Origin of the sequence: Nocardia sp. NPDC005825 (genome assembly GCF_040630175.1) — a bacterium.
Lineage (GTDB): Bacteria > Actinomycetota > Actinomycetes > Mycobacteriales > Mycobacteriaceae > Nocardia.
Map to the genome: position 1 here is coordinate 1 of NZ_JBEXXC010000014.1, position 56812 is coordinate 56812.

The 56812-nt window shown below is 68.6% G+C and carries 53 protein-coding genes and 1 pseudogene (1 of these 54 cut by a window edge); 30 read left to right on the forward strand and 24 right to left on the reverse strand.

The annotated features are described in order from the left end of the window. Positions 1 to 275 precede the first annotated feature (275 nt). The 3 genes from ABZ382_RS29955 to ABZ382_RS29965 all read right to left on the reverse strand — a co-directional run bounded on the left by ABZ382_RS29955 (position 276) and on the right by ABZ382_RS29965 (position 2056). Positions 276 to 593, reverse strand: coding sequence for a DUF3817 domain-containing protein (locus ABZ382_RS29955; RefSeq protein ID WP_357096047.1), 318 nt, complete (start codon positions 591 to 593; stop codon positions 276 to 278). Positions 594 to 679: 86 nt separating this feature from the next. Further along, positions 680 to 1138: a transcriptional regulator gene (locus ABZ382_RS29960; RefSeq protein ID WP_357095791.1), complete on the reverse strand. Its 459-nt coding sequence runs from the start codon at positions 1136 to 1138 to the stop codon at positions 680 to 682. A 42-nt stretch (positions 1139 to 1180) separates the two neighbouring features. Then, a complete protein-coding gene (locus ABZ382_RS29965) occupies positions 1181 to 2056 on the reverse strand; it encodes an oxidoreductase (RefSeq protein WP_357095794.1) in 876 nt (291 codons plus the stop codon). Positions 2057 to 2276: 220 nt separating this feature from the next. Here ABZ382_RS29965 and ABZ382_RS29970 point away from each other — a divergent pair, with 220 nt between their 5' ends. Then, a complete protein-coding gene (locus ABZ382_RS29970) occupies positions 2277 to 4268 on the forward strand; it encodes an MDR family MFS transporter (protein WP_357096050.1) in 1992 nt (663 codons plus the stop codon). A 5-nt stretch (positions 4269 to 4273) separates the two neighbouring features. Here the strand turns inward: ABZ382_RS29970 and ABZ382_RS29975 are convergent, their stop codons facing one another. From ABZ382_RS29975 to ABZ382_RS29985, 3 genes are all read right to left on the reverse strand, one after another. Next, positions 4274 to 5479 carry an NAD(P)/FAD-dependent oxidoreductase gene (locus tag ABZ382_RS29975; RefSeq protein WP_357095796.1) on the reverse strand — a complete coding sequence of 402 codons (1206 nt, stop codon included), beginning with the start codon at positions 5477 to 5479 and terminating at the stop codon, positions 4274 to 4276. Positions 5480 to 5664: 185 nt separating this feature from the next. After that, positions 5665 to 6333 (reverse strand): PadR family transcriptional regulator, encoded by a 669-nt coding sequence (locus tag ABZ382_RS29980; protein WP_357095799.1) that lies wholly within the window; start codon positions 6331 to 6333, stop codon positions 5665 to 5667. A 58-nt stretch (positions 6334 to 6391) separates the two neighbouring features. Beyond that, positions 6392 to 7189: a helix-turn-helix transcriptional regulator gene (locus ABZ382_RS29985; RefSeq protein WP_357095802.1), complete on the reverse strand. Its 798-nt coding sequence runs from the start codon at positions 7187 to 7189 to the stop codon at positions 6392 to 6394. A 154-nt stretch (positions 7190 to 7343) separates the two neighbouring features. On the opposite strand from ABZ382_RS29985, the gene ABZ382_RS29990 reads away from it, so the two are divergent. The 3 genes from ABZ382_RS29990 to ABZ382_RS30000 all read left to right on the forward strand — a co-directional run bounded on the left by ABZ382_RS29990 (position 7344) and on the right by ABZ382_RS30000 (position 9545). Continuing rightward, a complete protein-coding gene (locus ABZ382_RS29990; protein WP_357095805.1) occupies positions 7344 to 8366 on the forward strand; it encodes an NAD(P)-dependent alcohol dehydrogenase in 1023 nt (340 codons plus the stop codon). 154 nt (positions 8367 to 8520) lie between these two features. After that, complete coding sequence (locus tag ABZ382_RS29995; protein ID WP_357095808.1) at positions 8521 to 9084, forward strand: hypothetical protein; 564 nt, start codon at positions 8521 to 8523, stop codon at positions 9082 to 9084. A 32-nt stretch (positions 9085 to 9116) separates the two neighbouring features. Next, positions 9117 to 9545 (forward strand): hypothetical protein, encoded by a 429-nt coding sequence (locus ABZ382_RS30000; RefSeq protein WP_357095811.1) that lies wholly within the window; start codon positions 9117 to 9119, stop codon positions 9543 to 9545. Positions 9546 to 9562: 17 nt separating this feature from the next. Here the strand turns inward: ABZ382_RS30000 and ABZ382_RS30005 are convergent, their stop codons facing one another. After that, a complete protein-coding gene (locus tag ABZ382_RS30005) occupies positions 9563 to 10294 on the reverse strand; it encodes a VIT family protein (protein ID WP_357096053.1) in 732 nt (243 codons plus the stop codon). A gap of 115 nt (positions 10295 to 10409) precedes the next feature. Here ABZ382_RS30005 and ABZ382_RS30010 point away from each other — a divergent pair, with 115 nt between their 5' ends. Continuing rightward, positions 10410 to 11498 carry a calcium:proton antiporter gene (locus ABZ382_RS30010; protein WP_357095814.1) on the forward strand — a complete coding sequence of 363 codons (1089 nt, stop codon included), beginning with the start codon at positions 10410 to 10412 and terminating at the stop codon, positions 11496 to 11498. 27 nt (positions 11499 to 11525) lie between these two features. Here ABZ382_RS30010 and ABZ382_RS30015 read toward each other — a convergent pair whose 3' ends face one another. Next, complete coding sequence (locus tag ABZ382_RS30015; protein ID WP_357095817.1) at positions 11526 to 11741, reverse strand: nuclear transport factor 2 family protein; 216 nt, start codon at positions 11739 to 11741, stop codon at positions 11526 to 11528. 400 nt (positions 11742 to 12141) lie between these two features. On the opposite strand from ABZ382_RS30015, the gene ABZ382_RS30020 reads away from it, so the two are divergent. The 9 genes from ABZ382_RS30020 to ABZ382_RS30060 are packed head-to-tail and all read left to right on the forward strand — an operon-like array spanning position 12142 to position 20649. Continuing rightward, on the forward strand, positions 12142 to 12978 hold the full coding sequence (locus ABZ382_RS30020; RefSeq protein WP_357095820.1) for an ABC transporter permease: 837 nt from the start codon (positions 12142 to 12144) through the stop codon (positions 12976 to 12978). After that, complete coding sequence (locus tag ABZ382_RS30025) at positions 12975 to 13841, forward strand: ABC transporter permease (RefSeq protein WP_357096056.1); 867 nt, start codon at positions 12975 to 12977, stop codon at positions 13839 to 13841. The genes ABZ382_RS30020 and ABZ382_RS30025 overlap by 4 nt, the downstream gene beginning before the upstream one ends. A 3-nt stretch (positions 13842 to 13844) precedes the next feature. Continuing rightward, a complete protein-coding gene (locus ABZ382_RS30030) occupies positions 13845 to 14873 on the forward strand; it encodes an MlaD family protein (RefSeq protein WP_357095823.1) in 1029 nt (342 codons plus the stop codon). Next, on the forward strand, positions 14870 to 15868 hold the full coding sequence (locus tag ABZ382_RS30035; protein ID WP_357095825.1) for an MlaD family protein: 999 nt from the start codon (positions 14870 to 14872) through the stop codon (positions 15866 to 15868). The genes ABZ382_RS30030 and ABZ382_RS30035 overlap by 4 nt, the downstream gene beginning before the upstream one ends. After that, entirely contained in the window at positions 15865 to 16884 is a 1020-nt protein-coding gene (locus ABZ382_RS30040) for an MlaD family protein (protein WP_357096059.1), read from the forward strand. The genes ABZ382_RS30035 and ABZ382_RS30040 overlap by 4 nt, the downstream gene beginning before the upstream one ends. Continuing rightward, positions 16884 to 17966: an MlaD family protein gene (locus ABZ382_RS30045; protein ID WP_357095828.1), complete on the forward strand. Its 1083-nt coding sequence runs from the start codon at positions 16884 to 16886 to the stop codon at positions 17964 to 17966. Before ABZ382_RS30040 ends, ABZ382_RS30045 begins: the two co-directional genes overlap by 1 nt. Then, the gene (locus ABZ382_RS30050) at positions 17963 to 19084 is read left to right on the forward strand and encodes an MlaD family protein (protein WP_357095829.1); all 1122 of its coding nucleotides are present in this window, start codon (positions 17963 to 17965) and stop codon (positions 19082 to 19084) included. Before ABZ382_RS30045 ends, ABZ382_RS30050 begins: the two co-directional genes overlap by 4 nt. Beyond that, positions 19081 to 20037: an MlaD family protein gene (locus ABZ382_RS30055; protein WP_357095832.1), complete on the forward strand. Its 957-nt coding sequence runs from the start codon at positions 19081 to 19083 to the stop codon at positions 20035 to 20037. The genes ABZ382_RS30050 and ABZ382_RS30055 overlap by 4 nt, the downstream gene beginning before the upstream one ends. A 24-nt stretch (positions 20038 to 20061) precedes the next feature. Further along, positions 20062 to 20649, forward strand: a complete 588-nt coding sequence (locus ABZ382_RS30060; protein WP_357095834.1) for a hypothetical protein — start codon at positions 20062 to 20064, stop codon at positions 20647 to 20649. Between the two features lie 18 nt (positions 20650 to 20667). Here the strand turns inward: ABZ382_RS30060 and ABZ382_RS30065 are convergent, their stop codons facing one another. After that, positions 20668 to 22260, reverse strand: a complete 1593-nt coding sequence (locus tag ABZ382_RS30065) for a GMC family oxidoreductase (RefSeq protein WP_357095837.1) — start codon at positions 22258 to 22260, stop codon at positions 20668 to 20670. A gap of 105 nt (positions 22261 to 22365) precedes the next feature. After that, complete coding sequence (locus tag ABZ382_RS30070) at positions 22366 to 22887, reverse strand: YdcF family protein (RefSeq protein WP_357096061.1); 522 nt, start codon at positions 22885 to 22887, stop codon at positions 22366 to 22368. Positions 22888 to 23038: 151 nt separating this feature from the next. On the opposite strand from ABZ382_RS30070, the gene ABZ382_RS30075 reads away from it, so the two are divergent. Continuing rightward, on the forward strand, positions 23039 to 23908 hold the full coding sequence (locus ABZ382_RS30075) for an LLM class F420-dependent oxidoreductase (protein WP_357095839.1): 870 nt from the start codon (positions 23039 to 23041) through the stop codon (positions 23906 to 23908). Positions 23909 to 23974: 66 nt separating this feature from the next. Continuing rightward, positions 23975 to 24781, forward strand: a complete 807-nt coding sequence (locus ABZ382_RS30080) for a nuclear transport factor 2 family protein (protein WP_357095842.1) — start codon at positions 23975 to 23977, stop codon at positions 24779 to 24781. Between the two features lie 21 nt (positions 24782 to 24802). Here ABZ382_RS30080 and ABZ382_RS30085 read toward each other — a convergent pair whose 3' ends face one another. Together ABZ382_RS30085 and ABZ382_RS30090 are read right to left on the reverse strand one after the other, a co-directional pair. Then, on the reverse strand, positions 24803 to 25030 hold the full coding sequence (locus ABZ382_RS30085; RefSeq protein ID WP_357096064.1) for a hypothetical protein: 228 nt from the start codon (positions 25028 to 25030) through the stop codon (positions 24803 to 24805). Between the two features lie 113 nt (positions 25031 to 25143). Then, positions 25144 to 26190, reverse strand: coding sequence for an AraC family transcriptional regulator (locus ABZ382_RS30090; protein ID WP_357095844.1), 1047 nt, complete (start codon positions 26188 to 26190; stop codon positions 25144 to 25146). Between the two features lie 34 nt (positions 26191 to 26224). Between ABZ382_RS30090 and ABZ382_RS30095 the strand changes: the two genes are divergently transcribed. From ABZ382_RS30095 to ABZ382_RS30110, 4 genes are all read left to right on the forward strand, one after another. Then, positions 26225 to 27715: an NAD(P)/FAD-dependent oxidoreductase gene (locus tag ABZ382_RS30095; protein WP_357095847.1), complete on the forward strand. Its 1491-nt coding sequence runs from the start codon at positions 26225 to 26227 to the stop codon at positions 27713 to 27715. Between the two features lie 119 nt (positions 27716 to 27834). Then, positions 27835 to 28356, forward strand: coding sequence for an Rv3235 family protein (locus ABZ382_RS30100; RefSeq protein WP_357095850.1), 522 nt, complete (start codon positions 27835 to 27837; stop codon positions 28354 to 28356). A gap of 134 nt (positions 28357 to 28490) precedes the next feature. After that, a complete protein-coding gene (locus ABZ382_RS30105) occupies positions 28491 to 28832 on the forward strand; it encodes an Lsr2 family protein (protein ID WP_213561466.1) in 342 nt (113 codons plus the stop codon). Between the two features lie 238 nt (positions 28833 to 29070). Then, on the forward strand, positions 29071 to 29268 hold the full coding sequence (locus tag ABZ382_RS30110) for a hypothetical protein (protein ID WP_357095852.1): 198 nt from the start codon (positions 29071 to 29073) through the stop codon (positions 29266 to 29268). A gap of 16 nt (positions 29269 to 29284) precedes the next feature. Here ABZ382_RS30110 and ABZ382_RS30115 read toward each other — a convergent pair whose 3' ends face one another. Beyond that, entirely contained in the window at positions 29285 to 30565 is a 1281-nt protein-coding gene (locus ABZ382_RS30115; protein WP_357095855.1) for an amidohydrolase, read from the reverse strand. A 126-nt stretch (positions 30566 to 30691) separates the two neighbouring features. On the opposite strand from ABZ382_RS30115, the gene ABZ382_RS30120 reads away from it, so the two are divergent. Further along, positions 30692 to 33283: an ATP-dependent Clp protease ATP-binding subunit gene (locus ABZ382_RS30120; protein ID WP_357095858.1), complete on the forward strand. Its 2592-nt coding sequence runs from the start codon at positions 30692 to 30694 to the stop codon at positions 33281 to 33283. A gap of 48 nt (positions 33284 to 33331) precedes the next feature. Next, positions 33332 to 33835 (forward strand): PaaI family thioesterase, encoded by a 504-nt coding sequence (locus tag ABZ382_RS30125; protein WP_357095861.1) that lies wholly within the window; start codon positions 33332 to 33334, stop codon positions 33833 to 33835. A gap of 14 nt (positions 33836 to 33849) precedes the next feature. Here ABZ382_RS30125 and ABZ382_RS30130 read toward each other — a convergent pair whose 3' ends face one another. The 3 genes from ABZ382_RS30130 to glpK (ABZ382_RS30140) form a co-directional block, all read right to left on the reverse strand. Beyond that, on the reverse strand, positions 33850 to 35274 hold the full coding sequence (locus ABZ382_RS30130) for a WGR domain-containing protein (protein ID WP_357095863.1): 1425 nt from the start codon (positions 35272 to 35274) through the stop codon (positions 33850 to 33852). Positions 35275 to 35387: 113 nt separating this feature from the next. After that, entirely contained in the window at positions 35388 to 37064 is a 1677-nt protein-coding gene (gene glpD / locus ABZ382_RS30135; protein WP_357095864.1) for a glycerol-3-phosphate dehydrogenase, read from the reverse strand. 54 nt (positions 37065 to 37118) lie between these two features. Beyond that, positions 37119 to 38645, reverse strand: a complete 1527-nt coding sequence (gene glpK / locus ABZ382_RS30140; protein ID WP_357095866.1) for a glycerol kinase GlpK — start codon at positions 38643 to 38645, stop codon at positions 37119 to 37121. 194 nt (positions 38646 to 38839) lie between these two features. On the opposite strand from glpK (ABZ382_RS30140), the gene ABZ382_RS30145 reads away from it, so the two are divergent. The 3 genes from ABZ382_RS30145 to ABZ382_RS30155 are packed head-to-tail and all read left to right on the forward strand — an operon-like array spanning position 38840 to position 41988. Next, a complete protein-coding gene (locus ABZ382_RS30145) occupies positions 38840 to 39604 on the forward strand; it encodes an IclR family transcriptional regulator (protein WP_357095868.1) in 765 nt (254 codons plus the stop codon). A 25-nt stretch (positions 39605 to 39629) separates the two neighbouring features. Next, positions 39630 to 41144 (forward strand): glycerol kinase GlpK, encoded by a 1515-nt coding sequence (gene glpK, locus ABZ382_RS30150; protein ID WP_357095871.1) that lies wholly within the window; start codon positions 39630 to 39632, stop codon positions 41142 to 41144. 10 nt (positions 41145 to 41154) lie between these two features. After that, a complete protein-coding gene (locus tag ABZ382_RS30155; protein ID WP_357095874.1) occupies positions 41155 to 41988 on the forward strand; it encodes a DUF72 domain-containing protein in 834 nt (277 codons plus the stop codon). A 56-nt stretch (positions 41989 to 42044) separates the two neighbouring features. Here the strand turns inward: ABZ382_RS30155 and ABZ382_RS30160 are convergent, their stop codons facing one another. Then, positions 42045 to 43043: an acyl-ACP desaturase gene (locus ABZ382_RS30160; protein ID WP_357095877.1), complete on the reverse strand. Its 999-nt coding sequence runs from the start codon at positions 43041 to 43043 to the stop codon at positions 42045 to 42047. A gap of 294 nt (positions 43044 to 43337) precedes the next feature. Between ABZ382_RS30160 and ABZ382_RS30165 the strand changes: the two genes are divergently transcribed. Then, positions 43338 to 44582 (forward strand): KasA/KasB family beta-ketoacyl-ACP synthase, encoded by a 1245-nt coding sequence (locus ABZ382_RS30165; RefSeq protein WP_357095879.1) that lies wholly within the window; start codon positions 43338 to 43340, stop codon positions 44580 to 44582. Between the two features lie 112 nt (positions 44583 to 44694). Beyond that, on the forward strand, positions 44695 to 46572 hold the full coding sequence (gene fadD32, locus ABZ382_RS30170) for a long-chain-fatty-acid--AMP ligase FadD32 (RefSeq protein ID WP_357096067.1): 1878 nt from the start codon (positions 44695 to 44697) through the stop codon (positions 46570 to 46572). 64 nt (positions 46573 to 46636) lie between these two features. Here fadD32 and ABZ382_RS30175 read toward each other — a convergent pair whose 3' ends face one another. Next, positions 46637 to 47206 (reverse strand): NADPH-dependent FMN reductase, encoded by a 570-nt coding sequence (locus ABZ382_RS30175; RefSeq protein ID WP_357095882.1) that lies wholly within the window; start codon positions 47204 to 47206, stop codon positions 46637 to 46639. A gap of 223 nt (positions 47207 to 47429) precedes the next feature. On the opposite strand from ABZ382_RS30175, the gene ABZ382_RS30180 reads away from it, so the two are divergent. Then, positions 47430 to 48572 (forward strand): lipase family protein, encoded by a 1143-nt coding sequence (locus ABZ382_RS30180; RefSeq protein ID WP_357095885.1) that lies wholly within the window; start codon positions 47430 to 47432, stop codon positions 48570 to 48572. 60 nt (positions 48573 to 48632) lie between these two features. Here the strand turns inward: ABZ382_RS30180 and ABZ382_RS30185 are convergent. Both ABZ382_RS30185 and ABZ382_RS30190 read right to left on the reverse strand, forming a co-directional pair. Beyond that, positions 48633 to 49679: pseudogene (locus tag ABZ382_RS30185) on the reverse strand (YeiH family protein); the annotation flags it as partial. Between the two features lie 109 nt (positions 49680 to 49788). After that, entirely contained in the window at positions 49789 to 49923 is a 135-nt protein-coding gene (locus ABZ382_RS30190; protein WP_357095888.1) for a hypothetical protein, read from the reverse strand. 168 nt (positions 49924 to 50091) lie between these two features. Between ABZ382_RS30190 and ABZ382_RS30195 the strand changes: the two genes are divergently transcribed. Continuing rightward, the gene (locus ABZ382_RS30195) at positions 50092 to 51819 is read left to right on the forward strand and encodes a GMC family oxidoreductase (protein WP_357095890.1); all 1728 of its coding nucleotides are present in this window, start codon (positions 50092 to 50094) and stop codon (positions 51817 to 51819) included. Positions 51820 to 51890: 71 nt separating this feature from the next. On the opposite strand, the gene ABZ382_RS30200 is transcribed toward ABZ382_RS30195, so the two are convergent. Next, positions 51891 to 52868 (reverse strand): nitronate monooxygenase family protein, encoded by a 978-nt coding sequence (locus ABZ382_RS30200; protein WP_357095893.1) that lies wholly within the window; start codon positions 52866 to 52868, stop codon positions 51891 to 51893. Between the two features lie 56 nt (positions 52869 to 52924). Beyond that, complete coding sequence (locus ABZ382_RS30205) at positions 52925 to 54175, reverse strand: oxygenase MpaB family protein (RefSeq protein WP_357095895.1); 1251 nt, start codon at positions 54173 to 54175, stop codon at positions 52925 to 52927. A gap of 103 nt (positions 54176 to 54278) precedes the next feature. Here ABZ382_RS30205 and ABZ382_RS30210 point away from each other — a divergent pair, with 103 nt between their 5' ends. Then, entirely contained in the window at positions 54279 to 54926 is a 648-nt protein-coding gene (locus ABZ382_RS30210; RefSeq protein WP_357095898.1) for a TetR/AcrR family transcriptional regulator, read from the forward strand. Positions 54927 to 54941: 15 nt separating this feature from the next. Here the strand turns inward: ABZ382_RS30210 and ABZ382_RS30215 are convergent, their stop codons facing one another. After that, complete coding sequence (locus ABZ382_RS30215) at positions 54942 to 55616, reverse strand: DUF6875 domain-containing protein (protein WP_357095901.1); 675 nt, start codon at positions 55614 to 55616, stop codon at positions 54942 to 54944. Beyond that, positions 55613 to 56812, reverse strand: the 3' portion of a protein-coding gene (locus ABZ382_RS30220; RefSeq protein WP_357095904.1) for an amino acid adenylation domain-containing protein. 15777 nt of this gene lie beyond the right edge of the window; only the last 1200 of its 16977 coding nucleotides appear in the window; its start codon lies off the right edge, out of view; it ends in the stop codon at positions 55613 to 55615. Before ABZ382_RS30220 ends, ABZ382_RS30215 begins: the two co-directional genes overlap by 4 nt.

Genomic DNA, 56812 nt, shown 5'->3' on the forward strand with positions numbered 1-56812 from the left:
CAACCGACATGCGCCCGTGCCGGCGGTCAGGTGCCGAAACCATCACGGGCGTACCCGGCGAGTTACCCCAATCGGCACGAAATCAGTTGACATGTCTCCGAACCCCTTCTCACTGTTCACGTGTCACTCGATCGGGACATGGCAACTGATTTCGTGCCGATTGGGGTAACTCGCCGGGTACGCCCGTGATGGTTTCGGCACCTGACCGCCGGCACGGGCGCATGTCGGTTGACGGCTCTCAGCCGCCCGCTGAAGGCGCGGAGAGGCGGGGGAGGTCAGAGGCCGAAAGCTGCCTTCACCTCTCGGGTGCGGTTGTGCTCGAAGACGAAGGACAGGAAGGGAATCGTGCCCGCCAGGCAGGTCAGGAAGGTGGTCATGGGCTGCCACCGCGCCTTGATGCCCAGGTCGATGGTGAAGACCAGGTACAGCATGTAGAACAGCCCGTGCACCTGGCCGATGTAGAACAGCCAGTGCGGGGCGGTGCTGCTGTCGTCGAGGAGCAGGTACTTGTAGACCATCTCGCCGCACAGCACCAGCAGCCAGACGCCGGTGATGTAGGCGAGCACGCGGTAGCGGGTCAGCGCGCCGCGGATCTTCTCGGGCGCGGCCGAACCGAGCGGGCGGGCCGGCGCGGTGGTCTCGGTGGCGACGGGGGACGGCGCGGAATTGTCGCTGGCGCTCAACCGGCGCTCCTCTCGGTGTGCTGCAGTCCCGCGTCACGGACCTGGTCGTCCATATCGCGGGCGTGCAGGTCGGCCAGATACCTGTTGTATTCGGCGAGCTCTGGGTCCTCGTCCCGGGCGGCCTGGGGGCGCTCCGGCAGCAGGCCCGCGGGAATCTCACGCGGTGCGGCCGGTGTCGGGCGACGGGGGCGGGCGGTGGCCTCGGTGCCGGGCTCGACGGGCGGGGTCTCTTCCTCCCCGGCTTCCTTCTCGAGCCGCACGAAGCGGACATAAGCCCAGATCACGAATCCGGCGAAGAGCGGCCACTGCAGCGCGTAGCCGAGATTCTGATAGGTGCCGCCGCCCGATTCGAACCGGGTCCACTGCCAGTAGCCCAGACCCAGGCATGCCGTGAACGCCACGACCACGAACACGATCAGGGCCGGGCGGCGTTGGGGAGCGGACACGCACTCCACGGTACCTGCCTACTACGGGTCCCGTAGTAGGCAGGTTGCCGATCAGAACTTGAATGTGACCCCGGTCAAACGCTCGGATTCCTCCCACAGCCGGCGCAGTAGTTCCGGATCCCGGGAGATCTTGCTGGACGGCGAGGCCTCGACCGGGCCCTGGCTGCCGAAGAAGCGGGTCGGACCCCAGTAGGTGTTCGGGTCGGCGTCGGTCTCGGTGGCCGCGAACAGCGAGGAGTAGGCCGCGTGGAACGGCGACTGGCCGACGATCCGGATGAACGGCTTGGAGACCTTGTCCAGCAGGGTTTCGGTGTGGGCGAACAGGTCGGTGGCCGAGACGCCCGGGTGCACGGCGTAGGAGCGCTTGGCCGAGCCCGCCGCGGCGAGTCGCTGCTGCAGTTCCCGCGCGAACATCAGGTTGGACAGCTTGGCCTGCGCGTAGGCGAGGTTGCGCTGGTAGCGGCGGTGCTCGTAGTTGAGGTCGTCGATCCACAGCTTGGGGGTCTGCTTGTGGGCGATCGAGGCCAGCGTGACCACCCGGTCGCCGATCTTGTCGAGCAGCAGCCCGGTCAGCGCGAAGTGGCCGAGATGGTTCACGCCCCACTGGGTCTCGAAGCCGTCCTGGGTCCGCGAGAACGGGATGTTCATCAGGCCCGCGTTATTGATCAGGACGTCGAATTCGCCGGTGCTCTCGGCGAACTGCCGGACCGAGTCCAGGCTGGCCAGGTCCAGGCTCGCCACCCGCACGTCGCCCTCGATGCGGTCGGCGACCTGCTGGGCCTTGGCGGCATTGCGGCAGGCCATGATCACGGTCGCGCCCTTGCCCGCGAGCACCTTGGTGGTCTGCTCGCCGAGGCCGCCGTTGGCGCCGGTGATGACGACCGTGCGCCCGGTCTGGTCGGGGATATCGCTGGGCTTCCATGCCATGGCTGTTGACCTCGCAGGTTCGGCGTTCGCAGTGCGGCTCCGCACTCGGATGTCCCGACCTTACTGCAGAGTAAGTTCCAGCGGTAGGCCGAACTCGCCCATTGTCTCCCGCAATGCCCGGTTTGCCGTGTCGTTGCCGCATCTTCGCTGGTGAGCGCAACATACTGGGCCGATGACCGGTGCCAGCGTCACCGCCGCCAAGCCCGTCCCGCCGCCGCCGATGAGCCGGGGCCGAAGGAATGTCGTCTTCGGAACCGTCGCGCTCGGCATGCTCATGGCCGCGCTGGACTCCACCATCGTCTCCACCGCGCTGCCCACCATCGTGGCGGATCTCGGCGGGGCCGGGCACATGGCCTGGGTGGTCACCTCCTACCTGGTGGCCGAGGCCATCGCCACCGCCTTGTCCGGCAAGTTCGGTGACCTGTTCGGCCGCAAACTGGTCTTCCAGATCAGTGGGGCCGTGTTCATCGTCGGCTCGATGATCGCCGGGCTCGCGCACGGCATGACGCTGCTCATCGTGGCTCGCGCCATCCAGGGCCTGGGCGCGGGCGGGCTCATGGTCACCTCCATGGCGCTCATCGCCGACGTCATCCCGCTGCGCGAACGCGGCAAGTATCAGGGCGCGCTGGGCGCGATCTTCGGCATCACCACCGTGCTCGGGCCGACCCTGGGCGGACTGTTCACCGACCACCTCAGCTGGCGCTGGTGCTTCTACGTCAATGTCCCGATCGCCGTCGTCATGATCGCCGCCGCTGCCCGCACCATCCCCATGACCCGGGCCGTCGTCAAGCCGATCGTGGACTACCTCGGCATCGCGCTCGTCGCCATCGGCGTCACCTGCCTGATCCTCGGATTGGAGTGGGGCGGACAGGAATACGCGTGGAGCTCGCCCACCATCCTCGGACTGTTCATGGGCGCCGCGGCGGCGTTGGCGACCTTCGTGGCCGCGGAGTTCCGGGCCCGCGAACCCATGCTGCCCATGCACCTGTTCCGCAGCAATGTGTTCACCGTGTGCTCGATCCTGAGCTTCATCGTCGGCTTCGCGCTGCTCGGGGCCATGACCTACCTGCCCGCGTATCTGCAATACGTGGAAGGCGTGTCGGCCACCGCGTCCGGGCTGCGCACGCTGCCGCTCGTGGTCGGCTTGTTCTTCACCTCCATCCTGTCGGGCAATATCGTCGGGAAGACGGGGCACTACAAGGCTTTTCCGATCATCGGGTGCGCGGTGATGGCGGTGGGCCTCTACCTCATGTCGACCATGGGTCCGGGCACCAGCACCTGGTTGATGTCGCTGTACATGCTGATCCTGGGCCTGGGCGTCGGTCTGGCCATGCAGGTGCTGACCATCGCCGTGCAGAACAGCGTCCCGTACTCGGATCTGGGGACCGCCACCTCCGGGGTCACCTTCTTCCGGACCATCGGCAGCGCGTTCGGAACCACCGTGTTCGGCACCCTGTACTCCAATCAGCTGCGGCCGAATCTGGAAGCGGCGCTGATCGAATCGCGGGTGCCGCCGCAGGTCGCGCAGAGTCCGGCGCTGCTGCGGGAGCTGCCGCCACAGCAGGCCGCGCCGATCATCCACGCCTACGCCGACTCCATCGACTTCGTCTTCCGCTGGGTGGTGCCGGTGGCGGTGCTCGGCTTCGTCGTGGCGTGGTTCCTGAAGCAGGTCACGCTGCGGGACAGCGCTCGCGCGGAGGCCACCGATGTGGGGGAGCAGTTCTCGATGCCGGACTCGGGCGACCGGCTGGTGCAGCTGGAGCGGTGTGTGGCGGGAGTGCTGCGCAAGCTGCGGGAGAACACGGTGCCGGATCCGGGAATCCTGGCGGCGGCGGGCAGTTCGCTCGGGCGGGACGAGGCATGGGCGTTGGGTCAGGTGCGCATGTACAACCGGTTGCGCGGCGCCGCCACCCTCGAGGACATCGCCCGAACCCATTGGATCCCCGCGGAATTGATCGATCCGGTGTACGTGAAGGCGGAACGGGAGGGGTTGTTGCGCCGCGACGGCGGCGAACTCGCCCTCACCGCCAAGGGTGAGCAGGAGGTCGATCGGGTGCGGGGCGCGTGGAAGCGCTGGCTCGAAAGTCAGCTCACCGATTGGGATTCCACCGATCCGGCGGATCGGGCGCTGCTGGACCAGGCGATCGACAATATCGCCACCAAACTGCTGGACGAGGCCGACCGGCCCGACGTGCTGCCGGTCGGCCACTAGTCCGATCAGGCGTTGACGGTGGCGGGCCGCACGGTGGCGTCCCAGTCGATCCGGAACCGCTGCTCGCCGCCGAGCATCTTCTCCGGATTCATCCGCTTGAACATGATCGGCATCATCAACTGCATGGCCATCCGGGCGACCGGCCCGGCCGCCTTGGTCTGGTTCATCCGCGCCACCCGGGCCGCGACCCCCTCCACCCGCGGCCGCCGCAGCGCCTCGTAGGTGGCGAAAGCCATTGCCGGGTCGTCGATGTCGCGCAGGCAGCGAGCCAGCTCGATGCCGCTCTCGATGGCCAGGGACGCCCCCTGTCCGGAGGTGTTGCTGGGCGCGTGGATGGCGTCGCCGGTGAGCGCCATCCGCCCGCGGTGCCAGTGCGGCACCGACGGCATGATCTGCAGCGCGCCGATCACCTGGAGCTGGGCGGCGGTGGTGGCCTCGGCCAGCTGCCGGCCGGGCAGGTCATCGGCGTAGGTCTCGCGCAGGGTGCGCAGCCACTGGTCGGTGGATACCGCGCGGGCCTCGGTGAGCGAGTAGTACTGCTCGGCAGGGAGATTCGCGCCCCACGCGACCCGGCCGTCGGGCATGGCCCAGTACAGGTAGTAGGCCCGCTTCCCGAAGGCGAAGGTCATGGTCTCCGGCTCCAGGTCGAGGGGTGCGTCGGTGTACGCGCCGAAGCCGAGCATGCGCAGGTAGGTGGGTCCGGGCGCGTTCGGGTCGACCAGGGTGCGCACGGTGGAGCGGATGCCGTCCGCGCCGATCAGCACATCCGCGGTCGCGCTGCTGCCGTCGGCGAAGATCGCGGTGACGCCGCCCGCGTGCTCCTCCACCTCGACCAGCCGCTTGTCGTATTCGAAGCGCACCCCGGCCGCGACGGCGGTGTCGTGCAGGATCTCGTGCAGGTCGGAGCGGTCGACCACGCGCAGCGGCTCGATGTCGGCCAGTCCGGGCAGCGCGAACTGCTTGCTGTTGACCGACATCGTGGAGCGGCTGACGGGTACGGCCTTGGCGCGCACCGGATCTCCGGCCCCGACCAGATCGAGGGCGGCGACGCCATTGGGCGCGAGGGCGAGATTGGCGCCGATCCCGTAGGCGGGGCCCGGGTAGGCCTCGAAGACGGTGGCGTCGATACCGGCCCGGCGCAGGGCGGTGGCGGTGACGGGGCCGGAGATGCCGCCGCCGATGATGATCGCGGAACGAGTGGATGTGGACATGGGTCTCTCCCGAGAAGTGTTCGAAGGCTTGCCGAAAACCCCGAACCGTCCCGCGCGTGGAGAACCCAGTTATCCTGTAGTTGCCAAACTCGGTGCCGGGTTCGCCTGCACGGACGCGGTTCGAGACGGTGTGTTCCGGGCTTCGGTGGCGGTGTTGCAGCACCCTCGCCGGGGCCCGGTTCCGTTCATGAGTCGTGCTGAGTGTGCGGTGTGTTCGCGCCCCCTTCCGCGGCCAGCTCTGCCAGGTCGGGGGGTACGACGCCGTTGCGATGCCAGGCCCGCCAGCCCTCGGTGTCCGGGAAACTGCCGTCGGCGAGCGCGTCGCGCAGGCCGCGGGCCCAGTCGGCCTCGGCCGCCAGCATGGTCAGTTCGTAGTCTTCTTCGACCAGGAACAGGCGCGGCAGTGAGCCTTCCAGGGCGGCCAGTTGGGCGCGGGTTTCGGCGATGATGCTGTCCAGCTTGGTGATTCGCCGGGTGAGCAGGTCGACGACCTCGTCCGGGGGCAGCACCGAGAGCACGGAGAGTCCGGCCATGAAGCGGCGCTTCTCGGGTTCCGGTTCGGCGATGAGTTCGCGGGTCCAGTCCAGCAGTTCGGCGCGGCCCGCGTCGGTGATGCGGTAGATGGTGCGTTCGGGGCGCGCGCCGTCGCGTTCGCTGCCGGTGATCTCCAGGAAACCGTGTTTGGTGAGGTTGTCCACGACGGTATAGAGCGAGCCCCATTTGATGCCCATGTCGTTGTCCTTGCCCCAGGCCCGCAACCTCGCGGCGATCTCGTACCGGTGCATGGGCTGGAGCACGACGGCGGACAGCACCGCCAGACCCATCAGATTGGCGACCTTGCGCTTGCGGGCCATGCGGCACCTCCTTACTCGTCTACGAATATACGTCTACGAGTAATGAGGTCGCAAGCACTTACTCCGCGGCGAAGCGCGCCCGCAGCAGATCGGAGGTGGCCTGGTCGGCGGGCAGGAACGCCTCCAGGTGCAGCTCCGACAGGGTGATGTCGGTGGCCGTCGCGAACGAGGTGAGGGTGGTGATGAGCCGCAGCTCACCGGCGTCGGAGCGGAGTCGCAGCGGCACCGCGAAACCCAGGTGCCCGGGCCCGGGATCCACCGGCGGCAGATAGCCCTCGAGCTCCGCGATGAGCGCGTCCAGCGCCGGATCGGGGCTGCGGCCCGCCCGATTGCGCAGGCTGTCGGTGATGTGGCGGCCCCACTCGGGCAGGTTCACCACCCGCCGCGCCAGCCCGTCCGGATGCAGGGCCAGGCGCAGCACATTGACGGGCGACTCCAGCAGCTCCGGCGCGCAGCCCTCGGTCAGCAGCTCGAAGGCCGGATTCGCCGCCACCAGCACCCCGAAGGGGCGCGTCACCACCGCCGGATACGGCAGGTGTCCCTGCAGGATGGTGTCGAGCGCGTGCCGGACCGCGCCGAGTTCCGGTGCGTCCAAGGAGGATTCGGGAAACACCGGGGCGTACCCGGCCGCCAGCAGCATCGCGTTGCGTTCGCGCAGGGACAGTCCGAGCACCTCGGCCAGCCGCACCACCATGGTCCGCCCGGGATGCGAGCGGCCCTGTTCCAGGAAGCTCAGATACCGCTGGCTGGTCTCGGCCGCGATGGCGAGATCGAGCTGGCTGAGCCGTCGCCGGGTGCGCCAGCCGCGCAATTCCTGGGCGAAGGGTGTCGTCGTCGCCACGGCCATGGTCGTCATACCTCCACTGTGCGGACGGGGATGCGGTCACGCGATTCCCTCCAGGGAATGACGTGGGCGGCCATCCGATCATTCCCTGGAGGGAATCGCGTGGATTCGCCGGACCGCACAGACTCGCTTCTCGACAACCGGACTCGAACCCACGGAGCAGACCATGAACGGCATTGCCTACCAACTGGAATCGCAGCGCGGCCTCGCCGGGCTGACCACCCGAGCGCAGGAGATTCCGGTGCCGGGCCCGCGCCAGGTCGTGGTGCGGGTGCGCGCCACCGCGCTCAACCGCCGCGACATCATGCTGCTGGAGGGCAGCTATGTGCTGCCCGCCCGTCCCGGCGTCGTGCCGCTGGTCGACGGCGTCGGCGACGTGATCGCGAAGGGCGATCGGGTGACCCGAGCCGCGATCGGCGACCGGGTGGCCGGCACCTACTTCGTCTCCTGGATCGACGGCCCGCAGTTGCAGGCGGCGTCCGCCCAGCAGTACGGCGCGAATCACGACGGGTGGCTCGCCACCTACGTACTGCTGGAGGAGGATTCGGTGGTCCATGTGCCCGCGCATCTCACCGATGCCGAGGCCGCGTCGCTGACCTGCGCGGGGCTCGTCGCCTGGGCCGCGCTGACCAAGCCGATCCCGGCGGGACCGGGGGAGACCGTGCTGACCACCGGCACCGGCACGGTGGCGCTGGCGGCGGTGCAGCACGCCAAAATGCTGGGGGCGCGGGTCATTTCGATCACGTCCTCGGCCGAGAAGGCGGAGCGGTTGCGGAAGCTGGGCGCCGACGAGGTGATCGACCGGGTCCAGGTGCCGGATTGGGAGCGGGCGGTGCTCGAGCTCACCGGCGGCGAGGGCGTCCAGCACGCGGTGGAGGCCGTCGGCATGCCCACGCTGCCGAAATCCGTTGCCTCCGCGGCGTACAACGCGCAGGTGACATTGATCGGGGCGTTTTCGCCGGCGCCGGGACAGCCGCAGCCGCCCAGCCTGTTCGGGGGCAAGTTCGTGTCGATCCGCCGCATCGCGGTCGGCAGCCGGGCGGATTTCGAGGCGATGAATGCCGCGCTGGCCGAGCACGAGGTCCGGCCGGTGATCGATCGGGTGTACCCGTTCGAGGAGTCGGTCGAGGCGTACCGCTACTTCATGGAGGGTGACCCGTTCGGCAAGGTGGTGATCACCATGGAGTGACCGCTATCTGTTGGCAACCAGTTGGAAAAGATATCCACCTGGAACGATTTCCTTATCAAGTGGAAGGTTCTGCAATTCGGCAAATCTGTGTAGCGTGCTTGAAGGAGTGGCTTTTCGGATCTGCGGCTAACGCTTCGACCGAAGGAGTTCCCCGGTGACGGTGGGTGCGGTGCACGAGAGACCCGAGGCGGCGGACGAAGCGTCCGCCGAGGGCACCCCGGGTCTGAGCGCACCGGGGGCGATGTCGCCGAAGATGCTCGCCGGACTCGTGGTGCTGTCGCTGAGCATGGTGATCGCGCTGATCGGTGGCGCCCTGCGGGAGGGCTGGAACAGCCGCGGCGGGCCCGAAGCCCCGGCCGGCCCGGCGCCCAGCACCTCGCAGCAGCCGGTCGACGCCACCACCTCACGGGTCCCGGCCCCCGCCTCGGCTCCGCCGCCCGGACCCGCCCCGGCCCCCGGTCCCGCCGCACCGCCGCCTCCGCCGCCCGCCCCGGTAGCGCAGAATCCCGCTCCCGCACCGCAAACCGAGCATTACGTCCCGCCGCCGCCCCCGGTCGAGGTCGCGCCCGAGCCGGCGCCCGTGCCCGCCCCGGCTCCGGCGCCAGCGCCGGAACCCGTGCCCGCCCCGGCGCCGCCGCCTCCGCCGCCCGCGCTGCCCGACATTCTCGCCCCGATCCTGCCGTTCCTGGTGCCCCCGCCCCCACCGCCCGCTCCCTAGCCGCGCGACGCGGAATCCGAAGGAGGACAGCCATGCTCGGAACCGCCGACGACATCCGGCGTGACACCGGTGATCTCGATCCGCGTCGCCTGGGGCAGGTCCTGCTCGCGGCCGTGCTGATGGCGGCGGGCATCGGGGTGGGCGTGCTGATCACGTCCTCGGCCGAGGGTCCGGTCGCCGACACCTCGGTGGTGAATGTGCCGCGGCTGCGCCACGATCCGCACGCTCCGGCGCAGCGTCCGCCGAATATCGCTCCGGCGGGCCAGGTTCCGCCCGCACCGTCCCAGCCGGCCCGATCCCAGGCCCCGAATCCCCCTGTGTCCGCCCCGCTCCCGACCCCGGTCTGGGCCCGGCCGACCACGCTGCGCCCCGCGCCGCCGCGTCCGGTGGACGTCCCCGTGGTGATAGAGCCCGGCGCGGCCCCGGTCGAACCGCCGGCGCCGCCGCCCGTGGCGGAATAGCCGTAGGGCCGAACGCGTCAGATTCCGGCGACGCCCGCGAGCTGGCCGATGCCGTAGGTGACGGCCATGGCGATCGCGCCGCCGAGCACCACGCGCAGCACCGCGCGGCGCGGGTTGGCGCCGCCCATCCGGGCACTGACCGATCCGGTGATGGCCAGCGCCACCAGCACCGCGGCGAAACAGACGGGGATGCGCCACTGGACCGGCGGCACCAGGATGGCGATCAGCGGCAGCAGCGCGCCGATGGTGAAGGAGACGGCCGAGGACAGCGCGGCGTGCCACGGGTTGGTGAGATCGTGGGGGTTCAAACCCAATTCGGCCTCGGCGTGGGCGGCGAAGGCGTCGTGCGCGGTGAGCTCCGCGGCCACCTGGCGCGCGGTTTCCTCGCTCAGGCCCTTGGCCCGGTAGATGCCGGTGAGTTCGGTCAGTTCGTACTCGGGTTCCTCGGCCAGTTCGCGCTTCTCCTTGGACAGCAGGGCGCGTTCGGTGTCGCGCTGGGTGCTGACCGAGACGTATTCGCCGACCGCCATGGAGATCGCGCCCGCGGCGAGTCCGGCGATGCCCGCGGTGAGAATGGCGTCGGAGTCGGTGGAGGCGGCCGCGACGCCGACCACCAGACCGGCGGTCGAGACGATGCCGTCATTGGCGCCGAGCACGCCCGCGCGCAGCCAGTTGAGTTTGGCCGAGAGACTGGTGTCGTGCGGCTCGTGCGGGTGCGGTGCCGTGGTGCCGGTGGTTTCGGCTCCGATGTCGTCCACCTGATCAGCGTAATTCACAGTTCACGACTCATGCGGGAGCGTGATCGGGCGAGGCATCGCTCCCACTTCCGGGGGAAGCGGACGGTTTGCTGGAACGATGGGGGCCATGGTGGGTTTCTGCAAGCGGTATTGGTCGGTCATCCTTCCGCTGGCGGCGGCACTGGTATTGACGGTGACATGGGGCCGGGAACTGAACTCGACGGTGGCGGTTCTGGTCGGGATCTGGCTGATCGGCGCGGTGCTGTCGTCGGTGCATCACGCGGAGACGGTGGCGCACCGGGTGGGGGAGCCGTTCGGGTCGCTGATCCTGGCGGTGGCGGTGACCATCATCGAGGTCGGCCTGATCGTCACGCTCATGGTGTCCAGCGGCGAGAAGTCCGCCTCGCTGGCCCGCGACACCGTCTTCGCCGCCGTAATGATCACGTGCAATGGCATTTTCGGGCTGTCCCTGCTGGTGGGAGCGTTGCGGCGGCGGGTGGCCGTCTTCAATGCCGAGGGCACGGGCGGGGCGCTGGCCACGGTCGCGACGCTGGCCACGCTGAGTCTGGTGCTGCCGACCTTCACCACCAGTGAGCCGGGTCCGGTTTTCTCGGCCTCGCAGCTGATCTTCGCCGCGGTGGCGTCGCTGGTGCTCTACGGGGTCTTCGTGATGGTGCAGACGGTCCGGCATCCGGACGACTTCCTGCCCGTCGAGGGTTCGTCCGCGGGGGCCGAGGACGAGCACGAGGAGCGGCCGACCCGTCGGGAGTCGCTGCGCAGCCTGGGTTTGCTGCTGGTTGCCCTGATCGGAGTGGTCGGTTTGGCGAAGGTGGAGTCGCCCAATATCGAATACGGGATCGCGGCCGTCGGGCTGCCGCCGTCCGCGGTCGGTGTGGTGATCGCGATGCTGGTCCTGCTGCCCGAGACCATCGCGGCCGTGCGGACCGCGCGCCGGGACCGGGTGCAGATCTCGCTGAATCTGGCGCTGGGTTCGGCCATGGCCAGCATCGGCCTGACCATCCCCGCCATCGCGCTGGCCTCGATCTGGATCTCGGGTCCGCTCATGCTCGGCCTGGGCGCGACCCAGATGGTGCTGCTGGCCCTGACCGTGGTGGTCGGCGCGCTGACCGTGGTGCCCGGTCGCGCGACGCTGCTCCAGGGCTGTGTGCACCTGGTGTTGTTCTCCGCCTTCGTCTTTCTCGCGGTCAGCCCGTAGCCGGGGGCGCGAGATCCGGAGCCGGGGTCACGAGGTCCAGCGGTAGATCTGGCCGTCGCGTAGTTCGACGGATGTCGCCGGTGCGGTGGCGTGGTGCCGGGACAGCAGCGCCATCACCCGGGTGCGCCCGCGCGTGGTGACCCCGTCCTCGGTCCAGTGCACGTAGGGGTGCACCAGTTTCGCGAATTCCGCCCAGTCGCCGGCCTCGATCGTGCGCAGGACCGCCGACACCGTGTTGTCCACACGCGACAGTGAACACGCAGTGTCCGGGTTGCGCGCGGGTTCGCCGGGAAGTCGAGGGTTGCTGAGAGATCACTCGATTCGGCTGCGGGTATGGCCGAGGGGCTCGAACCGGGTTGTCCGCACGGATTTTGGTCAGGTGTCCAGGATCATGGTTATAGCGGATCGGCTCTGATAACACGTTCTAGATTCCCAGGTCACGTGGGCCTTTGTCTCGCTGACCGGGATCAACAACCTCGGTACCCATCGGTAACTCAGAGGCTCCGGTCACACTCTGGTCCGATTTGTTGTAACTCCGGGTAACCATTAGCTTTGATGGCAGGCAGTGTTGCCGATCACGGAGAAGAAATTTGAAGCTCGTCACCCTGCGTCGGTTCCGGCGTCTCGAAGAAGTAGTCCCCCGATGACCCGGGCCGTCCAGAGCCGGTCGGCCGTGCGCATCGTGCGGGACAACTTCTCCAGCACCTCGGTGGCGTCGCTGCGCACCTTCGGCCGCGCGGTCGGCATCGCCGAGGAGGCCGTGGTCGGGACCTTCACCGATATCGCGCGTCGCCAGTTCCAGTGGAAAGAGGCGATCCTGCAGGCGTGGCGGCTGATCACGGTCACCGCGATTCCGGCCATCCTCATCGCGATTCCGTTCGGCGTCATCGTCTCGGTCCAGGTGGGCAATCTGATCCATACCCTGGGCGCGGACTCGCTGCTGGGCGCGACCGGCGGCCTGGGCGTCATCAAGCAGGGCGCACCGCTGGCCACCGGCTTCCTGCTGGGCGGCGCGGGCGCGGCGGCGCTGGCCGCGGATCTGGGCGCGCGCACCATCCGTGAGGAGATCGACGCGCTGAACACCATGGGCATCAGCCCGATTCACCGCCTGGTGATCCCGCGGCTGGTGGCGATGGTCTTCGTGGCGCCGCTGCTGAATGTGCTCATCATCTTCGTCGGCGTGCTCGCCGGGTACGGCGTCGCCATCGGCGGGCAGGGCGTCACGCCCGGCTCGTACTGGTCCACCTTCGGGTCCTTCACCACCACCGCCGATGTGTGGGTGTCGCTGTTGAAGGCCGTCATCTTCGGTTTCCTCGTGGTGATCATCGCCTGCCAGCGCGGGCTCGAGGCGAAGGGCGGCCCGCGGGGTGTCGCCGACGCCGTGAACGCCGCGGTGGTGTTGTCGGTGGTGTCGATCGTGACGGTGAACCTGGTCGCCACGCAGATCACCGATCTGTTCCTGCCCACCAGGCTGGCCTGATGTCGGCTACCTACGTGCCCAAGGGGCTGGGCCCGTTCGCGCGCGCCTATCGCAAGCGGGGCCTGATCTTGCGCCGGGTGGAGAACCTGGGTTTCACGCTGGCCTTCGTCTGGCAGGTGCTGTCGTCGATTCCGTTGACGCTGAAGCGGTATCGCGCGGAGACCATGCGCGCCATCAGTGATATGACCTGGGGCCGCGGCTCGGTCATCGTGGGCGGCGGCACGGTTCCGATGATGATCGTGCTCGGTCTGGTCATGGGCGCGTCGGTGGCGGTGGAGTCCTTCACCACCCTCGACATGCTGGGCATGGGCCCGGTGTCGGGTCTGGTGTCGGCCTACGCCACCACGCGTGAGCTGGCCCCGATCGTGGCGGCCATCGGTTTCGCCGCGCAGGCGGGCTGCCGCATGACCGCGGAGATCGGTTCGATGCGCATCTCCGAGGAGATCGACGCCATCGAATCCCTCGGTCTGCGTTCGGTTCCCTTCGTGGTGACCACCCGCGTGCTGGCGGGCGCGGTGGCCATCGTGCCGACCTTCCTGATCGCGCTGATCCTGTCCTACGCGGCCTGCCGCGGGCTGATCACGCTGGTGCACGGGGCCTCGGCCGGTGTGTACGACCACTATTTCTTCCAGTTCGTCTCCGGCTTCGACGTGATCGCGGCGGTGGTGAAGGTGGCCGTGTTCGCGGTGGTGGTGATCCTGATCCATTGCTACTTCGGCTTCTTCGCGACCGGTGGTCCGGAGGGCGTGGGCATCGCCTCGGGTAAGGCGGTCCGCGCGTCGTCGGTGGCCATCGTGGCCATGGACATGGTGATGTCGCTGGCCCTGTGGGGCTTCAACTCGGCGATTACGTTCACGGGGTAGGGGATGCCGAATTACGGAATGCCGGGTGTGGCCGTCGATCGCAAGCGCGCGATGACGGTCGGCACCGTGGCCTTGGCGCTGGTGGTGACGGTGGTCGCCGGCTGGGCGCTGTACCGGTCTCAGCAGGACGAGCCGGGGATGCCGATCTCGTTGCGCACCGAGCAGATCGGTGACGGCGTGCTGGTCGGCACGGATGTGCGCGCCAATGGCGTGGTGGTCGGCAAGGTCACCGAGATAGCGCCCGACAAGCACGGCACCCAGCAGATCTCGTTGCGGCTCGACAATTCGAAGCTGTTCGGCCTCGACGACAGCCTGCGGGTGGATTACGCGCCCGCCAACCTGTTCGGCATCAGCGAGATCGAATTGCGCAGGGGCGCGGGCGGTTCCCCGCTGCGCTCGGGCACGGTGCTGGACTTCACCGGCCGCCGCGCGGACGAGGTCTACGACGCCACCATGGGCTCGCTGCTGCGCAGTGCCGCGCAGGTGGGCGATTCGGTGCTGACGCCGCAGATGGCCTCGGTCATCGCGCAGGCTGCGGCCGACACGAAGGCCTTCATGCCGCTGGCTCAAGCTTTGATCACCGCGCAGCGCACCATCACCGACAACCAGAAGATGCCGATGTCGCAGCTGTTCGGCGAGCTCGGCCCGGCCTTCGACGGCGGCGGCCAGTTCGCGGGCGCGACCGTGCAGGTGGTGGATCTGATCCGCAGCATGCAGCGCCTGCAGACCGATCGCGCGACCTACGACAAGGGCGTCGCGATCGTCACCGGACAACTGCTGCCAACGTTGGCGGCGACGCTCTCGCAGGCCGGAACTCAACTCTCGGGCGCCACCGACATGCTCGTCCCGGTGCTGACCGCGCTGGCGCAGATGGTGCCGCAGCCACAGCAGTCCTCGGCCGAATTGCGTTTGCTGCTCGAGCGTTTGCGCGCCGCCATGCCCGACAACGGGCAGGGGCCGGTGCTCAACGTGCAGGTCGAACTGAAAGGTGTGCCCGGGATCGCGGTGCCACTGCTGGGAGGCGCGCGATGAGCGTGAAGCAGGCGGGCTGGCGACTCGCGTTGTTCGCGGGCGTCATCGGAGTGGTGCTCATGTTGGTGCTCACCGCGATTCAGCGGCCGGTCTCGGGCGAGACGGAACTTCACGACGCGATCTTCACCGACGCCAACGGCCTCAAGGTCGGCGATGACGTGCGCATGTTCGGCGTGCAGGTCGGCAAGGTGAAGCAGGTCGGCCTGGAGGGCGCGAAGGCGCGGGTACAGGTGTCGGTCAAGACCGATTCGCCGGTCTACGACAATTCGAAACTGGCCATCCGCTACCAGAATCTGACCGGGCAGCGGTACATCGATCTGCAGCAGCAGCCACAGCCGGGCGTCCGGCTGGCGGCGGGCGCGCGCATCGGCGAGGACCACACGGTGCCGTCGTTCGACGTGACGCAGCTGTTCAATGGCCTGAAGCCGGTGCTGCAGACCATCTCTCCCGAGGCCATCAACCAGTTCAGCGCCAGCATGGTCGCGTTGATCGAGGGCGACGGCAGCGGTCTGGGCCCGGCCATGGACGCGATCGGGAAACTGGCGTCGTACGTGGACAATCGGCAGCAGGTGATCTGGACGCTGATCCACAACATGTCGGATCTCTCGGACCGGCTGGGCGGGCGCGTGCACTACCTGGTGCCGCTGCTGAAGCAGCTCTCCGACATCTTCGAGGCGTTGCAGCAGAACATCGGCGGGCTCGCGCAATTCGCGGTGACCGCGCCGTCGGTGCTGCGGCCGATCGACAACCTGCTGCGCACGCTGGGGATCAACAGCGGCTCCGATGTGGACGCGCTGATCCGGCAGATCTTCCCCGACGCCAAGGAGGCGGTGGCGGTCTTCGGCCGGCTGCCCGCCGTGCTGAGCGCGGCCGACGTGGCGCTGCCGACCAGCCCCGGCGGCTGGAAGCCGGTGTGCAGCAAGGGAACCGCGGAACTGCCCGCGGTGGTCAAGGTGCTCGTTTCGGGACAACAGGTGGCGGTGTGCAACGGATGAGACTGCCCGGGTTCTTGAAGCGTGACGACCGCGTCGTGGACGACGCGACCAAGCGGAAGCGGCATCTGCGCCAGGGCGTCATCGGCGCGATCGTGGTCGTGCTCGGCCTGACCGCCGCCGGCGCGCTGTACGTGATCCCGTTCGGCAAGCACACCTACACCGCGGAGCTGTCCGAGGCGCAGTCGGTGAAGGCGGGCGACGACGTGCGTGTGGCCGGGATCTCGGTCGGCGAGGTCAAGTCCCTGGAACTGAAGCCGGACAAGGTCGTCATGCGCTTCACGGTGAAAGACGATGTGTTCCTGGGTGATCAGACCTCCCTCGACATCCGCATGCTCACCATCGTCGGCGGCCATTACGTGGCGGTCTTCCCGGCGGGCAGCAAACCGCTGGGTTCGGCGGCCATCCCCGCCGACCGGGTGCGCCTGCCGTACAGCCTGATCGAGACCTTCCAGGACGCGGCCACCCCGCTGGCCGAGATCGACGGCTCGACGCTGAACCAGAACCTGGCCGCGCTGGGCACTTCGATCGACGGCGCCCCCGACACCCTGCGCACCACGCTGCGCACGGTCGGCACCTATGTGGACGCGCTGAACAAGCAGCGCAGCCAGGTGTCGAACGCGGTGGCGGTGGCCGACGAGTACGTGCGCATGTACGACGGCGCGAAGACCGACCTCGGTCGGCTCATGGACAATGCCAACCTGCTGGTCACGGTGCTCGACGACAAGCATTCGGAGATGGCCGAGGCGATCCGCCTGCTCAGTGACGTGCTCGGCCGCCTGGGCGGGGCGCAGCCGGCCTGGACGGACCTGAAGCCCATGCTGACCGACGCGATCACCCAGCTCGAGCAGCTCGGCCAGAAGTTCGAGCCGACGCTGGCCGCCGCGCAGGGACTCCAGAAGAAGCTCTCGGAGCTGGTGATTCCGGACGGCGGCGTGCAGATCGACCAGTCGCGGCAGACGGTCACCCTGCCCGCCCAGCCTCAGGTGTGCGTGCCGGTGCCCGGGAAGGACTGCTGATGTTCAAGCGGATGCTCGGTTCGCAGGCGTTCATGTCGGTCGCGGGCGCGATGGTCGTGGTGCTGGTGGCCGTGGCCGGCTACTTCGTCTGGTTCGATCCGATGAAGAAGACGGTGGCCTATTGCGCCGTCATGCCCGACGCGGTCGGCCTGTACGCGGGCAACAAGGTGACCATGCGCGGGATCCCGGTCGGCACGGTCGATTCCGTCGACTCCGACGGCACCAAGGTGAAGGTGAAGTTCTCCGTCGACGCGAAGTACCCGGTGTACGCCGACGCCGCGGCCACCACCGTCTCGGATTCCATTGTGGCCGACCGCAATCTGGCGGTGCTCAACGGCGGCAAGAACCTCGCGCACTGGGATTCCTCGAAATGCATCACCAAATCGCTGACGCCCAAGAGCATGACGGAGACTCTGACCGCGCTCGCCGACCTGTCCTCGCAGTTGCAGCAGGCGCAGGCCCCGGACGCGCTGGCGCACGGCCTGTCCGGTCTCGACTCGGCGACCCGGGGCGCGGGCCCGCAGATCAACGAGATCGTCAAGAAGCTGGGCTCGGCGCTGGCGCAACCGGATGCCGACATCGGTCACCTGGCGGGCATCTTCGACGCCTTCGCCTCGGTGGGCGAGAAGGTCGAGCAGCACTGGGGTGACCTGCGCTCCATGCTGCTGCGCCTGGGCCCGGCCCTGAACAACGCCAGCACCGAATTACTCGGTCCCGGAGCGCAACTCATCGACAACCTCGGTGCGGTGCTGCCCATGCTCAACGACCTGGTCACCATCGCGGGCGACCCGATCATGCGCGCGCTGGACGACACGCTGCCGCTGGTGCGCCTGCTGCGCGCCAATGTCGGCTCGCTCTCGGAGGTGGTGCGCAAGATGCCGGTGCTGACCAATGCCGCCCAGACCGTGATGGGCAACGGCGTCACCTACGGTTCGCCGCGGGCCGCGCTCCCGGCCCCGCAGTCCGAGCAGGTCTGCGCCGCCCTCAACGCGGTCACCCCCGGCAGCTGCACCGACGCCGCCAACGGCATGGTGAACGTCCCGCTGGTGCCCCTGGTGCTCGGAATGGCAGGTGCGCGATGAGAATCGGACGCTGGAACTTCCAGCTCGACACCGCGGCCGCCGGTCGCGCCGAGACCGCCCCGGCGCGACGTCGGCTCGATCGCGCGGGTGCGGCTGTGCTGGCGGCCGGATTGCTCGCCGGAGTCGGCGGCTGCGCGTTCGACCCCGCGGCGGTGCCGGTGCCCGGGACCACCATCTCGGGTTCGACCTATCGCATCCACATCGAGTTCGGCAATGTGCTGAACCTGCCAGCCAAGGCGAAGGTCATCGCCAATGGCGCGCAGGTCGGCACGGTCGACGGTGTGCGCGTGGTGGATTCGGCGCACGCGGGCGGACGCGGCGGCTACGTCGTGGTGGACGCCGAGATCTCCTCGAAGGTCCAGTTGCCGACGACCACGGTGGCCGAGCTGCGGCAGAACACCGTGCTCGGCGACATCCACCTGGCCCTGAGCACGCCGCCGGACGGTTTCGGCACGCTGCTGAAGGACGGCGGCACCATCGCCCGGGACCACACCCGGCCGCCGGTGCAGCTCGAGGACACCATGGCCGCGCTGGCCGCCTTCACCCAGGGCGGGGCGGTGAACCAGTTGCAGGACATCATCAATCACTTCAACGCCGTGCTGCCGCAGGACCCGAACGAGACCAAGCGGATCGCGCAGAACGCCGCCGGGAACGCGGTGGATCTGTCCGCGAACCTGGATCAGGTCGACAAGCTGCTCAACGGTCTGGGCGTGAACGCGCAGGTGCTGCACGACCGCGCCGACTTCCTGGACCACCAGCTGAGCCAGGAGTCGGTGGACGCCATGACCGGTGTCACCAATTCCATCAAGGGCGTCACCCAGATCTTCGCGGTGCTCGGGCAACTCGGGCAGTCGCTGGTGTGGCTGGCCCCGCTGGCCACCGCGCTGGATCCGGTGACGCAGTCCTTCGCGCCGCTGGCGCTGTCGGGCAAGCCGCTGGATCTGTCGGTGCCCTCGAACCTGTCGCTGCTGGTCTCGCTGTTGCGCGACAAGCTGATTCCCTTCGTCGAGAACGGCCCGAAGGTGAATGTGACCGGCGTCCACGCGGATTCGGTGTCGCGTGACGATCAGGTCACCACCATGCTGGCCGGGCTGCGCGTGATCGGAGCGGTGCGATGAAGTGGGGTTCGGTGGCGTCGCTGGGCGGCATCGCGGTGGTCACCGTGGTGGGCGCGAGCTATCTGACCTTCGGGGTGGTGCGGGCGGATCCGTTCGCGCACCACACCGACGCGTCGCTGGTGATGGCGAATTCCGGTGGCCTGAGCGTGGGTTCGCCGATTCTGCTCACCGGCATGCGGGTCGGGAAGATCACCTCGGTGGACTCCACCGCGCGCGGCGTGGAGGTGGGCTTCCGCATCGACGGCGACCGGAGACTGCCGACCGACAGCGACATCACCATCGAGCAGCTCTCCGCGCTGGGCGAGCCGTTCGTGGAGTTCCGGCCTCGCACCGCGGGCGGTCCCTACATCCAGGACGGCCAGCGGCTCGACGCCGCGGCGGTGAAGTCGCCGTTGTCGATTCCCGAGGTGTCGCGACTGGTCAACAAGGTCATGAACCAGCTCGATCCCACGGTGGCCGCCTCGCTCGCGAGCACGCTGAGCGCGGCCTTCCACGACACCGATTCGGCCATGCCGAATCTGACCCGCGCGGGCGACCTGCTGGCCGCGGCCATTCTGAGCCGCGAGCCCAAGATTGCCCAGCTACTCAACAGCTTCCAGGTCGCGGCCTCGAATATGGAAGGCATGGGTGCGGCGACCGCGGCTGCCGCACCGGCATTTGTGCAGTTCGAGCAGTCGCTCGAGCAGCTCATCACTGCGGTCGGTAGACTCGTCGAGCGTGCCCCCGGTCCCCAGGCATATGTGGATGGCAACGGACTGGCACCCTTCCTGGTCGGGCTGACCGAATGGTTGCGGCAGGCCGGGCCCGAATTGAAGACCCTCGCACCCCAATTGCAGCCGCTCGCCGACGCGGCGCGCACGGCGGGGCCGCAAATCAATATCAGCAGCTTGATCTCGCAGGCGCTCGCGTCCACCGGTGACGGTGCCGTGCGTGTGCAGGTCGAGGTGAAGTAGCAGTTCCAGCAAGGAGAAGACCCCATGTCCCAGGACGCCGATACGAAGACTCCGGTCGAGCCGGACACCACGCCCGTGGCGCCGGCCGCCGGTAGGACGGTGTCGCTGAAGGTCTCGACGCTGGTGACCGCGGTCGCGGCGGCGGTGCTGATCGCCGCCCTGGTGACCGTCACGGTGCTGTGGCAGTCCGCTCGCGGCGACGTGCGCACGCACGACACCCGCGCGGCCGACGACCAGCACGCCGAGCAGGTCGCCTCCGAGTACGCCATGGGCGCGGCCAACCTCAACTACGCCGACTTCAACGCCTGGACCGCGCGGCTCAAGGCCAACACCACCCCGGCGCTGGCGGGCAAGTTCGACGCCACCTCCTCCAAGCTGCAGGAGATCCTGGTCCCGCTGAAATGGACCTCGAGCCCGACCCTGCTGAGCTCGCAGGTGATCAACCGCGACAACGGCCTGTACAAGGTCAACGTCTATCTGAACGTGAACTCCACCAACGCCCAGAACCCCGACGGCGTGCTGACCACCGTGTACTACACGGTCAATGTCGACCCGAGCGACTGGAAAGTCACCGAGGTCGGCGGCATCGACCTGCCGCTGCCCAAGCAGTAGCCGTCCGCCCGCGAGTGGTCACGCGGTCCGGCGTAGCTCGTCCGCCAGCCGGACCGCCAGCGCCACGATGGTCAGCGTCGGATTGGCGTGGCCGTTGGTCGGGAACACCGAACTGCCCGCGATGTACAGGTTCTCCATGCCGTGCACCCGGCAGTCGCCGTCCACCACGCCGGTGCGCGGGTCGGCGGACATGCGGGTGGCGCCGGTGGGATGCGCCCAGTCGGTGAGCCGGGCCGGCAGCGGACTGGCCTCGCGCACCCATTCGTCCAGCGCGGGCGGGGTGTAGCCGAGCCGGGCGAACTCTCCGGCCACCAGGGCGGCGGCGCGGCGCACGGTGGCGTCCTCCTGGGCGCTGATCTTCCAGTCGATGCGCGGATGCGGCAGCCCGAGCTCATCGACGGTGTCGCTCAGGCTGATCCGGCTGTCCGGGTCGGGCCGCTGCTCGACCATGCAGCGCAGTTCCACCTGTTCGAGCTTGTGCGGCAGGCCGGTGTGGTCGATCAGCCGGCGTTTGGCCCCCGACAGCAGCAGGCCGGGGTTGCTGGCGACGGTGCGCGCGTCGTGCAGGTTCATATGGCCGCGCAGCAGGTTCTTCACCGACTCCCAGGGGTCGTCCTCGGCGGGCACCTCCTGAATCCACAAGGCGCAGTTGAGGAGTCCCTCGGCGGCCTGGATCTCGGGGGAGAGCGCCAGCCCGTGCAGGAACGTGTTTTTGCCGCCGCGAGTTCTCACGACGTATTTGCCGAACCGATCTCGCGCGGCCGCCGAGGTGTGCGGGTCGAGCATGCCGACCACGCCGCAGCGATGGTCCAGCAGATACCGCCCGACGACATCGTGTCGATTACCGATTCCATTGGGGACGATGCGATTCGAGGCGAGCAGCAGACGTGCGTTCTCGATTCCGCCGGTGGCGAGCACAACGCGGGTGGCGTGCACACTGCGTTCGTGCCCGGCCGAATCCGCGACGCGCAATCCCAGTACTCGCGTGCCCTCGGGATCGGTATCGATATGGGTCACGGTGGCATTCAACAGAATTCGACTATTGCTCGCGGTGATATCCGCGGCGTGCGGCCCGAATCGCTTGGAGTCGAACGGATCGGCGGGATCCTTGCTGATCTGCCAGAAGTAGGGCCGCAGCCAGCGCCGGTCCACCTCCTGGTGCGGCGGATGCCGATCGGCGAGCTCCCAGAACCGGTCGCCGGTGAAGCCGGCCCCGTAGCCCAGGCCCAGATGCGCGGCCGCCCGGTCCAGATACGGTTCCACCTCGGACAATCCGATCGGCCAGCCGGAGAACGGGACCCAGGGGCGGGCCGCGAAATCGAGTTCGTCGAGTGGCGCGCAGCGGCCGCTCCAGGTGTGTGAACTGCCGCCGAGAATGCGATTGCGCGCATTCCGATAGGGCTGGGCCCGCGCCGCTCCGACATTCTCTATGTCATTGAGCGCATCGCGTTCGGGGGTGAGTTCGAGGCCGCCGCTTTCGAGTACCAGGACCCGCAGCGAACTTTCCGCGAGTTCGGCGGCCAGAGTCAGACCGGCCGGTCCGGAGCCGATGATGCACAGGTCGGCCGCCAGCTCGCTGTCCCGTACGGCACTGAGGTCGTCGATATGCACCGGAAATCCTCCCGCACCCGCATCCACCCCCGAGAGGACGCGCTTCCCTTTGCCCGGACCTCATCGTAACCGCTCAATTGCGTGGCCGGGGCGCATCTTTCGGGGTCAGCATCCGCGCTGGAGAAATGCGCGCACATATCCGGCGGACTGCCGTACGTACATCCACGACCAGAACAACAGACCCGAATCACTGGGGCTGGCAACCATGGTGATCTGTCCGGAAAAGCACTTTTCGACGATGTAGCGTGCCCGCGACACGTGCGGGGTGTAGGTCACCACGATGATGTGCTGCCAGTGCCCCGCCTGGGCGCGCCGCCGGATCTCGCGCGCCTCGCCCTGGGTGGTCCACGGGTCCGGCACGAAGCACGACACCCGGAAGGTGAATCCGCCGTCGCAGTAGCGGTCCATCACCGTGTCGTTCTGTCCCGTGGACCGCGAGATCAGCAGTTCCGGCGCGTACCCCTGCTGCGCGAGTTCCAGCCCCAGGTCGTAGCGCGCGTACGCGGTCCCGCCCAGCACCACGATGGCGTCGGCCGGGCGCAGCGGATCGACCTGCGGGTGCACGAACACCGGCAGTCCCGCGAACGCGAGACCGGTGATCAGCGCCGCCACCAGGGCGACGGACAGGGCGACCCTCCGGAGAGTTGGCACGCCCTCGACGGTACCGATCGCCGACCTCCCCGCCCGGAACGCCCCGATCGTGCAGACTGGGGGCAGTCACGTGAACGGATCACCCAGGCACACAACATGTGTCATCCGGGAACGAGAGGAGTCCGGCATGGATCTGGGCCTGCACTACTGGAACTTTTCGACCCCCGCCGAAACCGCGCTGATCGCGCCCACCCTGGCGCGCACCGCACGCATCGCCGACGAAGCCGGGTTCGCGCAGTTCTCGGTCATGGACCACTACTTCCAGATGGAGTACACCGCCGCCCACGACGAACCGATGCTGGAGGGCTACACCACCCTCGGCTACGTGGCCGCGTTGACCGAGCGGATGCGGCTGGGCGTTCTGGTGACCGGCGTGATGTACCGGTATCCGGGCCTGCTGGCCAAGATCGTCACCACCCTGGACGTGCTCTCCGGCGGCCGGGCCGAACTCGGCATCGGCGCGTCCTGGTACGAGCGCGAGCAGCGCGCCCTCGGCGTGCCGGTGGTCCCGGTCGGCGAGCGGTTCGAACGGCTCGAGGAGACGCTGCGCATCTGCCTGCAGATGTGGGGGCCCGACACCGGGCCGTTCAAGGGCGAGCACTACGAGCTGGCCGAGACCGTGTGCGTGCCCGCGCCGCTGTCGCGGCCGCATCCGCCCATCCTCATCGGCGGCGGTGGCGAGAAGAAGACGCTGCTGCTGGTCGCCCGCTACGCCGACGCCTGCAACCTGTTCGCGAGTTCGGTCGAAGACGTCGCGCGCAAGCTGGAGGTGCTGCGCGGGCACTGCGCCGCCGAGGGCCGCGATTACGACGCGATCCGCAAGACCGCGCTCTACGTCGCCCCGATCGCGCTCACCGATCCCGACCAGGTGCTGCGCGACGCCGAACAGCTGGCCGGGCTGGGGATCACCCAGCTGGATTTCATGCCCGACCGCGAGCCCGTCGCCTACGCCACCGAGTTCGCCGAACGGCTGCTGCCGCGGCTGTCCGCCATCTGATTCCGGATTACCTGCCGGGGGTTCGGTATCATCGCGCGCGCTTGGCTTTACCACTTGGAGGACACCGTGCCCGCGAACCCCACCGCCGCCGAACTGCTGGCGACCGTCGAAGCCTCACCGCAGGCGGTCGGAGCGCACGACAAGGCCGCCTGGGTGGGCCTTTTCGCCGACGACGGCAGCGTCGAGGACCCGGTCGGCTCGCGCCCGCACGTGGGCCGCGCCGCCATCGAGCGCTTCTACGACACCTTCATCGGACCCAACGGCATCGCCTTCGACGTCACCAATGACGTGGTGTGCGGCATGACGGTGTTCCGCGATCTGAGCATCGCCACCACCATGTCGACCGGGGTCACCCTGCACGTGCCCATGCACCTGCGCTACGACCTGGCCGAGGTGGACGGCGCGCTGAAAATCCGTCGCCTGCGCGCGCATTGGGAACTGGCGGGCATGATCGGTCAGCTCATGGGATCGGGCACGAAGGGTCTGCTGGCCGGAGCCAAACTGGGCCCGCAGCTGCTGGGGAACCAGGGCCTGGGCGGCGCGGTGGGCTTCATGTCCGGACTGCGCGGCGTGGGCGCGCCGGGCAAGCAGGCGGCCGAGCGGCTGCTGGACGCGGTCTCGCGTGGCGATTCGTCCAGCGCCCGTGCGGTTCTGGCGCCGGTGCCGCGCCTGGAGTGGGGTGTCGACGGCGCGATGTCGCTGGAGGACTTCGCCACCCGGGTCAAGGGCGTGCGCTGGGACAAGGCCCTCGCCGCCGGTCATTCGGTGACGGTGTCGGTGGACACCCGCGAGGGCCGCGGCATCGCCGAATTCGACTTCACCGAGCGCGGCCTGCGCATCGAGTCCGCGCGAATCTTCGTGCCGGCGGCCTGATTCCGGCCCCTCCGGGACGGGTCAGTCCCGGAGCCCGGCGATCTCGGCCAGGGGATTCTTCCCGCTGAACGTGGTGCCCCCGGCCGCGCCGACCACCTTCCCGTGGACGCTGATCAACCACTGTCCGCACACGCAGCGGTGGTACTGCACACCGCGGTGGGAGGAGACGGAGGCGGGCGAGGGCCAAGCGCAGGACGGGCATTCGGCGATCATCTGCACATCCTGCGCGTGCGAGCGGCACATGACCATGATCGACACGCGCCAATCCGGCAAATCGATGGCGTTTCTTGCACGACTCGCCGTGCATGATTTGCCAATGGGCGCATCGCAACTCGAGCCGGGCTGTCTGACAAGCCCTGTGGTCAGACCGTTTTACCCTTGCGCACCGCGGTCGGCGTTGCCCCCCACCAGCGCTGACAGCAGCGGGTGAACACCGACTGCTCGGCCAGTCCCAGCAGCGAGGCCACCTGGCTCATCGGCATGTCGGTGGTGGTCAGGTAGCGCCGGGCCTCCGTCTTGCGCACATCGTCGAGAATCGCGGCGAACGTGGTGCCCTCCGCGGTGAGCCGCCGCTGCAACGTGCGCGGGTGGACGGTGAGCAGCCGTGCCACGGTATCGATTTCGGGGTCCGCGGTGCCCAGCAGCTTCTGCAGCGTGGTGCGCACCCGTGGGGTGACGGCGGCCGCCGCGTCGCCGGACTGCTGGGCCAGGAAGGCCAGGGCCAGCCGGTGCAGGTTCTCGTCGCCGCCCGACAGTGCCCGGTCGGCCAGCCCGCTGGGGACTCGCAGCAGCGCGGCCGGGCGCTCGATGCGCACCGGCGCGCCGAAGAATTCCTCGTAGGTCCGGATCGGGGCGGCGGGCCGGTAGGGCAGTTCCACCGAGCGCAGTCCATAGCGGTCCTCGGCGAGTCGCTGAATCGTCCTGTGCACGAAGGTCAATCCGAGGTCGGTGCCCTGGACCGGCGTGGGCAGGCCGGGCGCGCCGGTGCCGTACCGCAGGGCGATGACGCCGCGGTCGCCGTACGGGTCGGGTTCCATGGTCAGGCTCAGCGAGCGGGCGTGCACGAACAGGTAGCGCGAGGTGCACTCCAGCACCGCGGCCAGGGTGGTGGCATTGCGGATGGCCAGCGCCAGCGGGCCCAGCATGTCCAGGTCCTGCCGCCGGGCCATGCGCAGGCCCAGATCCGGGCAGTCCAGCTGATGGGCGGCGAGCTCGAGCACCGCGGCCACGGCCTGGTCGGGGACCAGCAGATCGTCGGTGTCGAGGGCGGCGACCGGCAGGCCGCAGGCGAGCGCCAGCTCCTCGGCGTTCCCGCCCAGCTCGGCCACGGTGGCGCGGAATCCGCGCAGGCCCGCGGATCTGATCACCGACATGTCGTCCAGGATCAAATAGTTGTCGCGTAGTGTCAAGAAACCGAATCCCTAGCCCAACAGACTGGAAGTCATGAACGCCGCGCAGACCCCCGCTGAACACCTCGACGTCGTCATCGTCGGAGCCGGGCTTTCCGGCATCGGCGCGGCGTACCGGCTCCAGACCGAGCAGCCCGGCCGCAGCTACGCCGTCCTCGAGGCGCGCGACGCGCTCGGCGGCACCTGGGACCTGTTCCGCTACCCGGGCATCCGCTCCGACAGCGACATGTTCACCCTCGGATACCCGTTCAAGCCCTGGCGCGACGCCGAGTCCATCGCCGACGGGCCATCGATCCTGCGCTACATCACCGAGACCGCGGCCGAGAACGGCATCGACCGGCACATCCGGTTCGGTACCAAAGTCGTTGCCGCCGAATGGAACAGCGGCGAGTCCCGCTGGACCCTGACGCTGGAGCAGCGCACCGGCGACCAGGTGGAGCGCCGCACCCTCACCTGCGGCTTCCTGTACTCCTGCTCCGGCTATTACAACTACGACCAGGGCCACAACCCGGTGTTCCCCGGCATCGACGACTTCACCGGCACGGTGGTGCACCCCCAGTTCTGGCCCGAGGACCTGGATTACGCGGGCAAGCGCGTGGTGGTCATCGGCAGTGGCGCGACCGCGGTCACCCTGGTCCCGGCCATGGCCGAGCAGGCCGAACTGGTGACCATGCTGCAGCGCAGCCCCACCTGGATCTCCGCGGTCCCCGGCCGCGACAAGGTGGCCGACCGGATGCGCGAACTGCTGCCCGCCGATCTGGCGCACCGGCTCATCCGCACCAAGAACATCCTGTTCAACATCGGCTTCTACCAGTACTGCCGGCGCCGGCCCGAGGCCGCCAAGAAGCTGCTCACCGGGCTCACCACCCGGATCCTGAAGGACGAGGCCCTGGTCGCCGAGCACTTCACCCCCGACTACAACCCGTGGGACCAGCGCCTGTGCGCGGTGCCCAACGCAGACTTCTTCAAGGCCATGCGCAAGGGCCAGGCCGAGGTGGTCACCGATCACATCGAAACCTTTGTGCCCGAAGGCATCCGGCTGAAGTCCGGCAAGGTGATCGAGGCCGACGTGGTGGTCACGGCCACCGGTCTGCAGCTGCTCGCCTTCGGCGGCATCGACCTGGTGGTCGACGGGACCCCGGTCGCGCTGTCGGAGCAGTTCGTCTGGCAGGGCACCATGCTCACCGGCGTGCCCAACTTCGCGGTCTGCATCGGCTACACCAACGCATCCTGGACGCTGCGCGCCGACCTCACCTCGCGCCTGGTGTGCAAGGTGCTCGGCTACATGGAACGCAACGGCCACACCGCGGTGGTCCCGGAGCCGGACCGCGCGCTGCGCGAACGGCCGCTGCTGGATCTCGCGTCCGGTTACGTCCAGCGGTCTATCGGCGATTTCCCGCGTCAGGGCGACCGCAATCCGTGGACGGTCCGTCAGAACTATCTGCTCGACACCGCGACCGTCATGCGCACGGATCTGAGCAAAACCCTGCGTCCGGTGGCAGCCAAGGAGTTGCAGCGGGTGTGACGCTGGTCTCACCGACATCGCCGGGTGCGAAGTTCGTGTCCGGCCGGTGGGCTTCCCCTGTCCCGTGTGATTCTGTGTGGCATCCGAACACGGCGCAGGGGAATTCGAGGGGAGTGGCGATGGGTACGGAGAGCGGATTTCTGCTGCCCGCACCGGGATTCGAGCCGCCATTGCCGTCGGCGCGGCGGCCGGGCGGTGGGGCGCCGGGGTGCGGGGCGCGGGCGGGCTCCGAATCGTCGGCGCGGGCTTCGCGCCCGGCCGGCCTGCAACGGGTTTTGCGGTCTTCGCACCCTGCGAATTCCGGGCGGAGTGACGAACGCAACACCGGCGCAGGGCAATTCGCCCGAACCGCCCTGCGATCGGCGCTCGAGGTGTTGGATGGTCGGCGGCCGCCGGGGCAGTTGGTCCCGCTCGCGGAGCCCGCGGTCGTGGCGGCGGTGCGCACTCTCGCGGGCGGGCGCGGACTACCCGGGCGCGAGCTCGGGACCGCCACCCTCACCAGGGTCGATGTGATCATGACCGGGACCGCCGGGGGCGAGGTTTGCGCGGCCTACGATCGGGGCGGGCGGCATTTCGCGCTCGCGGCACGCATTGTCCGCGGTCGTTCCGGGTGGCGCTTGGCCGCATTCCGGGTGTGCTGAAGACCGGAGGGTCTCAGCGGTAATAGCTGAATTGTCTGGTGGCACCGAATTCGATTCGCGCCTGGTTTGAATCCTGCATCCCGCGGGATTAGCATTTCGGCGAATAGCGGCACCTACACGTGGAAGGGCAGTCCATGGCGAAGAAAGTCACCGTAACTCTGGTTGACGACTACGACGGCGAATCGAAGGCCGACGAGACCGTCTTTTTCTCGATCGACGGCAACGACTTCGAGATCGATCTGTCGAACAAGAACGCCGGTAAGCTGCGGGAAGCCCTGGAGCCGTGGTCGGAGAAGGCCCGCAAGGTGGGTCGTTCCAAGCGCAAGGTGGCCGCCGGCGGCCGTACCCGTCCGGCGGTGGACCGCGAGGAGAGCACCGCGATCCGGGAATGGGCGCGGGCGCAGGGTCATCAGGTTTCCTCGCGCGGTCGTATCCCGGCCGAGATCGTCGAGGCTTACCAGCGCGCCAAGAATTAGCCAGCGCAAATCCGAGCGCGGGAAATTCGGCGGGCTGCGGGGCCGGTTGGCAGCGGCTTCTGACATATCGGGCCAAAACTGACAAATCAGGCCATTAGCTCTCCTGGATTTCTCGCGACAATCGGTGCTGTCGCTATACGCGGCGACCGCACGGCCACCACCCCGGTCGAAAGTGAACAACAGGTGTCAGGGAGAATGCTTCCGAACAGAAGCAACCTGAGTTCTAGGGGTGATCGTTGTGGGCGAGACCGGTATCGAGCCCGAAAGCACCGGCATGTACGTCGATCGGGACGGTGACATGTGGGAAAAGCGGGATGACGGCTGGCATCTGATGCTGCAGCGCGGGGTGGCGGTGGACCCGGCCTCGTTCTGGGACTGGACCGAGGGCCACGTCCGCGACTACGCCCCGTTCCTCCAGGTTCTCGCTGCCCGTTGAGGGTCTTCCTCGCACGCTAGCCCGGCGCCAACGCGCCGCTGAGATGGTCGTAGGCCACCTGCGCGTGCAATCGCACTCCGGTGACGAGCGTGTCGTCGTCGGCGTAGAAGTGCGGATTGTGGTTCATGTACAACCCGCGTCCCCCGGGCGCCGGGACGGGCAGACCTGTCTCGTCGAGCTGGGCGTCCTGTACGCCGAGCGTCACGTAGAGACCGCCGTACCTGTTCACGAACTCGGAGACGTCGTCGTACCCGAGCGTGGGCCCGGTCGGCACCACCCGGTCGTCCCCGGCCACCCGCCGGAAGGTGGGCAGCGCCGCATCCATCCAGGCCTGCGCGTTGTGCACCGCGGGCACGTCCTGGCGGAACTCCACCGCGGCCGAACAGTTGTACGCCGCAGCGCTGTTGGTGGCCAGCGTGCGCAGCCGCGCCTGCACGTCGGCCATGTCCCGTTCGACGGAGCAGCGGATGGTGCCCCACAGGGTGACGGTCTGGCCGATGATGTTGAACCGCCCGACGTCCTCGATGTGCCCGATGCTGACGGTGATCGGGTCGAAGGCGCTGACCTGCCGGTAGAGCTGCCCGACGCCGGTCAGGATCGCCCCGGCCGCGGGCATGGGATCGATGCCCATCCACGGTGTGGACCCGTGCACCTGCTGTCCGGTGACGGTGATCTTCACCAGGGTGGACGCGCCGAACTGATTGCCCACGCGATACCCGATGTAGCCCTTGGGATATGGCGTGACGTGGAAGCCGAACGCCATGGTCGGGGCCGGATCGTCGAGCGCGCCCGCGTCGAGCATCGCTCGCGCGCCGCCCTTCTCGTCGACCGGCGGTCCCTCCTCGGCGGGCTGGAACACGAAAAGCACGGTGCCGGGCAGTTGTTCGCGGACCCCGGACAGGACGGTGGCCGCGCCCATGAGCATGGCCGTATGACAGTCGTGGCCGCAGGCGTGTGACACCGGGAACGGGCCGCCGGGGTAGTCCTGATCGACCACGTGCGAGGCGAACGGCACTCCGCACAGATCGGGTACCGGCAGCGCGTCGATGTCCGCGCGCAACGCGACCACCCGGTCGCCGGGCAACCCGCCGCGCAGCACCCCGACCACGCCGTGTCCGGCGATGTCGGTGCGAATGTCGTCCAGGCCCAGTGACTTCAGGTGGGCGGTGATCAGCGCCGCGGTCTCGGTCTCGCGATTGGACAGTTCCGGGTGCTCGTGGAGGTGTTGCCGCCATCGCACCACCTGCGCGGCCACCGCGGCCGCGCGCGCATCGAGATCTCCGTAGAGGTCGCTCATCGGGGCTGAGGCTACTACTGTGGTCACCGAGTTCGCCATCCGTTAGCTGACGCGTCGGCAGGCTCGTTGTCATTCCGAGTCCTACCGGGTCTGCCGGGGCGTCACCCGAAGCCGCGAGGTGACCGCATGACGCAGGGCTGGCCCAGTTCGATGGATTCCTTCGACGATATCTTCGACCGCTTCTTCGGATCCGGAATGTCGCGTCGGCCACCGGTGCAGCGCATCGACCTGACCCGATTGCTGAGCGAGAGCGCCAAACAGGTCGTCGACACCGCGCGCCAGGCCGCCCACGACTGGGGCAGTACCGAGATCACCCCCGAGCACCTGCTCTACGCGGCCGCGGCCGTCGAGCCCGCGCGCAGCATCATCGCCGAGATCGGCCGCGACCCCGAACAGCTGCGCGAGCACATGCGCACCGCGGCGGGCAGCGGCGTCGGCGCGCACGGCGACGACCATGCCCTGGCCCTGAGCCCGGCCGCCAAGCTGGCCCTGCGCAATTCGCAGCGCGGCGCCGCCGAGGCGGGCAGCAGCTACATCGGACCCGAGCACATCCTGCTGGGCATCGCGGGCCTGCCCGACAGCGCGGCCGCCCAGGCGCTGGCGGGCGCGAAGATGCCCGCGGCCACCGGGGGCCCGACGGCCAAGGAGCCCTCCGACACCCCGACGCTGGACGAGTACGGCCGCGACCTCACCGCCGAGGCCCGCGCGGGCCAGGTCGACCCGGTGGTCGGCCGGGCCGAGGAGATCGAGCAGACCGTCGAGATCCTGTCGCGGCGGCGCAAGAACAATCCGGTGCTGATCGGCGATCCGGGCGTGGGCAAGACCGCCATCGTGGAGGGCCTGGCCCAGCGCATCGTCAACGGCGACGTGCCCGCCACGCTGGCCGACCGCCGCGTGGTCGCCCTGGACGTGAGTTCCATGGTGGCGGGCAGCAAATACCGTGGTGAATTCGAGGAACGGCTCACCAAGGTGCTCGACGAGGTGCGCGCGCACTCCGACGAATTGGTGGTGTTCATCGACGAACTGCACACCATCGTGGGTGCGGGCGGCGGTGGCGAGGGTTCCATGGACGCGGGCAATATGCTCAAGCCCGCCCTGGCCCGCGGCGAATTGCACGCCATCGGCGCGACCACCATCGACGAGTACCGGAAATACATCGAGAAGGACGCGGCGCTGGAACGCCGTTTCCAGCCGGTCATGGTGTCCGAGCCGTCGGTGGCCGACACCATCGAGATCCTGCGCGGTCTCGCCGACGTGTACGAGGAGCACCACCAGGTCCGCTACCTGGACGAGGCGCTGATCGCGGCCGCCGAACTGTCCGACCGCTACCTGACCGACCGGTTCATGCCGGACAAGGCCATCGACCTGATCGATCAGGCGGGCGCCCGCGTCCGATTGCGCACGCGCACACCGGATCCCAAGGTGCGCGAGCTGGAAGAGCAACTGGCGCACCTGAATCGGGAGAAGGACGCCGCGGTCAAGGGCGAGGACTACGAGAAGGCCAACAAGATCAAGGCCCAGATCACGAAGCTGGAGCAGAAGACCGCCGACGAAGTGGATCGCACCGAGATCCCGACGGTCACCATCACCGATATCGCCGAGGTGATCTCGCGGCGCACCGGCATCCCGGTCGCCGACCTCACCACCGAGGAACGCGCGAAACTGCTGAAGCTGGAACAGGATCTGCACCAGCGGGTGATCGGCCAGGAGGAGGCCGTCGTCGCGGTGGCCGAGGCGGTGCGCCGCGCCCGCGCCGGGCTCAAGGACCCCAACCGGCCGATCGGCTCGTTCCTGTTCCTGGGCCCCACCGGCGTCGGCAAGACCGAGCTCGCGAAGGCCCTGGCGGCCGCGGTGTTCGGCGACGAGGACCGGCTCATCCGCTTCGACATGAGCGAGTTCCAGGAGAAGCACACGGTGGCCCGGCTGGTTGGCGCCCCGCCCGGATACATCGGCTACGACGACGCCGCCCAGCTCACCGACAAGGTGCGCCGCCAGCCCTATTCGGTGATCCTGTTCGACGAGGTCGAGAAGGCGCACCCGGATGTGTTCAATGTGCTGCTGCAGCTGCTCGACGACGGCCGGGTCACCGATTCCAAGGGCCGCACCGTCGACTTCAAGAACACCATCGTCATCCTGACCAGCAATATCGGGTCCGATCTCATCCTGTCCGCCAAGGACGGTGACCTGGATTCGATCAAGCCGCAGCTGGAGGAGCGACTACGCAAGCAGTTCCGCCCGGAGTTCCTCAACCGGCTCGACGAGCAGATCATCTTCCACCGCCTCGACAAGGACCAGCTGCGCACCATCGTCGGCCTGGTGCTCGACGGCACCCGCCGCCGGCTGCACGCCCAGGACATCGCCCTGGACGTGTCCGACAAGGCCATGGATTGGCTGGCGGACAACGGGTATCAGCCCGAGTTCGGCGCCCGCCCGCTGCGCCGCACGGTGCAGAAGGAGCTGGACAACGCCTTGGCCAAGAAGCTCTTGGAAGGCGCGCTGGCTCCCGGCGACACCGTGCGCATCGACGCCGACGACAACGGGTTGAACATCGAGGCGTTGCACCACAGCGGCGGCAAGAAGACCGACGCCACGATCACCGAGGAGTCCGTCCTGAGCGTCGGCAAGAGCGGCCGGAAGAGCGCCGCCGGCAAGTCCGACGGTCACAGCAAGAACGGGGTGAAGCCGTCGCACGGGAAGTCGGCGTCGGGCAAGAGCTGACCCCGGGGGGCTTGCGCGTCCGACGTGAACCTGCGTTAACTTTCAGGTATGGAGAACGATCGCGACGCCGCGCCGTTGCCCCTCGGCGACCAGTTCGCTGAGGGGCCCTTCCCGCCGCATCACGCTGGCTGCTTCGGCTGCGGCCCGGCCAATCCGGCCTCCCCGGCCATGTCCTTCGAGCGCCACGGTGACCTGGTCCGCAGCACTTTCGTGCTGGACGAGCGGCATCAGGGCGCGCCCGGCGTGGCGCACGGCGGCATTGTCTCCGCCGCCCTGGACGAGGCCTCCGGGTCGGTGCTGATGCCGCTGCAGCTGCCCGCCGTGACCGTGAAGCTCGAGGTCGACTTCAAGGTGCCCGTCCAGCTGCACCGAGAATTGACGGTCACCGGGAAGCTGGTGGGCCGGGAGGGCCGCAAGCTGTTCATCCACACCGAGCTGACCGACGGCGACACCGTGGTCGCCACCGGCCGCGCGATCTTCGTGGAGGTGACCGCCGCCCACTTCTACCGTTTCGGCGCCACGCCGGGTGAATTGTCCAGCGTCGGAGCCTGATTCGGGGTTCCGGCTCAGCGCAGTCGGCGGATGTCGCCGCGCACCCGGTAGAATCCGCCGCGCGCCGACTCGGTGATCGCGTCGACCACGTACCGCGCCCCGGCTTCGCGAATCTCCCTGGGGAACTGCACATTCCAGCCGCGCTGGTACCCGGCCGAGAGCACGTGCACACGCAGGTTGCCGTTCTCCTGGACGCATTCGACCACGATGCCGTCCCCGGCGTCCGTGATCACCTCCACGGTGGCGCTGGGCATCACCGCGGAGATCTCCGGGGCCTTGATCGACAGCGTCCGCGGCAGCACGCCCTGTTCGGCGTCGCGGATGGCCGCCTCGCTGACATCCAGGCAGGCCAGGGTGCCATTGGTGGTGACCAGGTAGAGCTTCTCGTCGTGGTACTGCATGGAGTACGCCGAGCCGCAGCCGGTGGCCAGCTTCCACAGCCGGTTGCCCGCGGCGTCGAAACAGTACACCGACGAGTAGTTGTCGCCCGCGAACACGAAGCGCCCGTCCGGTGAAGTGGCGCAGGAGAATACGGCCGCGTCGCACTGGTAGGTGCGTTCGGCCTGCCCGTCCTTGGCCACCATGCGCACCTGCCGGGTGCCGGTGCCGGCGTACACGGCGTCGTTCTCCTGCCAGCCGAACAGCACCGCGCCACCGGTGCCGACCTGCCAGCGGGTGTCACCGGTGGCCAGGTCGTAGGTGGTGACGCCGTTCGAATGCCCGTGGTACACACCGGATTCGTCGATGCGCACCATCCAGCCGGAGTCGCCGGTGCTGCGCCGTGTCCACAGCGATTCCTCCTCGTGGTCGATGACGGTGAGCCCGCCCTGCCGGTCGGAGACGCCGAGGATGCCGTCGTGGATGTCGAGCCAGTAGATGTCGACATTGGCGGCGATGTCGTAGGCCGCGCGCGGCACCTTGCCGGTCAGGTCGTAGACGCGGCCGTCATCGCAGCCTGCGTAGATCCAGAAATCGTCGGCGACAATGCATTTCACCGCGTCGGGCAGTCGGAACCGGCCGGTCACCGTGCCGTCGGGGGTGAGGGTGAAGACGTCGCCGTGCTCATTGCCGACCCAGCAGCGTTCGTCGTCGACGAAGATGCCGAACGCCGCCGCGCCGGAGTCGAAGCTCCACAGCACCGGGGCCTTCTTGGCGGTGGAGCGCTGACTGACGATGGCGCGCCGGGTGACCGGCCGGGCCGCGCGGGCGCCCATCACCGCGGGCGCGTAGCCCTTGCGCATCTTCTCGCCGACCTTCTTGGCCGCCGCCGCGCGGGCCTTCTCCGCTGTCGGGAACGAACTCACCTGTCGCTGCCCGGCGTCGCCGATGCGTCCGTACCGGATCGTCACCTGCGTCCCGGTCACGATGACCTCGTAGAACTTGTGTGCCGTACCGCTGTCCTGGGACAGTTCCAGGTACGTGGTCTCCCCGCCGCTCATGTCTTGCTCCAAGATTCACGTTCAACTCGATGTGCGGCGAAAACTAACAAGGCCCACCGACATTCGGCGTTCGCCGAGGTCGGTGGGCCCTGTCGGGACCATTTGATCCGTCGTCAGCCGACGGCGATCATGCGGGCCGCGTTGGCCGCCTCGTCGTCCTTCTCCTCGTTGGCGGCCAGCTCGGCGTGCACGCGGTCGAAGTAGCGGTTGATCTCGGCATTGGTGCGTTCGTCGTCCCAGCCCAGGTGCGGGGCGATGAGCCGGGCGATCTCGCGCGCCGCCCGCAGTCCGCGATCGGGCACCTCGATGGAGATACGGGTGCGCCGGGTGAGCAGGTCGTCCAGGTGCAGCGCGCCCTCGTGGGTGGCGGCGTAGACGGCTTCGGCGCCCAGGTAGTCCTCCGCGCCCGGAATCGGTTCGGCCAGTGCGGGAACCGCCGCGATGAGGTCGAAGATCTCGTCGGTCAGCGAGCCGTAGCGGCCCAGCAGGTGGGTGACGGTCTGCTCGGGCAGTCCGGCGGCCGCGGCCACCTCGGGCGTCCGGTCGAGCAGCTCCTGGTAGCCGACCGCACCCAGGATGGGCAGGTTGGCGGTCACCGAGGGCGCGACGTCGCTGCCCAGGCGTTCGGCGGCGGCGTCGACCACGTCGGCGGCCATCACCCGGTAGGTGGTGTACTTGCCGCCCGCGATGACGAACAGGCCCGGGGCCGGCTCGGCCACCGCGTGTTCGCGCGAGAGCTTCGAGGTCTCCTTGGACGCGCCGGTCATGAGCGGCCGCAGGCCCGCGTAGGTGCCGACGATGTCGGCGCGGGTGAGCGGTTCGCGCAGCAGCGAATTGACGTGGTCGAGGATGTACTGGACGTCCCCGGCGGTGGCGGTCGGGTGGTTCTTGTCCAGCGACCAGTCGGTGTCGGTGGTGCCGATGATCCAGTGCTCGGCCCACGGGATGACGAACAGCACCGACTTCTCGGTCTTCATGGCGATGCCGGTGCCCAGGTCCAGCTTCTCGCGCGGCACCATGATGTGCACGCCCTTGGACATGCGCACGTGGAACGGGAACTCCACACCGGTCATCTTGATCATGTCGTCGGTCCACACGCCGGTCGCCGAGATCACGGTGCGGGCCCGGATGCTGTGCTCCAGACCGGTTTCCAGATCCACCACCTTCGCGCCGGCGATCCGCTCACCGTCGCGCAGCAGACCGGTGACCTTGGTGCGGGTCAGCACGGTCGCGCCGTGCTGGGCGGCGGTGCGCGCGATCATCATGGTGTGGCGGGCGTCGTCGACCTGCGCGTCGTAGTAGCGGATCGCGCCGGTCATGGCGTCCTCCTTGAGCGCGGGCGCCAATTCCAGTGCGCGGGAACGGCTCAGATGCTTGTGCATCGGCACCGAGCGCGCGCCGCCCATGGTGTCGTAGAGGGCGATGCCCGCGCCGATGTAGAAGCGCTCGTAGTGCTTCTGCAGCGGGAACAGGAACGACACCGGGTGCACCAGGTGCGGGGCCAGTTTGCTGAGCAGCAGGCCGCGTTCCTTCAAAGCCTCACGCACCAGCGCGAAGTCGTACTGTTCGAGGTAGCGCAGGCCGCCGTGGATGAGCTTGGACGACCGGCTCGAGGTGCCGGCGGCGAAGTCGCGCGCCTCGACCAGGGTGACGGACAGCCCGCGCGAGGCGGCGTCGAGGGCGGCGCCCGCTCCGGTCACTCCACCACCGATCACGAGCACGTCGATTTCGGTGTCGCCGAGCGAATCAATCGCCCGGGCGCGGTAGGCGGGATCCAGTTGTGCGGACACGAAATGCTCCTTGCTATCGGTATTTTCAGGCTTGTGATGGGCGCCGGTCACCGCTCAGTCCTCGTCGTCGAGGTCGACCCAGTCGAGGGTGCGGGACACGGCTTTGAGCCAGCGCGCGTATCCACGCTGCCGCTGCTCCTCGGTCATGGTGGGTTGCCAGTTCCGGTCCTCGTGCCAGTTGGCGACGAGTTCGTCTGTGCTGCTCCAGAATCCGACCGCGAGCCCGGCGGCGTAGGCCGCGCCCAGCGCGGTGGTCTCCGCGACCACCGGCCGTGAGACCGGGACGCCGAGGAAGTCGGCCTGGATCTGCATGGCGAGTTCGTTGGCGGTGACGCCGCCGTCCACGCGCAGCGTGTCGAGGGTGACGCCGGAGTCCTGCTGCATGGCCTCGACCACGTCGCGGGTCTGGTAGCAGATGGATTCCAGTGTGGCCCTGGCGATGTGGGCATTGTTGCTGTAACGCGACAGGCCCACGATGACGCCGCGGGCGTCGGCCCGCCAGTAGGGCGCGAACAGGCCGGAGAAGGCGGGCACGAAGTACACGCCGCCGTTGTCGGAGACCTGCCGGGCCAGCGCCTCGACCCGCTGCGCGCCGGAGATGATGCCGAGCTGGTCGCGCAGCCACTGTACGGCCGACCCGGTGACGGCGATCGAGCCCTCCAGCGCGTACACCGGCTTGTCCTCGCCGAACTGGTAGGCGACGGTGGTCAGCAGCCCGTGCTTGGATCGCACGATCTCGGTGCCGGTGTTCAGCATGAGGAAATTGCCTGTGCCGTAGGTGTTCTTGGCCTCGCCGGGCCGGAAGCACACCTGGCCGACGGTGGCGGCCTGCTGATCGCCGAGCACGCCCGCGATCCGTACCGCGCCCTTGAACGGGCCGTCGGGGTTGGTGGTGCCGAAGCTCTCGGGGTCGGCCGAGGGCGCGATGCGCGGCAGCATGGCGCGCGGCACGTCGAACACCGCGAGCAATTCCTCGTCCCAGTCCAGGGTTTCGAGATCCATGAGCATGGTGCGCGAGGCATTGGTGGGGTCGGTGATGTGGACACCGCCGTGGACGCCGCCGGTGAGGTTCCAGATGATCCAGGTGTCGGGCGTCCCGAAGAGGGCGTCCCCGGCCTCCGCGTCCTCGCGTACGCCGGGCACGTTGTCGAGGATCCACTTCAGCTTGCCGCCGGAGAAGTACGGCGCGGGCGGCAGTCCGGCGCGTTCGCGGATCAGATCGCCCTTGCCCGCCTTCTCGACCTCGGCGACGATGCGATCGGAGCGGGTGTCCTGCCAGACGATGGCGTTGTAGTACGGGCGTCCGGTGCGGCGGTTCCACACGATGGTGGTCTCGCGCTGATTGGTGACGCCGACGGCGGCCAGGTCGCTCGCGTTGAAACCGGCGCCGGCCAGGGCGCTCTTGATGACGGTGCGGGTACGCTCCCAGATCTCGTCGGGATTGTGTTCCACCCAACCGGCCTGCGGGAGGATCTGCTCGTGTTCGAGCTGATGGCGGGCAACCACAGTGCCGCCGTGGTCGAACACCATGAAGCGCGTGGAAGTCGTGCCTTGATCGATGGCTCCGACGTACTGCGTCATCGCGGTCCTTTCGGGAAGCTCGCCATTGAGTCCGATATCCCTGGGTCCCCGGGGTGGCGGCGGGGGTGGAGCGGGTGGAACCGGTGCGTACCGGGCCGATGCCAACGCTACGAAGGGGAACGTCGTCCGCACAGGGGACGCGTTCGACAATGCCGAACGGTTAGCCGCCGGATAACGACTGATAGGTTTCAAGCGTGCCGGGACCGATTCAGTCGATCGAGCGCGCCGCGGCCATTCTGCGGCTGCTGGCCCGCGGTTCCGGGCGGATGGCGGTCGGCGAGATCGCCGCGGCGCTCGGCCTGGCCAAGCCCACCGCGCACGGCATCCTGCGGACCTTGCAGGGCGTCGGATTCGTCGATCAGGACCCCGTCAGCGGCAAATACCTGCTGAGTCCGGCGCTGCAGGACCTCGGGGCCGGGCATCTGGACGCCAATGAACTCCGCTCCCGCGCGATCAACCGGGCCGACGCCCTGGCCGCGCGCAGCGGTGAATCGGTGCGCATCGCCGCGCCCGTGGAGGGCGGTGTGGTGGTCGTCCACCACGTCTTCCGGCCCGACAACACCGAACAGGAACTCGCGGTCGGCGAGGAACTGCCGCCGCACGCGACCGCGCTGGGCAAGGTACTGCTGGCCTACGACGGCGATCTCGCCGACGGGATGCGCGACGGCGCGCTGCCCGCCCTCACGCATCGCACCATCACCGATCCGGCGGCGCTGCGGCGGGCGATCGCCGAGGTCCGGCGCGCCGGATGGGCAGGCGATATCGGCGAATACCGTTCCGGCGAGGCGAGTGTCGCCGCGCCGATTCGCTCCCGAGGTGGTTTGGTGGTCGGAGCCATCGGCATCACCGGGCCGATCGATCGGCTCTGCGACGGACAGCTGCGCATCCGATCCGCGCCGGTCACCCAGGTCCGCGACGCGGCGGCCGCGGTCTCCCGGGATCTCGGTGGCGCGCAATGACTTTCCCGGACAGGAGTGGTCACGCATGACGCAGCGGTTCGTGCTCGCCATCGACCAGGGCACCACCTCGACCCGGGCCATCCTCTTCGATCAGCGCGCCCGCCTGAGCGGCGTGGCGCAGCGCGAGCACCGCCAGTACTACCCGCGGCCGGGCTGGATGGAGCAGGACGCGGTGCAGATCTGGCGCAATGTGGAGCGCATCGTGCCCGCGGCCCTGCGGGATTCGGGCATCACCGCCGATCAGGTGGCGGCGGTGGGCATCGCGAACCAGCGCGAGACCACCGTGGTGTGGGACCGCGCCACCGGCGTGCCGGTCGCCCGCGCCATCGTGTGGCAGGACGTGCGCACCGAGGACCTGGTCGAGCGGATGCGGGAAACCCCTGGGGCGGAACGTATCCGGGAGCTCTGCGGCCTGCCGCTGGCCACCTACTTCGCCGCGCCCCGGCTGCGCTGGCTGCTGGACCGCACGCCGGGCCTGCGGGATCGGGCCGAACGCGGCGAGGTGCTGTTCGGGACGATGGAGACCTGGCTTGTCTGGAACCTCACCGGGGGGCCGGACGGGGGAGCGCACGTCACCGACGTCACCAATGCCGGGCGCACCCTGCTGATGAATCTGGCTACGCTGCAATGGGATTCGGAGCTGCTGCGGTTCTTCGACATTCCGCGGGCCATGCTGCCGGTCATTCAGCCCTCCACCGGAGACTTCGGGACCGCGGCGAAGGTGCTGCCCGGCGTGCGCATCGCGGCGGCGCTCGGGGACCAGCACGCGGCGCTGTTCGGTCAGACCTGTTTCGCGCCCGGCGAGACCGAATGTACTTACGGCACCGGCGGATTCCTCTTGATGAACACCGGCAAGGAGCTGGTGCGGTCCGAACACGGGCTGCTCACCACCATCGGCTATCAGGTGGGCCCGGATCCGGTGTACGCCCTGGAGGGCCCGATCGCGGTGACCGGCTCGCTGGTGCAGTGGCTGCGCGACAATATCGGCCTGATCGCGAGCGCTCCCGAGATCGAAACCCTCGCGGGCACAGTGGAAGACAATGGCGGCTGCTACCTGGTGCCCGCCTTCTCCGGCCTGTACGCGCCGCACTGGCGCAGCGACGCGCGCGGGCTGCTCATCGGGCTCACCTCGTACATCACCAAGGGGCACATCGCGCGGGCCGTGCTGGAGGCGACGGCGTGGCAGACCCGCGACGTGCTCGAGGCCATGAACGCCGACTCCGGGCTGCGGGCCGCATCGCTGCGGGTGGCGGGCGGCATGACCTCGGACAACCTGCTCATGCAGATCGTCGCGGACGTCCTCGACATCCCGGTGCTGCGCCCGATCGTGGCGGAGACGGTGTCGCTGGGTGCGGCCTACGCGGCGGGCCTCGCGGTCGGTTTCTGGCCGGATCTCGAGGGCCTGCGCCACAATTGGCGCGTCGCGGCCCAATGGCTGCCGCGTATGGACCCCGCGCTGCGCGCCGAGGAGTACGACAACTGGCGGCGGGCGGTGGAGCTTACCTTCGGTTGGCTGCGCCCCAAGAAGCCCTTGACCTAACGTGGCAGGTATGCGGCTCTACGTCGGTTGCGCAATGTGGACACACCCGGACTGGCAGGAGAAGCCGATACCCCCGGCCGAACGCCTGCGCACCTACTCCTCCTGGTGCAACGCGGTGGAGGGCAACACCACCTTTTACGCGGTCCCGCAGCGTCGGACCGTCCAATCCTGGGCCCGGCAAACCGATCCCGACTTCCGGTTCGTCATGAAGCTGCCCCGCACCATCACCCACGACCGCCGGCTCACCGGCGTGGACGACGAGATGTCGGGCTTCCTCGATGCCATCGAACCGCTGGGCCGCCGCCTGCACGCGTTGTGGATCCAGCTGCCGGGCTCGTTCACCAACCTGACCGCGCTGGCCGACCTGCTGCAGGCCATCCCGTCCCACCACCGCTGCGCCGTGGAGGTGCGCCACCCGGCCTTCTTCGAGAATCCGCGCGCCACAGCGCAACTCGAGGCGGTACTGAACGCGGCCGGGGCCGAGTGGATACCCTTCGACACCACCGTCCTGTTCGCCGCCCCGCCCACCAGCGCCGCGGAGTACGAGGCGTCGTCGAAGAAGCCCGACAACCCCCGCCGCACCCGCGCGCTCACCGAGTTCCCGATCGTCCGCTATCACGGCCGCGACGACACCGCCGCCACCGTGGCGGGCTGGCAGCCGTGGATCGACGCCACGGTCGACTGGCTGCGGGAAGGTCGTTCCCCCACGGTGTTCATCCACACGCCGGACAACGCGGCCTCCCGCACGCTGGCCCGCCGCTTCCACGCCGAGGTGGCCGCGCGCGTGCCCGATCTGGAGCCGCTGCCCACCCCCGAACCCACCGATCCGATGACGCTGTTCTGACGCGCCCCGACGGCACCCGGTGGATGTCGTCCGGCCACCGGGTGCCGCCGGGTGATTCAGCCGATGAGCAGCGGCGGGTTGCCGGTGCGCCGGGCCTCGCGGGCCAGGGACTTGTCCCGCTGTTCCTCGAACCGGACGACGTCCTTCTGGAGCTTGTCCAGGTACACCCCTACCTCGTTGCGGCGGCGGTCGCCCTCGGGCCCGAAATCGTTGCGCTCGAAGATGTTCCACTTCTTGAGGTTGGGCAGCAGCACCTCCTCCAGGTGCTGGCGCAGATCGTAGATGCCGTGCTTGGCCATCAGCACGCCGTTGCGGCGGAAGTTGGGCATCCCCAGGCCGGGCATCTGGAAGCGGAGCACGACATTGGCGATGGCCTCCATGGCCTGATCCGGCGAGAGGTCCAGGGCCGCGGCGCACATATTGCGGTAGAAGATCATGTGCAGGTTCTCGTCGGCCGCGATGCGCTGCAGCATGCGGTCCGCGATGGGGTCGTCGCACGCTTTGCCGGTATTGCGGTGCGACACACGCGTCGCCAATTCCTGGAACGTCACATAGGCCACGGAATGCATGAATCCGGCATCGGCGGGCACGTAGTCGGTGCCGGCGTGTTTCCTGATCAGCTGGGCGGCGTTGTAGCCGCTCGTCATGTGCGTCATCCGCGCCTGCTCCAGCGCCACCGGGTCCACGCCCCGGGTCACCACCAGGTAGTCCCGGATCACGATGCCGTGCCGGTTCTCCTCGGCGGTCCAGCGGCCCACCCAGGTGCCCCAGGGGCCGTCCTGGGAGAAGTTCTCAGCGATTTCCCGGTGATAGCTGGGCAGATTGTCCTCGGTGAGAAGATTGGTGATCATTGCCGCCTTGGCGACTTCGCTGAGAGTCGACTGTTCCGGCTGCCAGTCCGTGCCGTCCATAGCTGCGAAGTTGCGACCTTGGTCCCACGGCACGTAGTCGTGGGGGTGCCAGTCCTTGGCCATCGATAGATGGCGGTGCACGTTCTGCTCGGCAATCGGTTCCAGCTCGAGGAGCAGCTCCAACTGCGTGAGACTCCTGGCCACGATCGTATGCCCTCCCTTGAAATGGCTCGGCACTGCGGGAATGATGCTCGGGAGATCCGGCGATCGGCCGCCGCGTCGAGAAGGACCCTGGGGATTGAAAAGGGATGCCCGCGTGTCGCTTAATGGGACTGGTCGGCTTCGCCTTGGATAATCTAGCCCAGTTCGCCGAATATTGTCTTCATCACCCCGCCGGAGTCTCTACAGCCGGGCCCGCTCGTCAGTTTCCACCTGCCCTTGACAGCCCACGCGGATCGAGCGTCGATTCGCCGAAGCATTGCTACGGAGAGTGTGAACATGCAGACGCCCAACCGCCGGAAATACCCCAGTGTCGTAGTCACCTCCCTGGCGGCGACCACCTCGATCGCGGGAGACGTCGACTCGACGTGGAAGGGGCTACTCAACGGCGAGAGCGGGATCGACGTCCTCGAGGACAGCTTCCTCGACGACTTCGGCCTGCCCGTCCGGATCGGCGGGCACCTCAAGGTGTCGCCCACCGACCAGTTGTCCAAGGCGGAGGCCCGGCGCCTGTCCTACGTCGAGCAGATGGCCGTGGTGCTGGGCCGCGAGGTCTGGGCCAACGCCGGATCCCCGGAGGTGGACAAGGATCGCCTCGCCGTCTCCATCGGCACCGGTCTCGGCGGTGCGGAGATGCTCATCACCACCCGCGACAAGCTGATCAACGGCGGCTACCGGAAGGTGCTGCCGCACACCGTGCAAGCCGTCATGCCGAACGGCGCGGCCGCCTGCGTGGGTGTCGAACTGGGTGCGAGGGCCGGTGTGTCGACGCCCGTTTCGGCGTGTTCATCCGGTTCCGAGGCGATCGCGAACGCCTGGCGCACGGTCGTCATGGGCGATGCCGACATGGTGGTCACCGGCGGCGTGGAGGGTTCCATCCAGGCGCTGCCCATCGCGGGCTTCTCCATGATGCGCGCCATGAGCACCCGCAACCACGACCCCAAGGGCGCGTCCCGCCCCTTCGACATGGAACGCGACGGGTTCGTCTTCGGTGAGGCCGGGGCGCTCATGGTGATCGAGACCGAGGAGCACGCCAAGGCGCGCGGGGCCACCATCCACGCCCGCATCATGGGCGCGGGCATCACCTCCGACGGGTTCCACCTGGTCGCCCCCGATCCCGAGGGCACCGGCGCGGCCCGCGCGATGAGCCGCGCCATGGAGTTCGCGGGCCTGGCCAAATCCGATGTCACGCATATCAATGCGCACGCCACCGCCACCCCGATCGGGGATACCGCGGAGGCCAACGCGATTCAGCAAGCGGTCGGCAATCATGCCGCGGTGTACGCGCCCAAGTCCGCGCTCGGACATTCGATCGGCGCGGTCGGTGCGCTGGAGTCGGTCATCACCGTGCTCAGCGTGCGGGACGGAATCGTTCCTCCCACACTGAATCTGGAGAACCAGGACCCGGAGATCGACCTCGACGTGGTGAAGGGCCAGGCCCGGCCGGGACGCTACGAGTACGCGCTCAACAACTCGTTCGGCTTCGGCGGGCACAACGTCGCCATCGCTTTCGGCAGGTACTGACGCTCTGCTAGAGTCCCCAAGCCCCCAGCTACATTCGGGCTTTCGTGTCGATCTTTGTTCGGTGTCACTGCGCGGTTCTGACGGACCGCGAGCTGAAAAAGGATAGGGAATGATCGGCGAGACCTTCGATGACTATCTGGACGAGCACGGCCACATCAAGATCCCTGACAACCAGACCATGGTCGACCTGGTCGACAAGCATGCCGCGGCCAACGGGGACGAGCTCGCCTACCGCTATATCGACTATTCACGCGAACGCGACGGTGAGTACCACGACATCACGTGGAACCGCTTCGGCGTCCGGCTGCGCGCGGTAGCCGCCCGGCTGCAACAGGTCACGCAGCCGGGGGACCGCGTCGCCATCCTGGCGCCGCAGGGTCTGGACTACATCGTGTCCATGTACGCCTCGGTGTACGCGGGCAATATCGCCGTGCCGCTGTTCGATCCGGACGAGCAGGGCCACACCGACCGGCTCCACGCGGTGCTCGAGGACTGCAAGCCCTCGGCCATCCTGACCGTCGGCTCGGCCGCGGCCGGAGTGCGCGAGATCTTCAAACACCTGCCCGCGCCACAACGTCCGCGCATCATCGCGGTCGAGGCCATCCCGGACGGGGTGGGGGAGAGCTGGGTGCGCCCGCACCTGGACATGGACGATGTCGCCTACCTGCAGTACACCTCCGGATCGACGCGCATCCCCGCCGGCGTCGAGATCACCCACCGGGCGGTCGGCACCAACCTGCTGCAGATGATCGACGCCATCGGCATCACCGAGAAGGCGCGCGGCGTCACCTGGCTGCCGTTGTTCCACGACATGGGGCTGCTGACGGTCATCCTGCCCACCCTGGGCGGCAAGTACATCACCATCATGTCGCCCAGCGCCTTCGTGCGCCGGCCGCACCGCTGGATCAAGGAACTGGCCGCCCAGGAGGACGGCGCCGAGATATTCGCCGCCGCACCCAATTTCGCCTTCGAGCACGCGGCGGCGCGCGGATTGCCGAAGCCCGGTGAGGAATTGGACCTGTCCAATGTCATCGGCCTGATCAATGGCAGCGAGCCGGTGTCGGTGACCTCCATGCGGAAGTTCAACGACGCCTTCGCCCCCTACGGCCTGCCCAAGACCGCCATCAAGCCCTGCTACGGCATGGCCGAGGCCACCCTGTTCGTCTCCGCCACCAAGCGCGAGGACGAGGCCCGCACGGTCTGGGTGGACCGCACCAAGCTCAATGCCGGGCGCATGGTGGAGGTCGACGAGCACGCGGAAAACGCTGTGTCCCAGGTGTCCTGCGGGTACGTGGCGCTATCGCAGTGGGCGGCCATCGTGGATCCGGAGACCGGCGCGGAGAAGCCCGACGGTGAGGTCGGCGAGATCTGGTTGCACGGCGCGAACATCGGGCGCGGCTACTGGGGGCGTCCCCAGGAGAGCGAGGCCACCTTCCACAACCGGATCGTCACCCGGCAGTCCCGGAGCCACGCCGAAGGCGCCGAGCCGGAGGCGAACTGGATGCGCACCGGCGACTTCGGTGCGTACTACGACGGCGAGCTGTTCATCACCGGCCGGGTCAAGGACCTGGTCATCGTGGACGGGCGCAATCACTACCCGCAGGATCTGGAGTACTCCGCCCAGGAGTCCAGCACCGCGCTGCGACCCGGATTCGTGGCTGCCTTCTCGGTCGCCGGCGACCAGCTGCCCGGCGAGGTGGTCACGGTCAACGGCTCGGATCCGGCAACCGGCGCCGAGCAATTGGTCATCGTGGCCGAACGCGGAACCGGCGCGGCCAAACTCGATCCGGAGCCGATCACCGAGACCGTGCGGGCGGCCATCGCCAAGCGGCACGGCGTGACCGTCCGAGACCTGCTGCTGGTGCCCGCGGGGTCCATTCCCCGCACCTCCAGCGGCAAGATCGCGCGCCGCGCGTGCAAGGCAGCCTATCTGGAGGGCACCCTCCGGGGCGGCCATCGCCAGCAGGCCTTCCCCGACCACGTCGACTGAATCCGGCGCGCGTCGCCGAGGGGCACACCGGTGGTGGTGTGCCCCTCGGCGTGTCCGGGGGCGTTCAGGCGTCGAGCCGGACCGTGGTCGCCGACTCGGCGGGGCGGGCGGCGTGTTCGGCCAGGGCGCGGGCGGCGGCGTTCAGGCGGGCGCGGGCCTCGGTGTCTTCGACCGATCCGTCCGGTCCGACGGCGCTCTGCAGGACCGTGATTCGCCCGCAGGCCGCTTCGACCAGTTCGGCCCCGACATAGCCGAGCACCGTGCGCAGCGTCGCCACGGCCGCCTCGCCGCGGCCCTCGTAGGCGACGTTCACGTAGGCGACCGGCTTGTCGCTCAGATCGGCATTGCCGACCGTCCACTCCAGCAGGTTCTTCAGGCTGCCGGGGATCATGCCCGCGTATTCGGGGGTGCAGAACAACACCGCGTCGACCTCGGCGAGCTGCCGGTGCAGGGCCTCGACCACCGGCGGTTCGGGATCGGCGCCGGGCACGAAGGCGGGCAGGTCGAGCAGGCCCTCGTATCGGACGGCCACGAAGTCGGGCCCGGCGTCGGCCGCTATGGTGCGCAGCGCGGCGGTATTGGTCGAGGCCTCACGGGTGCTGCCGGAGACCAGCAGGATGCGTGGAACGGTCACAGCTTCGGTAACCCGCGGCGGGGCGGGAGTATTTCGGGTGATCTGGACGGTTGTCTCGTATGCGCCGTCCCACCGACTGGGAGTTGTTGTGACAACAGGTGTCGTTATCTCGCATAGTGGGTATGGTTTCGATCAGCCGGACTGTCCGGGACAGCTGATGCCCCTTGGATCCGGTTGCGCGACAACTGCATAACGCGAGTTAGTGCAAGAAGGGCAGGCAACGATGACTGCGAACGCCAACCGCTTCGATGAGGCGGCGGTCGGTGCGTTCGGACCCGGCAGACTGCTGGCCGCCGAACCGATGACGGCGAGAATGCTGCCCGGACTGAAACTGCCCGCGCGCGCCTGGCGCATCAGCTACACCTCGACCACCGCCACCGGAGCTCCGTCGCAGGTCAGCGGTACCGTCCTGGTTCCGAACACGCCGTGGCGCGGTCCCGGCCCCCGGCCGCTCGTCGGCTACGCGGTCGGCACCCAGGGTCTGGCGAGCACGGTCGCCGCCGCCTCCTGGCAGCTGCGCTTCGGCGTCGAGTACGAGTCGGTCTTCCTGCGTGTCGCCCTGAATCGTGGCTGGGCCCTGGCCGTCACCGACTATCCCGGACTCGGCAATCCCGGCCTGCACCCGTACGTCATGGGCCGCGCCCTCGGCCCCGCCGTCCTGGACAGCATCCGCGCCGCACGGCACGTGACCGGAGCGGACCTGGATCACGACGGTCCGGTCGGTATCTACGGTTACTCCGAGGGTGGCAATGCCGCGGGCTGGGCTCTCCAGCTGGCGCCCACCTACGCTCCCGAGCTGCGAATCGCGGGCGGGGCGGTCGGTTCGGCCCCCGCCGACATGCTCGACATGGTGAAGTTCCTGGACGGGACCCCCGCGGCGTTCCTCCTCTTCTACGGCGTCCTCGGCATCGAGGCCGCCTATCCGGAACTGAATGTCCTGCGGCACCTCAATACCCAGGGCCGCGCCCTGGCCGCGCTGTTCCGCCGCACCCACATCGCCGCGGCCGGCCTGCTCGGCGTCGGCGCGGGTCTGCTGGTCCCGACCCGCGTCTCCACCTACTGCCACCGCCTGCCCTTCGAGGTGCCCGAGGTGAAAGCCCGGCTGCTGGAGAACCGGCTCGGCGGGATCGCGCCCACCGCACCGGTGCTGGTCGCGGGCGGCACCGCCGAACAGGTCATCCCGTATCCGCAGGCCGTGCGGCTGGCGGAGGACTGGACGGCGCTCGGCGCGGACGCCACCATGCGAACCCTGAAGGGCCGCGAGCACATCGGCGGCGCGATGGCCTTCGCCGGACCGGCCATGCGCTTCCTGTCCGAGCGGCTCGCCGAGGACGCCGCCGCACCCGCGCTGCAACGCGGCGCGTAATCCACGACACGCGAAGGGCCGGGATCCGACTCGGATCCCGGCCCTTCGTCATATCCGGTCTCAGCCCGCGACACCCCAGTGCAGGACGCGCGAGGTGAACAGCACCAGCCCCAGCGACACCACCGCGACCGTCACCAGCCCGGCCACCGCGACCACGAGCGGCCGCCACCCGGTCCGGGCCAGCTCACGAATATTGGTGTTCAACCCGACGCCCGCGAAGGTCAGCAGGAACGCCCACCGGGACACATTGGCCAGGTTGGTGGTCTGCTGCTTGGACAGCCAGTGGAAGGTGGCCACCGCCGACACCGCCAGGAAGCCGAGCACGAACTTCGGGAACTTGGACCACACGAACGCCGCCTTGGCCCGCACGCCCGGCGCGATCGCGTCGGCCTCACCCCGCGCGGCCCAGTAGGCCGCGAACCCCAGCACCACGAACCCGATCAGCGCGTTCCGCGTCGACTTCACCAGCACCGCGACCTTGCCCGCCGCATCGGAGTACAGGTACCCGGTGGCGGTGGTCTCGGCCGTATTGTCCACGGCCAGACCGGCCCACAACCCGAACTCGTGATCACTGAGCCCGATCGCGTGTCCGAGCGGCGGCAGCGCGAACAGCGCGACCGCGCCGAGCGCCAGGATCGCCGCGATGGCATAGCTGACCTCGGAGTTCCGTGCCCGAATCGCGCCCTTGCCCGCGATGATGGCCGACACCCCGCAAATCGAGGTGCCGATGGCCAGCAACGACCCGAGCTTGCCGGACAGCCCGAGCCAGCGCGCCACCGCGAGAATGATCGCGCCCGACACCGTCATGTCGATCAGGATCTGCAGAAAGCTGGTCCCACCCAGCTTCGCCACATCGCCGAGCACGAACCGCGACCCCAGCGCCACGATCCCGATCTTGAGCCAGAACTCGTAGGTCCCCACCCCGGGCCGGAAGATCGGGTGCAGCCCAACGGTATTGGTGATGACCAGCCCGATCAGAATGGCCCACAACACGTATTCGATATCGGGAACGGTCCAATGCTGATGCTTGGCGGCGCTGTTCCACCAGATCTGCGCGTACTTCCCGAGCACGCCGACCGCGACGAGCAGCAGCACGCCGGGGACATAGCCGAGCAGTCGCGCGAAGGTGAGCGGCCCCGACGGCTGCTCGAATTCGGTCGCGGCGGCGGGGTTCTCGATGTTCTTTCCCGCGTCGACGGTGGTGTCACGCATGTCGTCACCACGGAATCTTCGGCAGCACGCCGAGCACAGCGAGCGCGACCACCGCGCCCGATACGATCACGGACCACCAGTCGGCCCCGAGCCGCCCGAGGGCCTCGAGCCTCGACGGCGGGGGAGTGGGACTGTTCACCAGGAACCTCCAGGTCATAACGCGGTACAGCGTCGTGAACTATGGGCCCGCCGGAGGTTTTCGGACACCATTGCACTCGCCCTGATTCCAGCCCTGGTGGCCGAAAGTGTGGATTTTCTGGCCGCCGGTCTGTCATGTCGTCATATCCGCTGGTCGTAGCGTCGATGCATGCGATTCGACTACGACGTCATCGTGATCGGCTCCGGGTTCGGGGGCAGTGTGAGTGCGCTGCGGCTGACCGAGAAGGGCTACCGCGTCGGCGTGATGGAGGCCGGGCGACGGTTCGAGGACCATGAGTTCGCGAAGACGTCCTGGCGGCTGCGGCAGTATCTGTGGGCTCCGGCCTTGGGGTGCTTCGGGATTCAGCGGCTGGCGCTGTTGAACGACACGTTCGTGATGGCCGGGGCGGGAGTGGGCGGTGGCTCGCTGGTGTACGCCAACACGTTGTACGAGCCGCCGGACAAGTTCTACGCGGATCGGCAGTGGGGGCACATCACCGACTGGAAGAGCGAACTCGCACCGCACTACGACCAGGCCAAACGGATGCTGGGGGTGACGGCCAATCCGGCGACCACACCCGCGGACCGGGTGCTGCGGGACGTGGCCGAGGGCATGGGGATCGGCGACAGCTACCAGGCCACGCCCGTCGGCGTCTTCTTCGGCGGGTCCGGTCGGCGTCCGGGTGAGGATGTGCCGGACCCGTTCTTCGGCGGGGCCGGGCCGAGTCGGCGCACCTGCACCCATTGCGGCGAATGTATGACGGGGTGTCGGCACAATGCCAAGAACACGCTGGTCAAGAACTATCTGTATCTGGCCGAGCAGGCCGGGGCCGTGGTACATCCGCTGACCACCGTCACCGATGTGCGGCCGTTGAACGGCGGCGGGTACGCCGTGGAGACGGCCCGCACCGGGCGGCTGTTCCGTAAGCGGCGCAACGAATTCACCGCCGAACAGGTGATTTTCGCCGCCGCCTCATTGGGCACGCAGCGCCTGCTGCACCGGCTGCGGGACAAGGGTTCGCTCACCGGGATCTCCGACCGGCTCGGCTATCTGTCCCGCACCAACTCCGAGGAGCTGCTCGGCGTGCGCAGCCGCGACCCGCAGGCGGATTACACCAAGGGCGTGGCGATCACCTCCTCGATCCACCCCGACCACGACACCCATGTGGAACCGGTTCGATACGGCAAGGGCAGCAATGCCTTCGGCGTCATGAGCACCCTGATGGTCGACGACGAGGGCGATACCCCGCGCTGGCGGCTGTGGCTGCGGGCGGCCCGCCGCCACCCCCGCGACGCGGTGCGGGTGCACAATTCGCGGCACTGGTCCGAGCGCACCATCGGCCTGCTCGTCATGCAGTCGGTGGACAACTCCATCACCACCTACACCAGACGCGGGCTGTTCGGCCGCCGCATGACGACCAAACAGGGTGACGGCCAACCCAATCCGACCTGGGTACCGGCCGGACACGAGGTCGCCCGGCGGGTCGCCGACGCGGTCGACGGCATTCCGATCGGCGCGAGCTCGAGCATCCTGAAGATTCCGATGACCGGCCATTTCCTGGGCGGCTGCGCCATCGGGGACTCGCCCGCCACCGGTGTCGTGGACGCCTATCACCGCCTCTACGGCCATCCGGGCCTGCACATCGTCGACGGCTCCACCATCTCGGCGAACCTCGGCGTCAACCCGTCGCTCACCATCACCGCCCAGGCCGAACGCGCGATCTCCTTGTGGCCCAACAAGGGTGAGCCCGATCCCCGCCCGGAGCCGGGCGCGGCCTATGCGCGGATCGCTCCGACCGCACCGCGCAGTCCCGTGGTCCCGCCCACGGCCCCGGCCGCGCTGCGCCTGCCGATCGTGGAGATCACGATTCCCCGGGTCGACGCGCCGGGGGTATAGCTTCCGGGAAGCGAGAGTTCCGGAAAACACGAAGGGCGGGCGCGAAACATGCGCCCGCCCTTCGTATTCGGTCAGAGCGCCAGCAGGCGCGCCTTGGCCTCGTCGTACTCGCGGATCAGCCGCTCGACCAGGTCGGCGGCCGGGAGGACCGCGTCGACCGAGCCGATGCCCTGGCCCGAGCCCCAGATGTCCTTCCACGGCTTGGCGCCGGGCGTGGTCGAATCCGACTCGCCGGTGCCGAAGTCCATGGCCGACGGGTCGGACTGGCCCAGATTGTCGGGGTCCATGCCCGCGGCGGTGATGCTGCCGCGCAGGTAGTTGCCGTGGACGCCGGTGAACAGATTGGAGTACACGATGTCGCTCGCGGCGGAGTCGACGATCATCTGCTTGTAGCCGGGGACCGCATTGGCCTCGTCGGTGGCGATGAAGGCCGAGCCGATGTAGGCCAGGTCCGCGCCCGCGGCCTGCGCGGCCAGGATGGACCGGCCGTGCGCGATGGACCCCGACAGCAGCAGCGGCCCGTCGAACCACTCCCGGATCTCCTGGACCAGCGCGAACGGCGACTGCGGCCCGGCGTGCCCGCCCGCGCCCGCCGCCACCGCGATCAGGCCGTCCGCGCCGCGCTCGACGGCCTTGTGCGCGAACACATTGTTGATGATGTCGTGCAGCACGATGCCGCCGTAGGAGTGCACGGCCTCGTTCACGTCCGGGCGCGCGCCCAGCGAGGTGATGACGATCGGCACCTTGTGCTCGACCACCGTGGCCAGGTCCTCTTCCAGCCGGTCATTGCTCTTGTGCACGATCAGGTTGACCGCGTAGGGCGCGGACGGCTGGTCCGGATTGTCGGCGTCGTGCTTGGCGAGTTCCTCGTTGATCCGCACCAGCCACTCCTTGAAGAGTGACTGCGGGCGCGCGTTCAGCGACGGGAACGAACCCACGATGCCGGCTTTGGACTGGGCGATCACCAGTTCGGGCCCGGACACGATGAACATGGGGGAGGCGACCGCGGGCAGGCGCAGGCGCTCGGACAGGATGGGCGGCAGGCTCATGAACCAGATTCCTTCATCAAGGGGTTACCCGACGAACCTTACTCGTCGGTAATAACTCATGCCGCGCGGGTTTCGGCCAGCCGGTCGTGGCGGGCGTAGCTGTGGTCGGGCCGGTTCGCGCGCACGATCCGGGCGTGCATGCGCTCGGTGATCCGGCGGCCCACGGTCTCGCTGAGCCGGGTCGCGCCCGGAATGATCCGGCGCGGAACCTCCAGCGCCCCATTGATCGCCGCGGTCGCGAGAATGGCCGCCATGAAGAACCGGCTGCGCGGCATCTCCAGGAAGTCGGCATTGGTGCGGCCCACCATGATTCGGCCGTAGGACGCGGCGTAGCGGGTGTAGGCCCGGCTGATCAGCCGGGAGCGCAGGTCGCGGCCGTCGAAACCGTAGATGCTGCCGAGCGCCGAGATGAGCGCCTTGGACAGTGCGCGCGAATCCTCGTCGGGCAGGAATTCGTAGTCGGCTTGCAGCCACAGCAGCCGCCAGGTATCGGTCTCGTCGGCGGGCACGATCTCCGGGTCGAGTCCGATGAGCTGCCCGACGTAGCGCCACAGGTGGTAGACGGCCGCTTTCTCCTTGCGGGAGAACGTGAGTCCGACGGTATTGCAGCCCGCGATGGTGGCCAGCGAGAACAGCATGAGGGTGCCCGCGGTCAGTGACTGGTTCACCGGCTCGTCCCACTGCTCGTAGTCCCAGTCGGGTCGCTGCTTCATTCCGGCGCGGACCTGCGCGTGCATGATCCGCACCCGCACCGTGTTCTTGAACCCGGGCGCGAACCGCTCGAGCCCGCCGCGCGCGGTGGTGTCCATCCACCAGCCCACGGTCTCGGCCACCCGGCGCGGGGCCATGTTCCGCGCGGACAGGTTGCCGGTGCCGATCAGCACCTTTCCGGCCCGGGAGGCCAGGTAGCCGCCATTGAGCGCGAACATGGACAACGCCAGATTGGTCGCCCACGGCCCCACCCGGCCGCTGACCCGGGCGGCGAGGTCCAGCTTGTCCCGGTCGAGCCAGAACGGCAGCGAATCGAGTTGCGCGAAAAGAGCTTTCAGCTCGGCGGGTGCGTCGGGCACCTGGTCGATGCCGCGTTCCAGGGCCGTCTCGAACATGGCCCGGCCCTGTCCGGTGGGCAGTCGCTTGAACATGGCGACCACGTCGTCGGCCAGCGGATCGCCCATGGCGGTGAACTTCCGGTACGCCGCCTGCTGTTCGGCGGTGGGCCGGATATCGCCGGGGCCGAGAACCTTGACCCCGAGGTTGAAGGGGAACTCCCGGAAGATCACCGGATCGGGCAACTCGGAACGCGTCATTGCGTGCCTCCTGGGTGCGATCGGTTCTGGTGAAGGATGTCACCAGAACTTTGGTGATAGTCTTCACCAAAGTTCGCGGCATGGCAATGGACAAGGCGGAAGAGTGGACGTACCTCGTGGCCGATACGCCGGGCTCAGCGCCGACGAGCGCCGGGCCCAGCGCCGTGAACAGCTGCGGGCGGCGGCCCTCGAGATCATCGCCGAGGAGGGTCTGGCCGGATTGAAGGTGCGCGCGCTGTGCGTGCGCGCCGGCCTCAACGACCGCTACTTCTACGAGATCTACAACCACACCGATCGGCTGCTCTACGAGTTGGTCGAGGAGCAGCTGGCCGAGGCGGTCGCGGCGGTCATGACCGCCATCGCCACCGCGCCCGCCGACACCCGCATCCGCCTACGCGCGGTCGTGGAGGCCGGGATCACCGCCATCGCCGATCATCCGGCCCGGCGGCGGCTCACCATCGACATGCAGCTCACCGACGAATTGCGGCACCGCAGAACCGAACTCGTCGGCGTCGTCGCGAACGTCATGCTCGACCAGGGCCGGGAACTGCTCGGCGAGGAAGCCGTCACGGGCATGCACGCGGAGCTGTCCGCCCGCACGGTCGCGCACGGCGGCCTCGAGATCCTCACCGAATGGCTGCGCGGCGAACTGGCCATCGACCGCGCCCAGCTCGTCGACTTCCTGGTGGCCATGATCCTCACCGCCGCGCAGATCACCACCACCGTGCAACGCGAAATGGCTACCGGCTGAGGACGTCCGCGGCGATCAGTACGTGCTCCCTCGGTCGTCGGGTACCTGGACGAGCTTGTCGGACATCGCGCTGGCGATGAACTTGGGGATGGCCGGGGCGAAGATCTGCAGGTAGAAGTCCATCCATTCGTGGCGCGAGTTGAGGAACGGGAAATCGGTGGGCGCCATGTAGCGGATGGCGAGCATGGGCAGCGGCGCGTCGAGGGCGGGGAACGACGGATTGTGCAGCCCCGGAACGGTGCAGCCCGGATAGAACTGCCCGAGCATCAGACCCTGCTGGACGAATTTCGTCTTCTGGTCGTGCTGAACGGATTCGATGTCGGTGTACTCGGTGAGGTCGGGGAACACCGCCAGGACGGCCTTGAGCCTGGAATCGGGTTCCTTCAGGGGCGGCAGGGTGGGGAACAGGTCGTACAGATCGGCGACGATCTCGCTGATGCGCGAGCGGTCGATCGCACGACCGGTGATGAAGGCGGCCCACAGGGAATTGATGGTGATGGCGTGGCTGGTGTAGGGACAGACCGCGCCGGGACGGCCGAGGTCCGGGTGGGAGTGACACAGATAGTCGACCATCCACCGGCGCAGTTCACCCGCACGCGGGTACGCACCGTTACCCGCCGCGATATCGGGGTCGAACAGGTTGACTGGTTCGACGCCGGAACGTGTTCCGACGAATCGGTCGGTGTTCATGATCGGCTTGTCCTTGCTGGTGTTTGTGACTCTGTGGGGACAGTGCGGGGCGACCGGAAGTGCTCGGTGAGCACGAAGCCGATGGCGCGCAGCGCCTCTCGTTCGGTCATCCGTTCGTGCCGGACGGGAATCCGGTGCTCGGTGATTCGCCCGGTGACGTGGTCGGCCCAGGCGTGGGCGGGCGAGGACCCGTCGACGTGGTGGTCGTCGGCGCCGAAGTAGATCAGCTCGCCGTCGAACGATCCCGGCCGATGCTCCCAGGTGAGGTCGATCAGCCGGGTGTAGTCGCGTTGCAGGCGCACGACGTGCTCGGCGGTCACCGCGGTGAAGAGTCCGCCCTGCTGGTGCAGCAGCTCGGTCGCGGCGTCGACGGTCAGCTCGGTGGAGCTGTCCGGAACCGCGATGCCGCCGAACTCGGTGAGCATCGTCGCCACCGACGGTGTCGGAGCCCGTACGCTGCCGGCCGAGACGACGCGGGTGTCCATCATGGCCAAGGTGTCCACGGACTCGCCGTCGCGGCGGAGCTGGACGGCCATCGCGTGCGCGATGGTGCCGCCGAGCGAATAGCCGAGCAGATGATAGGGACCGTGCGGTTGGACGGCCCGGATCTCCCGCACATAGCGGGCCGCCAGTTCGTCGAGGGTGTCGAACCGCGCGGCGGGGTCGGACAGCGCGGGGGACTGCAGCCCCAGGAGGGGACGCTCGGGATCGAGGTATTGCACCAATCCGCTGAAACCCCACGCCAATCCGATCGCCGGGTGCACGCAGAACAGCGGCGGTTCGATGCCGTCCGCCCGCAGGGGCAGCAGGACCGCGAGCGCCTCGGCGAGATCCCCTTCCCCGGCCTCCGGTCCCTCGAGGCCGGCGCGGCGGTTCTCGATGCGGCGCGCCAGCGCTAGCGGCGTCGGATCGGTGAACAGCCACTGCAGCGGCACGGTGACGCCGGTGGACTCCGCGAGCAGCGCGACCAGTCGGGTCGCGGCCAGCGAGTTGCCGCCGAGGGCGAAGAAGCCGTCGTCGACTCCGACGCGTTCGGTGTCGAGGGTTTCGGCGTAGGCCGCGCAGACGGCGACCTCGATCGGGGTCGAGGGCGGCCGGAACCGGGCCCGGCGCAGGTCGGGCACGGGCAGGGCGTGGTAGTCGAGTTTGCCTGTGGCCGTGAGCGGTAACCGGTCGAGCGTGATGATGGTGGTCGG

What these genes read in the sequence shown, in the direction of transcription:
- ABZ382_RS29965 (WP_357095794.1), bottom strand. Translation starts at nt 2,056, where the DNA reads ATGGCATGGAAGCCCAGCGATATCCCCGACCAGACCGGGCGCACGGTC.
- ABZ382_RS29970 (WP_357096050.1), top strand. Translation starts at nt 2,277, where the DNA reads ATGAGCCGGGGCCGAAGGAATGTCGTCTTCGGAACCGTCGCGCTCGGC.
- ABZ382_RS29975 (WP_357095796.1), bottom strand. Translation starts at nt 5,479, where the DNA reads ATGTCCACATCCACTCGTTCCGCGATCATCATCGGCGGCGGCATCTCC.
- ABZ382_RS29980 (WP_357095799.1), bottom strand. Translation starts at nt 6,333, where the DNA reads ATGGCCCGCAAGCGCAAGGTCGCCAATCTGATGGGTCTGGCGGTGCTG.
- ABZ382_RS29985 (WP_357095802.1), bottom strand. Translation starts at nt 7,189, where the DNA reads ATGACGACCATGGCCGTGGCGACGACGACACCCTTCGCCCAGGAATTG.
- ABZ382_RS29990 (WP_357095805.1), top strand. Translation starts at nt 7,344, where the DNA reads ATGAACGGCATTGCCTACCAACTGGAATCGCAGCGCGGCCTCGCCGGG.
- ABZ382_RS30000 (WP_357095811.1), top strand. Translation starts at nt 9,117, where the DNA reads ATGCTCGGAACCGCCGACGACATCCGGCGTGACACCGGTGATCTCGAT.
- ABZ382_RS30010 (WP_357095814.1), top strand. Translation starts at nt 10,410, where the DNA reads ATGGTGGGTTTCTGCAAGCGGTATTGGTCGGTCATCCTTCCGCTGGCG.
- ABZ382_RS30020 (WP_357095820.1), top strand. Translation starts at nt 12,142, where the DNA reads ATGACCCGGGCCGTCCAGAGCCGGTCGGCCGTGCGCATCGTGCGGGAC.
- ABZ382_RS30030 (WP_357095823.1), top strand. Translation starts at nt 13,845, where the DNA reads ATGCCGAATTACGGAATGCCGGGTGTGGCCGTCGATCGCAAGCGCGCG.
- ABZ382_RS30035 (WP_357095825.1), top strand. Translation starts at nt 14,870, where the DNA reads ATGAGCGTGAAGCAGGCGGGCTGGCGACTCGCGTTGTTCGCGGGCGTC.
- ABZ382_RS30040 (WP_357096059.1), top strand. Translation starts at nt 15,865, where the DNA reads ATGAGACTGCCCGGGTTCTTGAAGCGTGACGACCGCGTCGTGGACGAC.
- ABZ382_RS30045 (WP_357095828.1), top strand. Translation starts at nt 16,884, where the DNA reads ATGTTCAAGCGGATGCTCGGTTCGCAGGCGTTCATGTCGGTCGCGGGC.
- ABZ382_RS30050 (WP_357095829.1), top strand. Translation starts at nt 17,963, where the DNA reads ATGAGAATCGGACGCTGGAACTTCCAGCTCGACACCGCGGCCGCCGGT.
- ABZ382_RS30055 (WP_357095832.1), top strand. Translation starts at nt 19,081, where the DNA reads ATGAAGTGGGGTTCGGTGGCGTCGCTGGGCGGCATCGCGGTGGTCACC.
- ABZ382_RS30060 (WP_357095834.1), top strand. Translation starts at nt 20,062, where the DNA reads ATGTCCCAGGACGCCGATACGAAGACTCCGGTCGAGCCGGACACCACG.
- ABZ382_RS30075 (WP_357095839.1), top strand. Translation starts at nt 23,039, where the DNA reads ATGGATCTGGGCCTGCACTACTGGAACTTTTCGACCCCCGCCGAAACC.
- ABZ382_RS30085 (WP_357096064.1), bottom strand. Translation starts at nt 25,030, where the DNA reads ATGGTCATGTGCCGCTCGCACGCGCAGGATGTGCAGATGATCGCCGAA.
- ABZ382_RS30095 (WP_357095847.1), top strand. Translation starts at nt 26,225, where the DNA reads ATGAACGCCGCGCAGACCCCCGCTGAACACCTCGACGTCGTCATCGTC.
- ABZ382_RS30100 (WP_357095850.1), top strand. Translation starts at nt 27,835, where the DNA reads ATGGGTACGGAGAGCGGATTTCTGCTGCCCGCACCGGGATTCGAGCCG.
- ABZ382_RS30105 (WP_213561466.1), top strand. Translation starts at nt 28,491, where the DNA reads ATGGCGAAGAAAGTCACCGTAACTCTGGTTGACGACTACGACGGCGAA.
- ABZ382_RS30115 (WP_357095855.1), bottom strand. Translation starts at nt 30,565, where the DNA reads ATGAGCGACCTCTACGGAGATCTCGATGCGCGCGCGGCCGCGGTGGCC.
- ABZ382_RS30120 (WP_357095858.1), top strand. Translation starts at nt 30,692, where the DNA reads ATGACGCAGGGCTGGCCCAGTTCGATGGATTCCTTCGACGATATCTTC.
- ABZ382_RS30125 (WP_357095861.1), top strand. Translation starts at nt 33,332, where the DNA reads ATGGAGAACGATCGCGACGCCGCGCCGTTGCCCCTCGGCGACCAGTTC.
- ABZ382_RS30130 (WP_357095863.1), bottom strand. Translation starts at nt 35,274, where the DNA reads ATGAGCGGCGGGGAGACCACGTACCTGGAACTGTCCCAGGACAGCGGT.
- glpK (WP_357095866.1), bottom strand. Translation starts at nt 38,645, where the DNA reads ATGACGCAGTACGTCGGAGCCATCGATCAAGGCACGACTTCCACGCGC.
- glpK (WP_357095871.1), top strand. Translation starts at nt 39,630, where the DNA reads ATGACGCAGCGGTTCGTGCTCGCCATCGACCAGGGCACCACCTCGACC.
- ABZ382_RS30155 (WP_357095874.1), top strand. Translation starts at nt 41,155, where the DNA reads ATGCGGCTCTACGTCGGTTGCGCAATGTGGACACACCCGGACTGGCAG.
- ABZ382_RS30165 (WP_357095879.1), top strand. Translation starts at nt 43,338, where the DNA reads ATGCAGACGCCCAACCGCCGGAAATACCCCAGTGTCGTAGTCACCTCC.
- ABZ382_RS30180 (WP_357095885.1), top strand. Translation starts at nt 47,430, where the DNA reads ATGACTGCGAACGCCAACCGCTTCGATGAGGCGGCGGTCGGTGCGTTC.
- ABZ382_RS30195 (WP_357095890.1), top strand. Translation starts at nt 50,092, where the DNA reads ATGCGATTCGACTACGACGTCATCGTGATCGGCTCCGGGTTCGGGGGC.
- ABZ382_RS30200 (WP_357095893.1), bottom strand. Translation starts at nt 52,868, where the DNA reads ATGAGCCTGCCGCCCATCCTGTCCGAGCGCCTGCGCCTGCCCGCGGTC.
- ABZ382_RS30205 (WP_357095895.1), bottom strand. Translation starts at nt 54,175, where the DNA reads ATGACGCGTTCCGAGTTGCCCGATCCGGTGATCTTCCGGGAGTTCCCC.
- ABZ382_RS30215 (WP_357095901.1), bottom strand. Translation starts at nt 55,616, where the DNA reads ATGAACACCGACCGATTCGTCGGAACACGTTCCGGCGTCGAACCAGTC.